The sequence below is a fragment of the Candidatus Zixiibacteriota bacterium genome (assembly GCA_040752595.1).
Lineage (GTDB): Bacteria > Zixibacteria > MSB-5A5 > WJJR01 > WJJR01 > JACQFV01.
On record JBFMGX010000043.1, the window covers coordinates 1 to 57671 of the forward strand.

General features: G+C 63.0%; 45 protein-coding genes and 1 pseudogene. 18 read left to right on the top strand and 28 right to left on the bottom strand.

Annotated features, from left to right (window positions below):
- Nucleotides 1-222 precede the first annotated feature (222 nt).
- Nucleotides 223-477 carry a hypothetical protein gene (locus AB1792_10065; protein ID MEW5702561.1) on the top strand — a complete coding sequence of 85 codons (255 nt, stop codon included), beginning with the start codon at nt 223-225 and terminating at the stop codon, nt 475-477.
- Between the two features lie 58 nt (nt 478-535).
- Entirely contained in the window at nt 536-733 is a 198-nt protein-coding gene (locus tag AB1792_10070) for a hypothetical protein (GenBank protein MEW5702562.1), read from the top strand.
- A gap of 311 nt (nt 734-1044) precedes the next feature.
- Here AB1792_10070 and AB1792_10075 read toward each other — a convergent pair whose 3' ends face one another.
- The 6 genes and pseudogenes from AB1792_10075 to AB1792_10100 all read right to left on the bottom strand — a co-directional run bounded on the left by AB1792_10075 (nt 1045) and on the right by AB1792_10100 (nt 6040).
- Nucleotides 1045-3063, bottom strand: a complete 2019-nt coding sequence (locus tag AB1792_10075; protein MEW5702563.1) for a sialidase family protein — start codon at nt 3061-3063, stop codon at nt 1045-1047.
- 150 nt (nt 3064-3213) lie between these two features.
- Nucleotides 3214-3648, bottom strand: a complete 435-nt coding sequence (gene queF / locus AB1792_10080; protein MEW5702564.1) for a preQ(1) synthase — start codon at nt 3646-3648, stop codon at nt 3214-3216.
- Between the two features lie 261 nt (nt 3649-3909).
- Nucleotides 3910-4248 carry a 6-carboxytetrahydropterin synthase gene (locus tag AB1792_10085; protein MEW5702565.1) on the bottom strand — a complete coding sequence of 113 codons (339 nt, stop codon included), beginning with the start codon at nt 4246-4248 and terminating at the stop codon, nt 3910-3912.
- A gap of 90 nt (nt 4249-4338) precedes the next feature.
- Nucleotides 4339-4635 (bottom strand): annotated as a pseudogene (locus AB1792_10090) (6-carboxytetrahydropterin synthase).
- Nucleotides 4632-5348 carry a 7-cyano-7-deazaguanine synthase QueC gene (queC, locus tag AB1792_10095; GenBank protein MEW5702566.1) on the bottom strand — a complete coding sequence of 239 codons (717 nt, stop codon included), beginning with the start codon at nt 5346-5348 and terminating at the stop codon, nt 4632-4634. Before queC ends, AB1792_10090 begins: the two are co-directional and overlap by 4 nt.
- Nucleotides 5345-6040 (bottom strand): radical SAM protein, encoded by a 696-nt coding sequence (locus AB1792_10100; protein ID MEW5702567.1) that lies wholly within the window; start codon nt 6038-6040, stop codon nt 5345-5347. Before AB1792_10100 ends, queC begins: the two co-directional genes overlap by 4 nt.
- A 277-nt stretch (nt 6041-6317) precedes the next feature.
- On the opposite strand from AB1792_10100, the gene AB1792_10105 reads away from it, so the two are divergent.
- On the top strand, nt 6318-7205 hold the full coding sequence (locus AB1792_10105) for a response regulator (GenBank protein MEW5702568.1): 888 nt from the start codon (nt 6318-6320) through the stop codon (nt 7203-7205).
- Nucleotides 7206-7502: 297 nt separating this feature from the next.
- Here the strand turns inward: AB1792_10105 and AB1792_10110 are convergent, their stop codons facing one another.
- The 7 genes from AB1792_10110 to AB1792_10140 form a co-directional block, all read right to left on the bottom strand.
- On the bottom strand, nt 7503-10226 hold the full coding sequence (locus tag AB1792_10110) for a trypsin-like peptidase domain-containing protein (protein MEW5702569.1): 2724 nt from the start codon (nt 10224-10226) through the stop codon (nt 7503-7505).
- 354 nt (nt 10227-10580) lie between these two features.
- Complete coding sequence (locus tag AB1792_10115) at nt 10581-12557, bottom strand: cytochrome c3 family protein (GenBank protein ID MEW5702570.1); 1977 nt, start codon at nt 12555-12557, stop codon at nt 10581-10583.
- A 69-nt stretch (nt 12558-12626) separates the two neighbouring features.
- Nucleotides 12627-15428 (bottom strand): cytochrome c3 family protein, encoded by a 2802-nt coding sequence (locus AB1792_10120; GenBank protein ID MEW5702571.1) that lies wholly within the window; start codon nt 15426-15428, stop codon nt 12627-12629.
- The gene (locus AB1792_10125; protein MEW5702572.1) at nt 15422-17485 is read right to left on the bottom strand and encodes a cytochrome b/b6 domain-containing protein; all 2064 of its coding nucleotides are present in this window, start codon (nt 17483-17485) and stop codon (nt 15422-15424) included. Before AB1792_10125 ends, AB1792_10120 begins: the two co-directional genes overlap by 7 nt.
- Before the next feature lie 813 nt (nt 17486-18298).
- Nucleotides 18299-19504 (bottom strand): multiheme c-type cytochrome, encoded by a 1206-nt coding sequence (locus AB1792_10130; protein MEW5702573.1) that lies wholly within the window; start codon nt 19502-19504, stop codon nt 18299-18301.
- A 325-nt stretch (nt 19505-19829) separates the two neighbouring features.
- A complete protein-coding gene (locus AB1792_10135) occupies nt 19830-20936 on the bottom strand; it encodes a cytochrome c3 family protein (GenBank protein ID MEW5702574.1) in 1107 nt (368 codons plus the stop codon).
- A 99-nt stretch (nt 20937-21035) separates the two neighbouring features.
- Entirely contained in the window at nt 21036-22331 is a 1296-nt protein-coding gene (locus tag AB1792_10140) for a TonB-dependent receptor (GenBank protein ID MEW5702575.1), read from the bottom strand.
- Between the two features lie 468 nt (nt 22332-22799).
- Here AB1792_10140 and AB1792_10145 point away from each other — a divergent pair, with 468 nt between their 5' ends.
- Both AB1792_10145 and AB1792_10150 read left to right on the top strand, forming a co-directional pair.
- Complete coding sequence (locus AB1792_10145) at nt 22800-24368, top strand: ATP-binding protein (GenBank protein MEW5702576.1); 1569 nt, start codon at nt 22800-22802, stop codon at nt 24366-24368.
- A gap of 92 nt (nt 24369-24460) precedes the next feature.
- Nucleotides 24461-25360, top strand: coding sequence for a TIGR01777 family oxidoreductase (locus AB1792_10150; protein MEW5702577.1), 900 nt, complete (start codon nt 24461-24463; stop codon nt 25358-25360).
- A gap of 186 nt (nt 25361-25546) precedes the next feature.
- Here AB1792_10150 and AB1792_10155 read toward each other — a convergent pair whose 3' ends face one another.
- Complete coding sequence (locus AB1792_10155; protein ID MEW5702578.1) at nt 25547-27808, bottom strand: choice-of-anchor L domain-containing protein; 2262 nt, start codon at nt 27806-27808, stop codon at nt 25547-25549.
- Nucleotides 27809-28033: 225 nt separating this feature from the next.
- Here AB1792_10155 and AB1792_10160 point away from each other — a divergent pair, with 225 nt between their 5' ends.
- Together AB1792_10160 and AB1792_10165 are read left to right on the top strand one after the other, a co-directional pair.
- On the top strand, nt 28034-29677 hold the full coding sequence (locus tag AB1792_10160) for an alkaline phosphatase family protein (GenBank protein ID MEW5702579.1): 1644 nt from the start codon (nt 28034-28036) through the stop codon (nt 29675-29677).
- Between the two features lie 169 nt (nt 29678-29846).
- Nucleotides 29847-31511 (top strand): carbon starvation CstA family protein, encoded by a 1665-nt coding sequence (locus AB1792_10165; GenBank protein ID MEW5702580.1) that lies wholly within the window; start codon nt 29847-29849, stop codon nt 31509-31511.
- 164 nt (nt 31512-31675) lie between these two features.
- On the opposite strand, the gene AB1792_10170 is transcribed toward AB1792_10165, so the two are convergent.
- The 5 genes from AB1792_10170 to AB1792_10190 all read right to left on the bottom strand — a co-directional run bounded on the left by AB1792_10170 (nt 31676) and on the right by AB1792_10190 (nt 36783).
- Nucleotides 31676-32413, bottom strand: coding sequence for an ABC transporter ATP-binding protein (locus AB1792_10170; GenBank protein ID MEW5702581.1), 738 nt, complete (start codon nt 32411-32413; stop codon nt 31676-31678).
- 52 nt (nt 32414-32465) lie between these two features.
- Entirely contained in the window at nt 32466-33272 is an 807-nt protein-coding gene (locus AB1792_10175; GenBank protein MEW5702582.1) for an ABC transporter ATP-binding protein, read from the bottom strand.
- A complete protein-coding gene (locus AB1792_10180; protein ID MEW5702583.1) occupies nt 33269-34315 on the bottom strand; it encodes a branched-chain amino acid ABC transporter permease in 1047 nt (348 codons plus the stop codon). Before AB1792_10180 ends, AB1792_10175 begins: the two co-directional genes overlap by 4 nt.
- Nucleotides 34316-34582: 267 nt before the next feature.
- Entirely contained in the window at nt 34583-35485 is a 903-nt protein-coding gene (locus AB1792_10185; protein ID MEW5702584.1) for a branched-chain amino acid ABC transporter permease, read from the bottom strand.
- Nucleotides 35486-35634: 149 nt separating this feature from the next.
- Nucleotides 35635-36783 (bottom strand): ABC transporter substrate-binding protein, encoded by a 1149-nt coding sequence (locus AB1792_10190; GenBank protein ID MEW5702585.1) that lies wholly within the window; start codon nt 36781-36783, stop codon nt 35635-35637.
- Between the two features lie 418 nt (nt 36784-37201).
- Between AB1792_10190 and AB1792_10195 the strand changes: the two genes are divergently transcribed.
- From AB1792_10195 to AB1792_10245, 11 genes are all read left to right on the top strand, one after another.
- Entirely contained in the window at nt 37202-38344 is a 1143-nt protein-coding gene (locus AB1792_10195) for a 4Fe-4S dicluster domain-containing protein (GenBank protein MEW5702586.1), read from the top strand.
- The gene (locus AB1792_10200) at nt 38331-38795 is read left to right on the top strand and encodes a cyclic nucleotide-binding domain-containing protein (protein ID MEW5702587.1); all 465 of its coding nucleotides are present in this window, start codon (nt 38331-38333) and stop codon (nt 38793-38795) included. The genes AB1792_10195 and AB1792_10200 overlap by 14 nt, the downstream gene beginning before the upstream one ends.
- Complete coding sequence (locus AB1792_10205; GenBank protein ID MEW5702588.1) at nt 38776-39645, top strand: FAD/NAD(P)-binding protein; 870 nt, start codon at nt 38776-38778, stop codon at nt 39643-39645. The genes AB1792_10200 and AB1792_10205 overlap by 20 nt, the downstream gene beginning before the upstream one ends.
- 2 nt (nt 39646-39647) lie before the next feature.
- Nucleotides 39648-40424: an oxidoreductase gene (locus AB1792_10210; GenBank protein ID MEW5702589.1), complete on the top strand. Its 777-nt coding sequence runs from the start codon at nt 39648-39650 to the stop codon at nt 40422-40424.
- Nucleotides 40414-41703 carry a Ni/Fe hydrogenase subunit alpha gene (locus tag AB1792_10215; GenBank protein MEW5702590.1) on the top strand — a complete coding sequence of 430 codons (1290 nt, stop codon included), beginning with the start codon at nt 40414-40416 and terminating at the stop codon, nt 41701-41703. Before AB1792_10210 ends, AB1792_10215 begins: the two co-directional genes overlap by 11 nt.
- Before the next feature lie 12 nt (nt 41704-41715).
- Nucleotides 41716-42207 carry a hydrogenase maturation protease gene (locus AB1792_10220; GenBank protein ID MEW5702591.1) on the top strand — a complete coding sequence of 164 codons (492 nt, stop codon included), beginning with the start codon at nt 41716-41718 and terminating at the stop codon, nt 42205-42207.
- A 36-nt stretch (nt 42208-42243) separates the two neighbouring features.
- Nucleotides 42244-44541 carry a carbamoyltransferase HypF gene (gene hypF / locus AB1792_10225; protein ID MEW5702592.1) on the top strand — a complete coding sequence of 766 codons (2298 nt, stop codon included), beginning with the start codon at nt 42244-42246 and terminating at the stop codon, nt 44539-44541.
- A gap of 2 nt (nt 44542-44543) precedes the next feature.
- Entirely contained in the window at nt 44544-44798 is a 255-nt protein-coding gene (locus AB1792_10230; GenBank protein MEW5702593.1) for a HypC/HybG/HupF family hydrogenase formation chaperone, read from the top strand.
- Nucleotides 44795-45895 (top strand): hydrogenase formation protein HypD, encoded by a 1101-nt coding sequence (hypD, locus tag AB1792_10235; GenBank protein MEW5702594.1) that lies wholly within the window; start codon nt 44795-44797, stop codon nt 45893-45895. Before AB1792_10230 ends, hypD begins: the two co-directional genes overlap by 4 nt.
- A gap of 180 nt (nt 45896-46075) precedes the next feature.
- Nucleotides 46076-47119 (top strand): hydrogenase expression/formation protein HypE, encoded by a 1044-nt coding sequence (hypE, locus tag AB1792_10240; protein ID MEW5702595.1) that lies wholly within the window; start codon nt 46076-46078, stop codon nt 47117-47119.
- Between the two features lie 31 nt (nt 47120-47150).
- The gene (locus tag AB1792_10245; GenBank protein MEW5702596.1) at nt 47151-47621 is read left to right on the top strand and encodes a GNAT family N-acetyltransferase; all 471 of its coding nucleotides are present in this window, start codon (nt 47151-47153) and stop codon (nt 47619-47621) included.
- A 128-nt stretch (nt 47622-47749) separates the two neighbouring features.
- Here AB1792_10245 and AB1792_10250 read toward each other — a convergent pair whose 3' ends face one another.
- From AB1792_10250 to AB1792_10290, 9 genes are all read right to left on the bottom strand, one after another.
- Nucleotides 47750-49075: a hypothetical protein gene (locus AB1792_10250; protein ID MEW5702597.1), complete on the bottom strand. Its 1326-nt coding sequence runs from the start codon at nt 49073-49075 to the stop codon at nt 47750-47752.
- Nucleotides 49076-49109: 34 nt separating this feature from the next.
- The gene (locus AB1792_10255) at nt 49110-49583 is read right to left on the bottom strand and encodes a hypothetical protein (GenBank protein ID MEW5702598.1); all 474 of its coding nucleotides are present in this window, start codon (nt 49581-49583) and stop codon (nt 49110-49112) included.
- Entirely contained in the window at nt 49576-50160 is a 585-nt protein-coding gene (locus AB1792_10260; protein ID MEW5702599.1) for a hypothetical protein, read from the bottom strand. Before AB1792_10260 ends, AB1792_10255 begins: the two co-directional genes overlap by 8 nt.
- Entirely contained in the window at nt 50157-51842 is a 1686-nt protein-coding gene (locus AB1792_10265) for a hypothetical protein (GenBank protein MEW5702600.1), read from the bottom strand. The genes AB1792_10260 and AB1792_10265 overlap by 4 nt, the downstream gene beginning before the upstream one ends.
- A gap of 52 nt (nt 51843-51894) precedes the next feature.
- The gene (locus AB1792_10270; GenBank protein MEW5702601.1) at nt 51895-53049 is read right to left on the bottom strand and encodes a prepilin-type N-terminal cleavage/methylation domain-containing protein; all 1155 of its coding nucleotides are present in this window, start codon (nt 53047-53049) and stop codon (nt 51895-51897) included.
- A gap of 24 nt (nt 53050-53073) precedes the next feature.
- Nucleotides 53074-53526, bottom strand: coding sequence for a prepilin-type N-terminal cleavage/methylation domain-containing protein (locus tag AB1792_10275; protein ID MEW5702602.1), 453 nt, complete (start codon nt 53524-53526; stop codon nt 53074-53076).
- 62 nt (nt 53527-53588) lie between these two features.
- Nucleotides 53589-54026, bottom strand: a complete 438-nt coding sequence (locus AB1792_10280) for a prepilin-type N-terminal cleavage/methylation domain-containing protein (GenBank protein MEW5702603.1) — start codon at nt 54024-54026, stop codon at nt 53589-53591.
- 225 nt (nt 54027-54251) lie between these two features.
- On the bottom strand, nt 54252-55463 hold the full coding sequence (locus tag AB1792_10285; GenBank protein ID MEW5702604.1) for a type II secretion system F family protein: 1212 nt from the start codon (nt 55461-55463) through the stop codon (nt 54252-54254).
- Between the two features lie 288 nt (nt 55464-55751).
- The gene (locus tag AB1792_10290) at nt 55752-57446 is read right to left on the bottom strand and encodes an ATPase, T2SS/T4P/T4SS family (GenBank protein ID MEW5702605.1); all 1695 of its coding nucleotides are present in this window, start codon (nt 57444-57446) and stop codon (nt 55752-55754) included.
- Nucleotides 57447-57671: the final 225 nt, after the last annotated feature.

Genomic DNA, 57671 nt, shown 5'->3' on the forward strand with positions numbered 1-57671 from the left:
TCAGCGGCGTCCCATGATCCTCGTCCATACATCCGTCCTCCGTCCCCTAATCTGGCCCGGAGAACCGACGCAAACCATCAACTTTTAGATGCTAAATCTGTCCGACTGGAGCTGAAACAGGACATCAGAGTACGCGAGCTTCTTCCCCACGGGGGTCTTGTAGTATACGTGTCCCCGGGATGCCAAAGCTGCATTGGTGTGGCCGAGGTTCTATGGGAGGCGATGTCGCGCTCGGGCCCGTCCAGCCGGAAGGCGATTCTGCTGCTCGATTCGGGCAATAGCCGTCCGTTGGTCGAGGCCCTGGCATCCCGTGGAATCACTCTTCCCGTGTACTGTGATGTCGAGCAGAAGTTGGACAGGGTGCACGGAGTCGCGGTGATCCCTGTCTACTTCTGTGTCAATGAAGTCGGTGTAATAACCGAATTCGGTGTCCCCAAGATCTCGGCCAGTGAATTTCAGCGTCTGTTGACGCGGTGATAGCTCCGGGCCACTTCAGGACCGGAGAAAGGGCGTGAGTGTAATGCAGAAGAGACTCATGGGACTCATAGCGTTGGCGCCTTTTGTGTTCGCCTTTGCGTTCTCGATGTCGCTGACATCGTCCGAGGTGTCGGAAGCGGCAGGGCTCTGCACCTGTACCCACTGGTGTCCGCCCTTGGGCCGCAACGTAATCTGGCACAAGGTCGATGCGGACTGCATCTGGGTGTCCTATTGCGAAGAGTGCGACATCCCGTAGCCGCTTGGTGTGATCATTCCTAACTCAGCAACTGGCCAAAATCTGAGGGGATTCCGCGGGCCGGGTCCAGGGATGGGCCCGGCTCGGTTGTTCAGCCACCGTGTTCTGCCAAAGACAAACAGGGGGCTGAAAGCCCCCTGTCCGCAAGTGGAATGCGCCGTCCTGCGATCTCGGAGTGGTGAGCGAAGCCCACCCTTGTATCGGGTACGGCACGCCGTGCCCCTACGGATCCTGTCCTGTGGCTGTGCCCCACCCGAAGGGTGGGGGATGCTCTTCTCGGTGCGCCGTGCCCCTACGCTTCACTGTGCACGTCAGGGTGCGCAGGGGTCGCAGAACTCGGTTGCGGGATTCGCGCCGCGGAAGGCGACATTGACCTCTCGGACGACATCGGTGATGCTGGTGACCCCATCACAGTCGACGTCCGTCCGCGCACGCGGACAAATGGGATCGATCACCGGCGCCATGCCCCGGAATGCGACATCGACCGTCTTCACAACATCCTGAAGATCGGAACGCAGGCCGTCGCACTGCGGGTCGCCGGCACAGGGACACGAGCATGGCGGCGGAGGAATCTGGAACAGACCGGGCGCGGAGAAAGCCGTTGATTCGGCCGGGACACCGCCGGGAGCACGGTAGGCCTTGATGCGCCAATAGTACGTGCCGGATGCCAGGTCGGTGATCGCATCATTGAATTGGGTACCGGTGACGAATAGATCGCGTAGTGTGGTGCCGAAGCCGGAGCTGCTGGAAATCTGCAGCCGATACAAATCCTCCGATTCCTTCCACGCCGTCGCCCAGAGCAAACCGGGTGCATTCGGATCGATGAGTTCGCTGTTCAATGGGTAGATCAGGCGCGGGTCGGTGAGTGGCAGATACCAACGCGCCGACCAGACGTCCTGATCGCCATCACGCGTGTCGGTCCACACGGCAACAACCTTGTCGCCGACAGCGGAGACGGCAATGTACTCGGCGATCTTGCCGGCCATGGGTGTGAGCGGCGTCATTGGGCCGAGCGGTCGCGCCACGAGACCCGGGTTGCCGGAGCGTCCGGCCGACATCACTGCCTCCTGAGCCAGCGCTTGGGCCTTCGCCAGGAGATTGGGATTGATGGAGATCGACGACACGCGGTGATTCGAGGACCAAGTAGCGCCGCCATCGAAGGAATATGCGGCGAAGACATCGAACAGATAGTGACTCGGGTCGGTGCGCTGATCATACCAGATCGACACGAGAATGCCCTCATCATTGCAGACCATCCAGTTGTGGAACTGATCGACATCAGGACCGACCGGATCGTCATTGACGCGGATCGGCGCCGACCAGGTGTGGCCGGTGTCGAGAGAACGCTGGAACATGATGTCGGAGTCGAAGAAGGGGGAGTTGGGATCCACGTCGCGGTATTGCAGGTACAGATTGCCGGCGTGCGGTCCGGCGGTGATGTCGGCGTCGGTGGTCGGCTGGCTGTAGACGTCGACGTTGCCATCAACGTAGCTCCACCCATCGACAGGGCGCAGCATGCGATCGCCTTCCCAAGTCACACCGCCGTCGGTCGACTTGTTGTAGCGAATGGCATTGTACCAATCGCAGCCGCCGCCGGAGGAGTCGACATGGTACCCCTGCCAGAAGACGTAGACGGCGCCGTCTTTGCCGGCGAGGGGTTGCGAAAACTGGCCGGCGCTGACGATGCCGGTGCAGGTCGTATTCAACGGCGGGCCGACCATGATGGTGTCGTCGAAGAACAACGCGTCGAAGGTCGAGCGGGCGAACATGATGCGATTGGGCTTAAGGTCGGTGAAGCGGGTCCAGGAGATGTAGAGATTCCCATCGTATGGTCCGCCCGTGCGATCACAGGTGACGAATTGCTTGTCTTCGAAGTAGGGGCCCAGGTCCGACTCGACCACGTACGGGCCGGTCCACGTCGCACCCTTGTCGGTCGAGCGCAGAAAAGCGATGTAACTGAGGCCGTCGTTGCCGCTGGCATCATAGTCGAGATGGCTGATGAAGAAATGACCGGAGGAATTGACGGTCATGATCGGGTCGGACTGCCGATTGAAGATCTGGTAACTTGTGCGGATCAGACTGTCGGTCCAAGTGGCGCCGCCGTCGGTGGAGCGTCCCAGACCGATCTGGCGATAGCCGAGTCGGAAGTCGCGGTGATTGGTGATGACGACATTGGTGTCGATGGGGCAGATCCATGCCTGCTCCTCATTTTGCAGACCGGATTGGTGGCCGGAGACCGGGACATTTGGGGGAATGGGAACGGCATGGGTGGACGATGCGACCAAGAGGAGGGCGGTCGCCAGCGCGAAGAGCCGGGCAAAGCGGATCATGGTCATCTCCCGTTCGGAGTGAATGTGATAGGCAGGTACTGACAGCTTCGGGGTGGCCGCAGAACTTGGGACATGGCCGCCCACAGCCGGAATATACCGCAAACGTCCGCTTTGTCAATCAGGGTTGCCGGCCCCGTATTCGGATCAACGTCACCGCCTTGCGGTACTGGGGCGGCGGGGCAACTCGGCGACAACATCGATCGCGATGCCGCCTCGGACATTGAAGTGCCCGGTCACGCGCAGCCAGCGGGGCTTCAGGAATGCGAAAAGCGCATCGAGCAGTTCATTCACCAGGTCCTCGTGGAAGATGCCGATCTCACGATAGGTCCACAGGTAGAGCTTGAGCGACTTGCTCTCCAGGATCTTGTGGTCGGGGATATACGATATCTCCAGATCGGCGGAATCCGGTTGACCGGTGACGGGGCAAAGACAGGTGAACTCGGTGCAATGGAACGTGACGACGGTGTCGCGGTGCCGATGGCGGTTTGGAAACGCCTCCAGTTGTCGGGTCGGCTTCGCGGGCCCCTGTCCCAGGAGCTTCAGGCCTGAGCGGAGTGCATTTGGGCGTGGGGTCTTCTTAGTCATTTGCGTCCCCTCTGAGCGTCCAACAGAATGAACAGGTTGAAGAGCTCCCTCACCCGATCCGCCTGCGACGCCGTGCCTGCCGGCAGGCAGGGATCGACCTCTCCCCCTCGACCCGGCTCGGGGCAAGCCGGAGGGAGAGGTTAGACCCCTCTCCCCTCTGGGGAGAGGGCAGGGTGAGGGGTGGTCACCAATGCACTGCACATGACGAACTCAGAACGCAGCATGGACTTCCCATTTTGCCAGAGGGCCTGAGAGTTTCTGCTATGAACCGGCTTCCGAGCCGGCGTACAAGCAGGCCGATGTGCATGTCTCGCGAATCATCAACTGCTCACAGAGCGCGCGGCGTGTCGCGAGTTCTTGCCACAGCCAACGGGCGAGGTTTTCCGACGTGGGATTCTCCAAGCCCGGAACATCGTTCAACAGGCGGTGGTCGAGCTGCGCATGGACGTCTGCCAGGGGTGCCAACAGCGGCTGCGCATTCGGTGCGTCGATGACGCAGCGGAAGCTGTGGCCATGCAGCCGGCGACACTTGTGATCGGGGGGCAAACGGGGAAGAAAGTGCGCGGCGGCGAAGCCGAAGTGCACCTGCTCCCGCGAGATCCCGGCGGCGCCTGCGGGGACGATCAGGGGATCGAACACCGTGTCGCCGACGATGTCGACACTGCAGCCAGTGAATCCCGACACAGCACGGGTCAGCCGCTCGCTCAGATACCGACCGACATCGTCCCGGGATGTATCGTGCAGCTCAGGGACATCATTGAGGCATCGGTGGTCGAGTTCACCCACGATCGGTGCGCAGGCAGATCTGATATCCGCGAAGTCCACGAGCCAGCCGAGCCGGGGATCGACCGATCCCGTAACGGAAACAGAAACGGCATAGGAATGTCCGTGCAACCTCGCCGCCGGGGAGTCCGGCGGCGCCGACAGGTTGCGGTGGGCCGCTTCAAAACGAAATTCGCAGCGTAGTGTAATCATCATTCGGCTCATCCCGGAATGTCGTAGGGAATGGGATCGACAACGCCGAGCTCGGCAAACGCCGCCCGCCGTAATACGCAGGCATCGCAGACCCCGCAGGCCAGCACCGACTGCGAGTCCCCCGCGTCCACCGGTTGGTAGCAACTGCTGGTCAGTCCGAATGGCACGCCGAGATCGAGACCGCGCCGGACGATCGCGCTCTTGGTGCGGTGCAGAAGCGGCGTGTGGACATGCCACGATAGGGTGCGCTGCGCCCCCGACCGTGTGGCCCGGTTGGCGAGTGCTTCAAAAGCCGCAAAATACTCCGGGCGACAGTCGGGATAACCGGAGTAGTCCAGCGCATGTGCACCGATGAATATGTCTCCGGTCTCCAGGGTCTCCGCCCATCCCATGGCCAAAGCGAGGAAGATCGTGTTGCGAGCGGGCACGTATGTGACCGGGATATCATCGCCGATCTCGGTGCGAGTGCGGCGGCTGGGCACAGGGAGGTCGGCAGTGAGCGCCGAGCCGCCCCACAAGGTCAAATCCACCGGCAGGATGATGTGCCGTGCCACCCCGAGGGCGGCGGCGATCCGTTGGGCTGCCGTGATTTCCACGCGGTGCCGTTGCCCATAATCGATGGTCAGCGCGTTGGTAATGTACCCCTCGCTTCGGCAAATGGCCAGTGCCACGGCCGAGTCCAGTCCGCCGCTCAGCAGGACGACGGCGTTTCGTGCGTTACTCATACGCCACGCGTACCGGAATCCCAGATGTACTTGTGCCATTGAAGCTGGAAGCGGACATCGAGCCGGTCTGCGAGAATCCAACCGGCAACCTCATCCGGGGCCAGGCGCCCGTAGGCGGTCGAGATCAACACCGGGCAGATGCGCGTCAGGTCGTGGCGGCCGATGACATCGCGTGACCATTCGTAGTCGGTCCGGTTGGCGACCACGAACTTGACTTCATCGTGTGACGTCAGCCACTGGAGGTTGCGCCAGTCCATCTTCTCCGACTCACCGGAGCCGGGGCATTTGATGTCCATGATGCGAATCGTGCCGGGTGGCAGCACATTGATCGGCAGGGCCCCGGACGTTTCCACGAGCACGGTCTTGCCTTTCGACAGCAACAGTTCTGCCAGGATTGCGCACCCCGGTTGCAGGAGCGGCTCGCCGCCGGTGATCTCGACCAACGGCAGCCGATAGGTATCGATCCGGCGCATGACGTCGTCGATGGTCATTCTCCGTCCGTCGTAGAAGGCATATTCCGTATCGCACCACGTGCAGCGCAGGTTGCAGCCGGTGAGGCGGACAAAGACACAAGGGCGGCCGGCATGTGATGACTCGCCCTGGATGCTGGCGTAGATTTCGTTGACGGTGAGAATGGTTGATCCGGCTTCCACATAACGCAGGATAGCAATAATCCCCCCGGCATACAACATGGTGGCGGAATCGAAGCCGCTCCTGACTTTGTTGTGGTGTAACGAGTTACATCCGTTCACAAGTCGGCTTCCGGCGCGCGGAATCACACTGTGCAGAGGATTGCAGATTTTCATGACAGGTTCTGTCAATGTCGTGGTATTCCGGCGATCACGGCCTGGTGGACGGCGACAAGACAGACAGGATGCCAGGGATCGCTCTGGGTCTGCGACGGACGGCGTTCTGAGCCTTGGACGAACTTCGTGCCGTCCGTCGCCGCGACAAGGGGGAGGAGAGGGCATGAGCATCTTGTTGATTGACGACGGCGGCCGTCTACTGGAGAGTCGGGAATCTGTCCTGGGTGAACACGGTCATTTGTGCGTGAGGGCAACAACCGTGCCGGAGGCGATGGATCGCCTGCAACGCGATTCGACGATTAAATTGGTGGTTCTGGATCTCATGATGCCGCAGCGGGAGGGATTCGCACTCCTCGAGTATCTGGCCGCCAACCAGCGCTTCAGCCACATTCCCGTCATCATCTGTTCCGGACGGCGGGACGGGACGGCGGTGGCGAGATCCCTTCAACTGGGCGCGCGCGATTACATTCTCACGCCCATCCGCAGCGGCACTCTGTTACGGAAGATCGACCACGCCTTGGAGCGCGTTTGGCAGACGGGATTGTCGGTCGATGAGAATGCCCAGCAGCGCGGGGTTCTGGGGCGAATCCTCGAATGGGAGGGATACAAGACACTCCATGCGAGTACCGGTCCGGAGGCGATGCGCCAATTACCAGACCGTACCGTCGACTTGGTCATCTCGGCCATCACCATGAAGCCCATGAGCGGGTGGGATGTATTGCTGGAGGCCAAAGAACGGCGGCCGCAACTGCCGGTCTTGCTGATCACCGATCCTGGGAATCCGAGCGACATCGATCCGTTGGCCGGCGGGGCGGATGGGGTCATCAGCCTGCCATTCGAGAGCAAGTCCATCCGACGCGAGCTCAAGGAAGTTCTGGCGATGACTCAGAGGCAGTGTCCGAATGCCGGCCGCTCCGGTTCCGTAGCCAAGTGTAGGGAGTTGCCACGCATGGCCACGGCTGCGGCCTCGCACCGTGTGCGGTCCTGCGGATACGATTCGCTGACGTCCGGATGCCGGGCGAGTCCGCGACCTCACTCTCAGAGCGTCTAACACAATGAGAACTTCAAGGAGCGACGCCGCTTCGGCATGTGGAGTGCATTGGTAGCTACCCCTCACCCCTTCGACTTCGCTCAGGGCAAGCCTGCCCTCTCCCCAGAGGAGAGAGGGGAAGTCTGATTTCTCCCTCCGGGAGAGGTCGATCCGCCTATGGCGGATCGGGTCAGGGCATCTTTCCTTTATTCTGTAATTGAGGATTGCCAAATGAATGGAACAAGATCCCGTCAGGAGCACGGGGCTCCTGACCTACGGATGCCGTTCCATTGGCAATGCAAGGATCAGTAGAGGCCCTTATGGGCAACCGGTGGGATAGGGATTGCAGGCGCAGGGATGGCAGAAGTCCTTGGGCATGCTGCGAAAGGCGACGTCGACCATCATCACCATGTCGATCACGCTGGTCACACCGTCGCAATTGACATCGGTACGCCCGGCGAGGGCATGCGGACAGTCCGGATCGATGATCGGGACGCCGCCGCGGAAGGCAATCTCGGCGGTCAGGGCAACGTCGAAGACGTTGATGATGCTGTCCGGTTTCGGGTCGCCATGGAAGAGGCAGCCGACCTGATCAGGGTTGGCAAAGTACGGGCAGTTGTCGCACAGATCGCCGACGCCGTCGCTGTCGGCATCGGCCTGGTTTGGATTCGCCACGAGCGGGCAGTTGTCGCACAGATCGCCGACGCCGTCGCTGTCGGCATCGGCTTGATTCGGATTCGCCACGAACGGGCAGTTGTCACTGCTGTCACAGACGCCGTCGCTGTCGACATCGGAGCAGGGGCAGGGTCCGTACTGGGACAGATCGGATTCCGAGAGGTCCGCGGGTAGGCCGCTGCCTGCGGAGAGACCGGCCAGACCATCGGTCGCCGCAATCGCCAGATAGGTCAGGGCGATGCGTCCGTCGAAATACAGTTCGATCTGGAAGTTGTTGGAAGTGCCGCTGCCGTACTCGGGAACGTCGGCGAATGTGACGGCGAGGCGGTCAGTCGTCTGCCGGTAGCAAACACGCCCCGTTTGATTGGGCGCCAGATCGTCGAACAGCGCGGAGACTCGCGGCTGCGCGAAATGATCGGCGAGTGTCTCGGAGTAGTCACCGTCGCCGCTACTGAATGTGATGTAGCCGTTGGAGCCGACGTAAAGACTGGAGTAGTAGACACCGTACAACTTGACATTCTCTCCATCCGCGAGGCCGACCGCCAGGAAGTCGTCATCCCCGAGAGCCAGGGTCGTGCTCCCCGTAGTGTCGGTGGGGAAAGCGGCCGCCGATTCGGTGCACGCGGAGTAGAAGTCGTCACTACCGTCCGGACGGAAGGAAATCGTCTTGAAGTCGAGGTCATTCTCTCCGCTGGCGAACAACTCGGTGAAGTGGTCCGGCTCGTCGGAGGTGTTGAAGCTGAAACAGGCGCCCAGGTTGTCGTCCGTCGCGGTATTTCCGGCGCGATCGGTGGCGCTGACGGTGAAGTAGTAGGTGGTTAGCGGCGCCAAGCCGCCGATCGACACTTGATGGGCCGTCGGATATCCGGGTCTGTTCGCTGATTGCGGGAGCGGGTCGCACGACGTGCCGTAACGGATGGAGGGCGCCGCCGGCTCATCGGTATCGAAACTGATTGTGGCCGACGTGCCGCCGATGACGGGTACATCGACGTTGCTGATCACGGGGGGCAGGCAGTCGATCCGCGCCGTGTCGATGGCGACATTCCCGCTGCCGGTGCCGTCATCGGCATCGTCATAGCGGGCGAAGATCGTGTCGCCGGGGACGACTTCGAGCGTGTCATTGCCGGGAACGGCGGACCCGCTCAGGACCACGAGGGTACCGGAAAAGAACCCTGACACTGTGGGGGCTTCCATCAACCAGATGGTCGCGGTGTCGCCGGACAGTGTGAGCGCGGTGGCCTCACAGGAATCGGTGCCGGCCAGGTCGAGATCGGCCACTTCCAGTCGCGCCGAATCGGAGCACCGGTAGTACAGACGGTCCCATGCGATCTTGCCTTGGGAGCTGATCAACGGCGGTACGAAACCGGCGAAGGTGGTTGTTTTGCTGACTTCCTCGAAGGGCAGGCCGGGACCGGGGTTGCCGGAGTTGGGAACGACATTGGAACGGGTGCATCCGTCGGATGTTGTCCAATCCGGGGCACCGCGCACGAGGATTCCCTCCACGGTCCCGTTGTCTGAGTTCACAACGGGGGAGCCGGAGTTGCCGCCGTACGTGTCGAGGTTGGCCTGGAACCAAGGAATCGTTCCATTGGCGTTCTGGACATTCGCACCATTCGCGGCCTTCGTCGGCAGGACGATGCCATGGCCGACCACGACCAACGGATCGCCGTCGGTCACTGAGCCGGCGCGCCGTATCGGCAGCGGAGAACGCCCTACGACCGGGCGGTCGAGCTGCAGAATGCAGTGATCGAGGTCGCCGGATTGGATCCGGTCTACGATGCCGTCGCAGAAGTAGACGTTGTCGGCGGAGACCACCGTCAGAGGCGGCGTTGTCGAATCGATCTGATCGAAGCCGAACACGAAGGCGGTGATGGAACAGTCGGAGGCATTGACACAGTGTCCCGCCGTGGCCAAGAGGTCCGGGCCGACGAGAAATCCAGTGCAGAAGCCGATCTGGAGTTGGCCGACGAACCGCTCTCCCGCGCACAAGGGGAACCCGTTCTGACTGGTCCACGGAACGGTCGACAGGGTATAGGTGCCGTTGCCGTTGTCGGTGATCTCGGTTATCTCGACGACGGCGCAGGTGGCCTGGGCGACAGCGAGCACGGTGGGGTCGGAGACGGCGTAGATATCCGCGCGATTGTCGGAGCCATAGATGACTTCAAGCCCCTCGCCGCTCGGGGGTGGTGGGAGTGGTCCACGCAGAGTGCGGTAGATCGTGTCGACTTGGGCACGGCGTTCAGCCAACTCCTGCGGAATGGCGAATTCGGGATCGACCGACAACGAGTCTTTGGGCAGATCGGCGGAAGAGATCGACGGGCCGGATGGCCACGGGATTAGGGTGCTCACCGCGAAGAGTACGAGCATCAAGAAAGCTGCGAGCAGAGAGGATATGGATGTCTCGCGACTTTTCACCAGTAAGTCCTTTGCACGTAGTGGCTTGGCGGTCACGAACCTCTGGGGTCGGTCTGCCGTATCCGACACAATATACGTTTCAGAGCCTCTTCCGACAGCAATTAACTCTGCGTGACTCCAAGGGTAGCCCGCCAAGTGCCGCGGTCGGAATGCGCTCCCCGCATTGCCGCCGACATAGACCTATTATCGGCAGGATTCGCACTGCCGTTCGCTCGGTGAAGGGGGTTCCCATGCCCATCACCGGAGCCGATCCAGCCTGAGGCCACGGCGACGGAGTGGACTCTGACAACTCAATGCCAGCGGGGTTCATCCGCGGGTGTTTATGATTCGCTCCAATGTCGCCTTGTCGGTCTCGAGGATGCGTATCTGCTCGGTGTGATTGTGCGAGCCGCGTGAACCATCGGCCTCGATAGTGCGCAGATGAAGTCGTATCGGTTCCAAGACCCGGTCGCGCTCGGGGGTAACGGGGAGGGAATCGGCCTTGGCCAGGAGCGCGGACACGGCTTGGTGCGCGGTGGCGAACTCACTGAGCCACTGCCGATGGAGGGCGGGGTAGCTCTCATCGTGGCAATCGGCGCAGCGCTGCGATGCCGGCTTGGCGATCGTGTTGTCCGGCTGCCTGTGGCATTCGCCGCATGAGATCCCCGCGGCAATCATCGGGTCGGCGTTCTCCAACGGCAGACTGTCTGATTTCCCGGTGAGGATCGTCGCCTGGATCGTGTGACAGTATGTGCAATCGCGCTCGGTCTGCGCATGGTGACACCCAAGGCAGTCGCTCCGTTGCACGGTCAATTCTCCGTGACGACGCGCATTGGAATGACAACGGGAGCACGTCAGCCTGGCATTGATGAGATGCCGCTTGTGGGAATAGACCAGCCCGAAGATCGGCGCGTCGATTTCCTCGATGCCGCTGTGGCAATTGACGCAGGCCGATGGGACCAGCCGATCCTTCGCGGGCAGGGCGGGCAACCGATAGACCGCGCCGACCTGTGCGAAGAAGTCCCCGAGACGCTGGTATGCGGCATCGAGGAGCGCATTCGCATAGACGATATTGTGGATCGGTCGGCCCAGGCGGACCATGTCGTAGTTGTATTGGGCCTGGCGGAGGAGCGAATCGGCACCGGTCGGGGCGGACGCCTGAAGCGGTGCGGCCTTCTCCAGTGCCCGTCGGATCGTTTCCATGCGTTGCTCGGCGGACTTCTTCCAGTCTGCCAGCAAACGGTCGTATCCGGCGCCGTGGCAGGGCTCACAGCTCTTGCCGGAGGCGATGAACGTGCCGCCGGTCAACGAGTCGTTCCCGTTGGCTGTGTGGAAGATGTGGCATCCCTGGCAGGTGAGTCCCTTCTCAAACATGGGATTGGGTTGATCGGCGACCCCGACGCCGCCATGTCCGCTGAACAGGTCTTTTTGTGCCGTGTGCAGATCTGTATGGCAGGCCTGACAATCGGGCATCGCTTGTTCCCGAGCCACGGACTTGTGTTGCATGGACAGGTGGCAGAGGTCGCATTCGATCTTGTTCTCGGTAATGTGCATGCGATGGACCAGGTCGGTGTTGCCGAATTGGTCCAGCCGCTCGCGATCCCAGTGGCAGGCGTAGCAGCGCTCGCGGGGCACAGCACCGTCGCCGACCACCATGGCGCCGTGGCAACGGACACAATCCAACTTGCGTTCGATCACGCTCGTGTGGTCATACTTCGGCGGCTCGCTCCCTTCCACCGGCACCGGCGGGTTGTGGCAGATCGTGCAGTGGGCGACGTTGCGCCCCTGCTCATCGGTCTTGAAGTGGCACAGGATGCAGGTGTTCTCGGTCACCGTCATGTGCTCGCCCTGGACGATCTGCGCGTGGCACGAGACGCAGCGCAGTTTCTTGCCGCGACGCATCTGTTCCAGGTGCGGCTTGTGATCGAAATTGACGCCGTCGAACGTGACCCTTCCATGCAAGAGCCGCGTCTCATGGCATCCGGAACGCAGACAGGAGGCATCGGCAATCTCCGCCCAGGGCTTGGAGCGGCGATACGCGTTGGTCCAGTATTTGACCAGTTGGTTGAGGTCGCGGAATTTTCCCGTCACGACACTGGTATATCCGGGCTCGTAGTGACAATCGCGGCAGGGGACCATGTGATGCGAGGATGAGGCCCAAGCGTCATAGAACGGTTGCATGTAGTGGCAGGTCGTGCAGAAGTCGGAGCGGTTCGTGTACAGCACGGCGCCGCCGAACAGGACGACCGCCGCCAGGACGGCGATTACGCCCCCCAGCACGATTCTCTTGATCCAACGCTTCATCGTGGTCGATGGCTTTCCCGGCGGCGGCTATGCCACCGCGCTCTCTGTGATGTCTCCGTCCGTCATGATTTATCGATAACCGAACACTTCCGCCCAAATGATCAGCGCGATGAGAATCAGTCCGATGGACAGCGCGACCCAGCCGAAGATCTTCATGCCGCGGACTACCACTGCCGGCAGCGGCTCGGTCAGGTGACGGCGAATCTGTCGCGTCTTGACAAGTTCCTCAAATTCCCGCGGGCGGTCGTGCTGGAACTCTTCCAACGGCACGCGCCCGGTGAAGATCACGGTGTCCATGGGGAACTTGTCGGGACGGAAATGCGTGTTGAAGAAATGGACCGTGAAGATGAAGCCGACCGCCAACAGCGCCTCATCGGAATGGATGATGGTCGCCACGTTGATGAACCACCCCGGAAGGAAGCGGGTGAAGAACTCCGGGAACCACAGCAGCAATCCGGTGGAGCCGATCACGATGACACCCCAGAAGACCGCGAAATAGTCGAACTTCTCCCAATACGTCCACCGGCCGTAGGCGGGACGGGGGCCGCGTCCCAAGAACCAGCGGATGCTGGCCTTGAGGTCCAGCCAATCGTTACGGTGGGGGAGCATCGAGTTCTTATCACGCAGGAACCGCCACCACGATTGCCGGCTGCGCCGCTTCCGGCCGATCAGATCCACGAGGTGGGCGCCGAAGTAGAAGAAGGTTATCACGGCGCAGACCCGGTGGATGAACCCGGCCTGCTCGAAGCCGCCCAGGAGCCGCGAGACCGTCTGTGCCCATCCCAAGTAGGAGAACTTGAGCGTCATGCCGGTCAGCGCCAGTCCGAGGAAACTGATGATGACCAGGATATGCAATTGACGTTGCCGGCGGGTGAAGCGCTTGAACTCCAACGCGTGTGACTGCTGCCGCACCGCGCGCATCTGCTTGCGCATCTGGTACGAGCGGGGCAGCCACATGATCGTGTGGACGCCGGCGACGGCCAGCGTGCCGATCAACAGTGTGCTCATGAACCAGAACGTATAGTACAAGACGGGATACTTATGCCGATCATGGTGCGTGGCATGCGTGAGATAGCCGGCGAACTGACGGTGTGAGCCGGCGTGGCAGCGGCCGCAGGTCTTGACGATGTTGGCGCGTGACAGGTGCGAGCGTGGTTCGGTCGGCGGCAGAATGTCGTGAGCCCCATGGCAGTCGTAGCACTTGGCCGCCACCGTGTAGCCGAGCTTCGAGACCTTGCCGTGGAAGGTGTCGAAATACGTCCGCGTGACATCCTCGTGGCATTTCCCGCACTGATTGATGATCGCCAGCTTGAATCCCTCTTCGCCGGTGCGCCGGATCGTGTGCGATGTATGGCAGTCATTGCACACCGGCAGAGGTTTGTCGGATTGCGACACAGTTGTTGAGTGAATGCTCTGAGAGAACTGCTCGTAGATGCCGTTGTGACAGCGGGCGCAGGTCTTGGGGATGTTGGCCCGGTTGATGCTGGATTCCGGGCTGTCGTGCGGCAGGACATGGTGGGCGGTGTGGCAGTCGGTGCACATCGCCGTGACCACGAGCCCGCTTTCGAGGAGTCCCTTGCCGTGGATACTCTCGATGTAGTTGTTGACGATATCGTGCTCGTCGCCCGTGTAGCGTAGGGCCGCCTTCTCGCCTTCGCGGTGGCAGCGGGCGCACAAGTTCGGGACGTGCGTCGGGTAGCTGGACGACTGGGGATCGCGACGGTCGCGCGTCCCGTGGAGCCCGTGACAGTCGTGGCATCCGGGTGCATTGGGATCGCCGCGGTCGGCCAGCATCCCATGGGTGCTGGTCGCATACGTCGCCACCACCTGGGCATGGCACACAGAGCAATCGACCCGGCTGGTGATGGTGCGGCAGGGACGTTCGTGGAGCGAGGGCGTGGCGCCGGTGTGGCACTGGGCGCAGGTCACCCCGGAACGCCTGTGGATACCGTTGTGGACTTCCACCGAATCGACGTAGAGAGAGACGACCTGTCCGTCTCTGGTGGTCTGGATGTCCGGTTGGGCATGGCAACGCATGCACTCACGGTCCGAGACCCCCTCCTCATAGAACAGCTTGCGCGCACGGTGGGGTTGGTGACAGTCGACGCAGACCGGAATCTTGTGCGGTTCTTTCTCCCAGAGTTGGCCGCGGATCCACTTCTGGTGGACATCCTCGATCCGTCGGTGGCAGCGGGCGCAGGTGCGGGGCACATTGTCCCGAAAGATGCTCGAACGCGGATCGGTGTGCGGCAGCACATTGTGGGCGGTGTGGCAGTCGGTGCAGACCGCCGTGACAGTCAGTCCCTTCTGATACAGCCCCCCCCCGTGCATGCTCTCGGAATAGTGGTCGAGGATCGAATCCTGCGGAATGTCGTAAGTCCGGGTGACGGGTGTGCCCTCCTTGTGGCAACGGCCGCACATGAACGGGATATTGAACTTGGTGACTTGAGAGGAATCATCGCCTGTCGGCCGGATATCGTGGGCGCCGTGACAGTCCCAACAGCGTGGCGCCAAGGGCGCCCCTGCGGCGACGAGTTGTCCATGAAGACTGCCGCGATAGAGGGCGGCAATCTCCTCGTGGCAGGTGCCGCAGTCGACCGGTTTCACGGATGTCTTGTGAGGGAACTCGCTGCCTTCAAGGTCGGCGTGGCAATTAGTACACTCGAGTCCCTGGTGGGCCGAGACGGCCAGATGGGAGAGGTCGACGTGGAGTGTGACAGTCTTCCCGCCGCGCTCGGTGGTCAGCGTTGGGTCCGCGTGACAAACCATGCAGTCGTCGACCGACTGCGACTGGAGCTGGGTGGGCAACAGCAGGACAACGAGTACGACAATCCAGGGGATGGTCCGCGTCCGCATCACGACGATCAACACTCCGTATCCGCACGGCGCTCCCGCCGCGGCGTCGACTCCGCGGGTTGTTCATGGCGCACGTCACTCTCCGGCGAGACCACGCCGTCGGGGTATTCAACCCGTCCTCCGTGCTGCAGAGACGGATCATCGGGATGCTCGTGACGCAGCATGTCCTCCGGCATCCGGCCGGTGTACCACGACGGGTTCATCGGGTAGACGGCGGGATTGAAGATCGTCGAGTACATGTGCCAGATGGCGATCGCCAGCGTGGCCAGCCACGCTTCATAGTAGTGGATTACCAACATGACGTCCAAGAATCCCTTGGGAAACCACCGGACGGCGACCGATTCCTGCCACATGAAGAACCCGGATATGACCATGACCACTGTGCCCCACACCAAGGCCCAATACTCGGCCTTTTCGACGTAGCTGAAGCGACCGCAGCGGGGCCGGTCGACGCGACGCCCCAAGTTGTAAGCCATCATCTGAACGAATTGCACGAAGTCCCGTTTATGCGGCATCATGTCGACGATGAACTGTCGACCGCGCCGGGTCAAGAGGTACGCCACATGCCAGATCGCACTGAGGATGAACAGGATGGCCGCCACCCGATGCACCACCCCTCGCACCGGGAATCCGCCTTCCCGACCGAACAGGATCCGCACCCACCACGCCTCGGAGAAGCGCAGCGCAAAGCCGGTGACGACCAGCACGATGAAGGTTACCATGAGGAACGTGTGCTGCCAGACCTCATTCGTGGTCATGCGGCGGATCTGCTTCCTGAGATTGACCAGGTGTATCTGCTTGCGCAAGTCGATCAACCAGTGCAGCACCATCGCGCCGATGATGACGATGATCGCAATGATGTAGATGTTCTGCACGATGGCGGCGGCCGGAGTTCGCGTGACTCCCGGCGTGCCGTGGATCGGGGCCTTGGCGGCGGCCGCGGAGATTCCCGGGTGGCAGTTTCCGCAGGTCTCCTGCAGGTTGGCCGGGTAGATGGAAGAGGTCGAGTCGGTATGCGGCAGGATCCGATGGCCGCCGTGGCAAGAGGCGCAATTGGCGACCGTGACATCGCCGGTTCGGCTCTTCAGACCGTGATAGCTGTCGACCCAGGTCTTCAGTCGTCCGGTGGGGATACCGTATTTCTCGTTCAAGCGCGCCGATTCGTGGCAGGGTGAGCAAGTGGCTTCCGCGACACGGGTCGCACTGACCGGCGAGCGGGGATCCCGTGGCGAGAGGATCCCGTGTTCGCCGTGGCAATCGGTGCAGACCGGGGAGTCGGGTTGGCCACGAGCGGTCAACTGCCCGTGGGTTCCTTCCCAGTAATCCTGCTCGATGTTGGAGTGGCACCGGCCGCAGGTCTGGGGAATATTGAAGTGATTCGTCGATGATTCGGTGTTGCCGGGTGATAGGATGACATGGGCCGATCCCTTGGCGGAGTGGCAGTCCTTGCAGGTGGCTGCCATGTGGATACCACCCAGGGAGGCCCGGCCATGGATGCTCGATCGGAAGACCCCCACAGGACGCTCGAGCGGCATCTCGTACTTGTGTATGAGGTCGAGATTCTCATGACAGAGACCGCAGGTTTGGGGAAGCAGAAGCGGGTTGACCCGTGAGTGGCGATCACTCGACGGGAGTATGTCGTGTGTGCCGTGGCAGTCGGCACAGCGCGGTACGTCCGGGTTCTCCCCGATCTTCAGACGGCCATGCCATTGGTAGATCGATCCTTCCTCCTGGTGGCAGGAGCCGCAGTTGACCTTTGCGAGTTTTTCCGCGTGGGGGAAATCGGTCACGCCGCCCAAGTCGGCGTGGCACGCCGTGCATTCCAGTTCCCCGTGAATCGAGCCGCTGAGTGTGTTTTCGGTGACGGTCAACGAGTCGGCCCGCGTCCCGAAGTCGGTGAAGTTCGATCGATCCCCGTGACATGCCGTGCAGGCGCTGTTGTCGGCCGCCGCTGCCGCTGTTCCGAGCCAGGCAATAAGGAAGGCAGCTACCACCGCCAAGACGACGTTGGGGAGAGGACGACGGCACCCCTGTGTCGTCCGCTTTGACCTGAGTTGGTCACGCCGCATCATGTGCTCCTGAGATCCACTCGCCCTCTGCAGACCCATGTCCGGAATCCGGACAGTTTGCAGAATATACGCTCCCATCCGGCACAAATGGGAAAATGTTCACAATTTTCGTCGTGAAATTGACGGACGCTGAATGCCTCCTTCCCGAGGCGAGGCACCAAGCGTGCAAGCTGCTGGGACAAAGCTCCATATGGCCGCGCCTGCTCTATGATAGAGGAGTCTTGGCCGGGCTACAACAGGATCCGGCCGTGCGATGGCGGTGCCATGAATGAGCGATCCCGCCCCCCGGTGGAACCGGACTCCGCGTGGCAGGCGGCGCAGACGCTGTTTTCGGCGACAGCCGTCCCAGTGGCCAGCACTCAAGCGAGGAAAAGGAGGCCACCCGGACGAACCGGCGCCGATGACCTTTGGCTGCGGCGGCGTTGACGGGGTTGTGGCCGCCATGGCGGGGAGGAACCGTGGGGCATCATCGACTCCTGCGCGTCAGTGTCCAGTCCATCGGAACCGTCCGGCGGAAATCCCGGTGCCCCGGAAAATATACGACATTCTCACTCCTGAAAGCGAAGCAGTTCACAAGTCGGGCGGAGAAACTGACAGGCGGAGCGATCCGGTTCAGTGCCTATGGAGGAGTGTTCTCGTCCGGCATGCGCGGCCACACATGATTGGGCGCGAGCACGCAGAGCAGAATTCGAGAGAATCTTGTACCCCGTGATCACCATGATCGGCACCGATCCCGGACGAAAACACGACAAAGAGCGGGCCCCGTCCACAGACGAAGCCCGCTGGTTTGCCCGACCGAATGTCCGGACAGCTTGGCTATTGGTTGGCCAGTGCCGCGGAGGCGGTATGGATTCCCCTGGCTCTGGTGGACAACTCAGCCAGGGTCTTTTGGCTGGCGGAGCCACCCACGCCGCTGGCGTCTTTGTGGCAGCCATAACATGCGAAGTCCAGCGTCATGAAGCCGCGCGCGTATACTTTACCGTCGGTCTGGGAGACATAGAACATCGAGTCCTTGGGATAGGGATCAGTGGTGATCTTGAAGATATGTGTGCGAATGTCGCCTTTGTAGATATTGACCGAGCGGCCGGACTTTCCGGCCCGGGCCAAGTGGCAGTCCTCGCAGTCGACATCGACAACATGGCTGTTTTTTGACGCTTCGGCGGCATGGCAGGTCGCGCACTCCACCTTGATGCCGGCGGGCTTGCTCGGCTGGTACTTGGCAGCGTAGACGCCTGTGTGTTGATCATGGCAATAGGTACAGAGGAGGGCTCTGTGTCCGGCGGAGATCATCTCGTCGTACTGCTCATGGTGCTGGATGAACTGATTGGGTGAGCTGCCTGAGGCAAGGATACCGTGGTTGGTGTCGCGGAAATGGCATTCGCCGCACAGGTCGGAGGTACGGGTGATGTTGATGTTGGACTTCTTCGGGTCGGCCTCATGCTGTGAGCCCATGCCGTGGCAGCGCTCGCACGTGATCCCGGTTTCAAACCAGGTCCCCTCGATCCCTGCGAGACTGTCTTGGTGCAGCCCGCCGTTTTCGGCCAGGGTTTGCCAGCCGGTGACATGGCACTCGCCGCAGGTGTAGGCCTTGCGGGGCAGCTCCTTTTCGTAGGCCGCCATGGCTCCGTTCGGCAGACCGAGGTCGGCGCGGGGGAGGTTGTACTGCACCGCGTCGCCGGTCATGATGTACCCGTCCTTGTCGAGGTATCGTGCCTTCCACCCGTAACCGCCGATAACATAGGTGACATCGCTCCATGTCTTCCCTGCGGGAAGCTGCAGGCCCTGACCGTGCGGGTAGACCGGCTGCTGACCGTTGGTGACCTTGTTGAGTTTGTAGCGGTGCCCGGAGGAAGCCCATTTGGCGTACTCCTCCTCGTGACAGCTCTGGCACTTGGCGGCGCCGATGTACTTTAGCTCGACCGGGCCGCCGTTCGTGCCCTTGTCATCATCGGCGCAACCGACCGCGCCCGCCAGCAATAGAGCGGCCAGTGCGGTTCGCCCGATCTTTCCTGATCGTGCCATCCCATCCTCCCTTCGTTCAGCCCTTCGACGATGTATCGTATCCCGCACGTCCCCAAGAACACGTACACAACACTGTGCACAAGGAATGGATAAATGTCAACAGTTTTCGTGATCCTTGTCACACAGTTCATATCGGTCTGAATCGGTCCGGGATTGAGCGGACAGAGCGACAACGCTTGGGCAAGCGTTCTGTCCACGGACTCATTTGGTCGGGCTTCCGCGGCGCATGGCGCGCAATATAACCAAAACAGCCGGATTTGCGGCCTTGGGGACCTGCGGCCCGAGTCGGGATCATCACTCACCAAAGCGGATAAGCAGAGCGGGCTCAATCGTCTTCGCCGCCGTGGCACTTGCCGCAGAATCCCTGGCCCGCTATGCGGGGGCCCGGATCGTGACAGACGAAGCAAACGGCGTTGTCGTCGTCATGCCACGGGCCATGGACATCGCGCATGAACCCCTCGGTGTGCGGCGAGACAATGGACCTGTGGCAGCGCAGACAGGTGGGCTCCGCGACGTCGCGATCGTGGCACCGGGCGCAGACTTCAATGTCGTTGCGGGCCAATTCCGCGTGTCCGGAGAACGTGAAGGCGGAGACGTCGTGCCAGACGGGGCGGTAGCGTTCCAGGTCGTTCTCCGGCTTGTGGCACGTCACGCAGAAGGCCCGCGTCTCGTGGCACACGGAGCAGTCCGACTTCTTGGACTTGACGTCGACTGGATGTATGTACCGGTAGTTCAGTTCGTGCACACGTTGGAGGATCAGGATGTCCTTCCCCTCCTGTGCGGTGGCCAAAGGTCCAATGTGGTCTACCGGTGCGGAGGCGTCGCCTTTGACCGCCAGCCCGAGCGCGGGTCCGGCATGGCATTCCTGGCAGTAGGTCTGACGGTGACAGGTCTCGCAGGTGCGGGCTTCCTGACGGGCCACCTCCATGTGATCGAGCATCCAATCGGCCACATGGTCGGCGGGACGACGCGTCTCGACACGCGTATGGCAGATGGAGCAATCGTCGGAGATCCCCTTCTGTCGGTGGCAGTCGACGCAGACACTCATGGCCGGAAGGGCCGCCGATGGAGCTTTGCCGGCTCGTTCAACGTCGGCGTGGCAGACGTTGCAGAGGAGTTTCAGGGAGTCGACATGCTTCTGGTGGTCGAAGATCACCTCCCGCTCGGGGAGAATATCGGGCGTATAGTTCTTGCCGGGGAAATCGGCTTCCTCGTGGCACGTGATGCACACGTCCGGTTGGGGCAGCAGGTTGACGGCTGCCGTGATCGCGGTCGTCGCACCGGCATGGCATGCATCGCACGTCACGCCGACCTTTTCCAGGTGTGTGCGATGGGAGAAACTGAAGTCCAATTTCTTGCGCGCTGATACCGTTGCGACGGACAGTATGGCAGCCCCCGAGACGATAGCGCTGATCAGTATGGACCGCTTCATGGGAAGATCCCCTTTTCGGACACGCGTTTCATTCCCTTGAATCACCCGGGCCACGCGGCCAAGAACGGTCCGCCACGGCCCGCGGACAACGCCCGCCCCCTATGGAAGACGAGTCTGTTCCATCCCATCGAGACGTCGGAAGAACCACCAACTGATGCGCGCCAGCAGGCGGACATCTGATTTGTCACCGGCAAAGAGTCGTTCCGTGTTCAGATCCTGAGTCACCAACTGCGCCTCCAGCTCGAGCGTGGATTGCGGCACCCAATCCCAACGTGCCCCGGCCCACCATGCGGTGGCGGTGTTGGCGTCGGCTTGATCCTCGATCAGTTCGTAGGAGTCGAAGCGGCTGCCACCGTGCAGGGTCCAACGGTGGCTGATCGGGTACTGTGCTTCACCGCTGACGCCGAATGTACTGCCCGTGCGCCCGCTCTGGGCATGCAGCGTCAGGTTGAAGTAGCGGTGTGTGGCGCCGAGGTCATAGCGGAGAACGTGCCCGGCGACGAGATCGACGTAGGCGCCGCCGGCGGTGACCGACCAGACGTCGTTCAGGCGGATATTCGTGCGGAGTCGCCAGTCATAGTAGCGCGCATCGCCGAAGACCCAGAAGATCGAGTTGTACGGCAGATCGGGACGCCGGTAGCGGAACTGGCCATTGAGGGCGACGTTCGGCGACGCCTGCCAGCGCGCTGAGAGATGCAGTCGACTCATCCGCTGCGTCGGCATTTCATAGGTGAACTGGCCATAGAGCGAACCGAAACGCGCCACCGGTCGGCGCCAATCGAGCCCCAGGGTCCGGTAGGCCAGATTGTCCACCGCGAAGGTACCGTACAAGCGGGCGCGGTCGTGCTGTGCGAAGAAGACAGACATGCTGCCGACCGCACGCGCGCGATACCCGAGCTGAACACCCAGGGCCTGCCCCTCCGCCGCGGTCTGCACCCTCAGGCGCCCGTCGTCCGGGACCGAGACTCCCGCATATCCGGACAGCGCAAAGCCGTGTCCCGGATGGACCGAAAGCGAGGCGCCATCGATCGAGACCGGGGACACCGGCCAAGAAACGAAATGCCGTCCGACTGTCAGGTCGACGACTTGCGCGAGGTCACGCCAACGGCATTGCAGGCTGTAGACGTGATAGTCATCGAGATTATCGCCAGCGTTGCGAAGATCGTAGCGGCCACGCAGGGACGTGGAGACCTCGATGTCCCGCCCTCCGATCCGGGCCAGTCGCAAACTGGCTGTGCCGACATTCTGCACATGGCGGGTGTCGGTGGAGTCGACCTCGCTCCTTTCCCAGACGTAACTTGACACACCCAGCCGCCCGGAGAAGACCGTGGCCTGCCCCGCTGTGACCGTCGTCAGCACCAGGGCGATGGTTGCGAGTATGCGAAGACGGTTCATTCGATTCCCCCATCGCAAATCATGATCGATCACGTCCTTCTTGGGTATCGGCCGTGCGAACGCACTTCGGCAGCAGAGTACGAGACAGTGGTCACATGAAGCAAGGAGTGATTTTCTGCGATGGCACCTGAATTACGACTGTTTTGGTCCAGGCAACCGCGATGGGCGCAGACGATGGGGGCATTGGTTCCGGCGAGTTCCCACAATCGGTTTCAGAATCGCAAGGGCTAAGCCGCAGCCCCGTGGCGCCGGGTGTCCACACCCGGCGCTGCGGTCGGGTGTGGGCACCCGACCGCACACCTCATGGGTTGTGAAACCGATTCTGGAGTCCTGGGGGACCTAATCCGAGGTGCGCGGGGTGTGGGCGCCCAATTGGGGTGCCACTGGACGATCTCAACCGAACTTGCCCGAATGTCGATAGTAAAAGAGCACGCCTCAATAGGGGAGGGGCGTGAAGGGTACCGCATTATGACGCAGTTGCCGGAGCTGGCAGTGGAGCAGGTCGCCGATGTGTCGACGTTGGCCCTTTCTGATGACCTTTTGGCTCTGGTGCACTCGCAACTGGAACCCTGCCGGGCGGCTTCCGGGACCGTGTTGTTTGCCGAGGGGGACCCGGCGGAACGCGTTTACATCGTCCGCCGGGGCGACGTACGCTTGGTGACGACCCGGGCGGGGGACGGCCGGGATTCGACCCGCCGCGGTCGAGGCGAGTTCATCGGCGAGTCGGCTCTGATCGATGGCTCGCCGCACGGCGCCACGGCGGTGTGTGACACCGATTGCGAGTTCTTCGTCCTCTCTCGAGAGAGTCTCTGCCGCATCTTCACGGCTCATGCCGGCATCGCACAGCGAATCCTCCAGGTACTGATGGCCCGCGCGCGCCAGTCCGATCGGGAACGTCTGCAGGAAGCGGAGAGCCGAATCCGGGAGCTGGAGACGACCAACGCCCAGCTTTCGACCCTGGCGGGGCGGCGGGAACGTGTCGTGGCCGCCGTTCCCCACCCGATCATCGTGACGGATGCTGCCAACCGCATTCTGGCGGCCAATCCGGCCGCCGAACGCTTGTTCGGCCACACCACGCGATCGGATCTGTGGGCTTGGGTGGTCCCGGTCGACGCGGCCGCCCGCGCTGACACCGAGGCGAAGCTCAAGTCCGGAGCCTCTTGGCGAGGGGAGATTGAGCTCGTCACGCCCGATGGGCGCCAGTTGCCCTGCCGAATCACGGCGGTGTCGATCTCGGATCACGGCAGCACCGACATGCGGGTCTGGATGATCGAAGATCAGAGCGGTCAGCGCGTGGCCGAGTATCAAGTCCGTGAGCAGCAGTATCTGTCCGCGAAGAGCGAAATGGGCGGGGAAATCGCCCATGAGGTCAACAACCACCTGGCCGTTTTGTCCGGGAATGCCGAGCTGCTGCCCATGTATTTGGGCGAGTCCACTTCGCCGAAGGTCGAACGGACAGTGGAGAACATCCGCCGCACCGTCACCCAGATGAGCATCTTCACGGAGGGGTTGTTGCGGTCGCGGCATCCGGTCGGGGAACGAACCGAGGTCGAACTGACCCCGTTCCTCGACCACGAGATCGTCTTCCTCCATCCCCAAAAGCTCTTCAAGCGGATTGCGATCACAACGGACTGGGGTGATGATGTCCCGGCGCTGATCTGCGACCCCTCGGCCCTGCAGCATGTGCTCTACATATTGCTGCGGAACGCGGCGGAGACCCTGACCGCCGCCGGTGGGCCAGACCACACAGTGGCCTTGTCCACGCGATTCGATCCCGCGCAGGAAACGGTGACGTGGACCATCGCGGATGATGGTCCGGGAATTCCGGAGGAGCTTGTGCCCCGGTTATTCCGCGAGCGTGTTACGACCAAAGAGGGCGACCGCGGATATGGGCTGCTGATTGCCGACCGCCTGATTCGCGCCCAGGGCGGGACGATCACAGCCACACCACGCGAGGGAGGCGGAACGCAGGTCGTGATCACGCTACCGTGCGCCGCCGTTGGAGCACCCTCCGAAGCCGCCGCGACATACGCATAGGATCCCGCACGTTCGTCCGTTCTTCCGTTCCTTCGTGTAACTCGCGCAAAGAAGTCGTGCGCGGAACGGCCGCACAGAGTACCATCGCCCACATGAAGATCGCCATGACCGGCTCCGGCGGGTTGATCGGTTCTGCGCTTGCGCCGGCCTTGGCCGCGGCCGGGCATGAGGTCGTCCGACTGCGCCGGGTCGACGGAGTACCAGATCCCGGCGAGGCCGCATGGAACCCGGCGACCGGGGCTTTTGATCCGACGGCAGTCTCGACCACGGACGTGGTCATTCATCTGGCGGGGGAGAATCTCGCATCCGGCCGTTGGACAAAGGAGCGCAGGAAGAGGATTCTCGCCAGTCGTGCCAATGCCACGGCGCGCCTGTGCACGACGCTGGCCCAGGCACAGCCGCGACCGCGTGTGCTGTTGTCGGCGTCAGCGATTGGCTACTACGGCGACCGCGGCGATACGATCCTCGATGAGACCCACAGTCGAGGTTCCGGCTTCCTGGCGGATGTCTGTCGTGCCTGGGAAGAGGCCACGGGTCCCGCCACGGCAGCGGGGATTCGTGTGGTGAATCTCCGTTTCGGGATGGTGCTCTCGGCGCACGGCGGGGCGCTGGTGCGCATGCTGACGCCGTTCCGCTTGGGGCTGGGCGGTCCGATGGGGAACGGCCAACAGTGGGTGAGTTGGATCGCCATTGACGATCTCGTGCGCGTTGTCGCCCACGTCATCGGCGATGAAAGAACGTCGGGACCGGTGAACGTTGTCTCGCCGGAACCACTGACCAATCGTGAGTTTGCCCGGGCGTTGGGGCGCGTGCTCCATCGACCGGCGTTTCTTCCGATTCCGGCCGCGGCATTGCGACTGATGTTCGGCCAGATGGCCGACGAGCTTCTGCTGTCATCGACCCGTGTTGTGCCAGCGCGTCTCCTGGAGAGCGGCTTCGACTTCCGGTACCGGGATCTATCGTCGGCGCTGTGGCTTGTACTGCGCAAGTGACGCGTACCTCTCAGCGTATCTCTGCGGATACAAAGCAGACACGTGGCAGTCGGTGAAGTGGTGGGCGGAGCCCACCCTACAAAGCCCCACTGTGACGTGCGTAGGGGCGAGGCACTCCCTTGCCCAAGGGCGACCCGGCGGGTCCGCCCCTACCGGGCAACCTGTTAGCCGCGCGAAGCCAGTGGGTCAGCGGATCAGGATCATCCTTCTCGTCAGTACATCAACGCTGGCACGCATGCGACACAAGTAGACGCCTGAGGCCAGCGCCTCGCCACGGTCGTCGGTACCATCCCAGAGCACATCATGCTCTCCCGTCATCTGATGTTGGCTGACCAACGTGCGCACCGGGCGGCCGAGGATGTCGACGATGTCCAGGGTGACATCGGCGTCGGCGCCAAGCGCATACCGGATGATGGTCCCGGCGTTGAACGGGTTGGGGTAATTCTGATCCAGTCGATAGCCGTGGGGCACTGGCGTATGCGCCGTGCTCTGCGACTGCAACCAGTGCAATACCTGTGCCCGGACGGCCGCTGTGACACGAGGGCATTCCAAGAGAGCGCCGGACAAGGCGTGGATGAAGTCGTCACTGCGCGCCGCCGACTCCTGAAGTTCTGCCAGGCCCGAGCCGATCTTGGCGGCCGCGACGAATCCAAAGAAGTCGGCGATGGGGCAGATGTCGAGGGAGTCGACGATGCCGTTGCCGTCGCAGTCGGCGTAAGTGGCGTCGCGTGGGATCCACGTCTCGGCGGGCTCCAGAGCCCAGGGGACGTCGCTGCGTTGCCGGGTCGGGCCTGTCCGAAGCCAGTGACGCGCCAACGGAAGGATGTCGCGTTCGTCGACAGTTCCATCATCATTGGCATCCCCGGGACGGACGCCGGGACGCGTCGTCATCGTGTAGACATAATCATCACCCGGTGAACTCTCGGCGATGCCGTTGCCGTTCCCGTCAAAGCCGTTCCCTGCCAGATCGGTGAGCCGGGCATTGAGCCGGATCGTGATCTCGTCGTCGGGCGGCCAGTCCCCATCTATCAGCAGCAGCCAATCGTCGCTGTAGAAGAGCAATGCCGTGGCCGGCAGACGCCCGTGACGTCGCGATGTGACCTGGACAGTGGAGTCGAGGAGCGACTCGACGACGGCCTCGGAGAGCCGGATGGCGATCTCTCTATTCCACGGGAGATCGAGGGCGCCATTGGGCGGATCGGCGTCGAGCACGCGCGGCGGCACGCCTTCGCGGATCGTGATTTGGGTGGTCGCCGTGTCGGAGCGTCCCCGGTTGTCCGTGGCCCGGAACCGCAGCGTTGCCTGCCCTTCTGTTGATGGGGTCCAGGCGAACGTCGATGTGATTCCTGTGGAGCCGCCGGTGAAAGGCAGTGGCGGCGCCATCGCCGCGCCGGCCGGCAGATTGTCCAGAAGGTCCAGCGTGATCGTATTCCCCGTGTCGGCATCGACGGCGTGGACGGTGAACGAAAGCGGCCGCCCGACATTGGTTGTGAACGGCCCGGGCGGGTCGAGCGTGCATCGCGGCGGCGCATTGGGGATTTCGCCGCAGATCAGACTGCGGGCGCGGATGAAGACGTCGGAGTCATAGAGCTCGTCGGTCGCATCGGCGATGGCGAGCTTGATGTGATTTGTCCCCGGCTGAATCGCGGTGGAGGCCACCAGGACGACGGTCAGACCGTCCATTTCGGTGTTGATCGGGCAGCCGCCGTCATTGCAGTCGTTGTTGCGGTAGTACGCCGGATTGGTGGCGTGTGTTCCGAACGGGTTGCCGCCGTTGACGGTGTTGATCGACACCGGCGTGACGCGGTCGGGCAACAGCGCGATGTTGACGCCGTTGACAAAGAACCCGAAGACGTCGTTGTAGCTGGAGTCGACGAATTCGTTGTACTCCTCGGAGCCGAAGACATACTCAAAGGCGATATTCTGGACACTGTCGCAGGTAAAGTCGAACTCGAGCACGGCGGCGTCGTACGTCTCCAGGCCGGGGATGAGCGTGTTGAGATCATCATCGCCGGGGAGGTCGTGGGCCCGGTAGACGCTGTCGAACAGGTTGGGGCCGACAGTGTAGAGAACAGAACCGGTGCTCAGGACGATCCCCGAGTCGAAGCCGATAATCCCGCGGCCGCCGTGGAAGACGCCCATCGCTTCCGGGGAACCGTTGTATCGGACATTGGAAATCATGATGGCGGACGTCCCGACCAGGTTATTGACGACGTCCAAGGGGGTCAGGCCACTGTTCAGGTCAGATAGCGCCAAACTGTCGTTCTGTGCCTGGGCCGGCTTCACCGCGGCCGGTGAGGGGACAGTGACAGGCGCGGTGGCGCCAGAACGTGCATGGTCCGTCGACGGCGGCGGGATGGAAGAACGCACGCTGCGTCCGGGTACAGCCGAGATGCACAGGGTCGACAGAACCAACCAGGCGCTTATGGTATAACGGAAGGTTTTCATCCGATCTCCCGAATCGAATGGCGGTCACGCCGGGCGTCGGACGCCGCCCGCATGCGGCCTCAGCACACAAAGCTAACATCGGTTGCCTACCGCAGCAAGCCCGGAACATCGCGTTCTACGCATCGGCGCTGTCTTTGTTACGATACCGCTTGCCCGCCGGGAGGAATCGGACAAAATTATCGGGTTGTGGTGGTGACCTCGACCGTCTCTTTCAAGGAGTCCCCGATGGACAGGGTGTGGCGGGTTGTGCTGTCATCGGTTTGTGGGTGTGTGATCCTGTTCGCGGCGGCGTCCGTCGGGGCGGCGCCCCGTCTGGCCGTCGTTATCGTCGTAGACCAGATGCGCGCCGATTACCTGACACGGCTGGAGTCGGAGTACACTGGCGGCCTGAACCGATTGGTCAAGGGCGGCGTGCGATTCACCGAGGCGCACCACGATCATGCTGTCACCGTTACCTCCGTCGGACACGCCGCCATTGCCACGGGGTGCTTTCCCGGACGGCATGGGATTGTCGGCAATTCCTGGTTCGATCGACGTTCCGGCCGAGTCGTGACCTCGTGGGGCGATTCGGCGGCCCCCGTCGTGGGCTCGACTGTAGGAGAGGGCGTTTCACCGGCGGCATTGCTGCGCCCCACTCTCGGCGAATGGCTGAAAGAGCAGTCGCCGTCAAGTCGAGTGTTTGCCATTTCGGGGAAGAACTACGCGGCCGCCATGATGGGCGGGCATCATCCCGATGGCGTTTGGTGGTACGATCACCGGACCGGCAACTTCATCACATCGACCTATTACCTGACTCAGGTTCCGGATTGGGTGGAGGCCTTCAACCGCTCCGAAGCCAAGGATCACTACTACCGCAAGGGTTGGGAGCGGGGCTGGCCGGAAGCGTCGTATTCCTCTGCGCACAGCGATTCCTTTCCGTCTGAGAACGACGGCATTGACATCACCTTCCCGCATCACTTCGACACGACAAGCCGCACGCCCGACAGTTCATATTACGGGGCGCTGCGGGTGACACCGTTCAGCGACGAGTTGCTGATCGATTTCGCCGCGGCGTTGGTGCGAGACGAGCAACTCGGTACCGACACCGTTCCCGACCTGCTGTGGATCAGTTGTTCGGCCACCGATATGATTGGTCATGCCTTCGGGCCGGACAGCCGGGAGATGGTCGACAACCTGCTGCGGCTCGACGGCACGATCGGTGGATTCCTCGGCTTTCTTGATGGGACGGTCGGCGCGGACAACTACGTGGTCGTGCTGGCTTCGGACCACGGCGTGATGCCGTTTCCCGAGGATCTGGCACGGCAGGGAATCATGGGTCAACGGGTCTCGCGCGTGGAGTACCGGCGGATCATCGACAGCGTCGTTGCCGGCACAGCGGAAGCGCTGGGCATCGGCGAGCCGCTGATCGAGGCCCGGGTCAATGGCATCGTTCTGGACACCGGCGCGGCACTCACGCGTGGGATCGCTCCGGAAGACCTGCGTCAGGCGGTCGCCGCCGATCTGCGTCGCGTTCCGTTCATCGACGAAGTCATGACCTATGATGAGCTGTTTGCGCCCCGTGCCGTCGTGCGCGGGTATCGCGATGTCTACCGCCGCAGTTTCTGCCCTGACCGGGCACCAGACCTGGCGTTGCGCCTGGTCGAATACACCTTGATCGATGACGGCGGTCATGGGACAACGCATGGATCACCTTACGATCATGACACGCATGTCCCTCTGCTGTTCTTTGGACAGGGCGTACTGGGTGGGCAGGTGATTGCGACTCCCGTGCGGACAGTCGATATCGCGCCGACGCTCGCCGCCATGATCGGTATCAAGGCGCCGGAAGGCATTGACGGGTCGGTACTGACCGAGGTACTGGCGAAGTGACACATCGGGCGCGCGACCACGCCGTTTTGAACCTGGAACAGAATCTGCCGGCTCAAGATCACCCTCACTCGCCCACCCTTGGCGGGCGACCTCTCCCGGAGGGAGAGGTTATCGGTCACCCTCTCCTCTGTGCGGCGGGTAGGGCCACGATGACGACGGGAGGGCAATTGTGAGTCTGCCGCTCTTGGCACTGGCGTTTCTTGTTCTTCTGGTCGCGGCGTATCGTCTCTACGGGGGCTGGGTGGCGCGGCAGTTCCGGATCGACGACAGCCGACCAACGCCGGCGCAGACGGTCAATGACGGGGTCGACTTCGTGCCGGTGCGCCCCTTCTATCTGTTCGGGCAACACTTCTCGGCGATTGCGGCGGCGGGGCCGATCGCCGGGCCGATTCTCGCCTGTCAGACCTTCGGATGGTTGCCCTGCCTGCTGTGGATTTCGCTCGGGGTCGTGCTGATCGGCGCGGTGCATGACTTTTCGACGCTGACCGCCTCGGTTCGTCACGGCGCCCGCTCCATTGCCGACATCACGCGCGAACATCTGGGGCCGCGGGCAGGGATGGCGATCCTGCTGTTCATCTGGATTTCGCTTTTGTACGTGGTGGTGGCCTTCACCGACATCACGGCAGGCACGTTCGTTCACACCAGCGAAGAACTGGAAGGGGTGTCTGTCCGCTTCAATCCCGGCGGAGCCGTCGCCGCCGCGAGCGTGCTCTACCTGACGCTGTCGGTCATCATGGGACTGGTGCAGCGATTCCTCAAGCCACCGCTGTGGCTGGTGACCATCATCTTCGTTCCGGCATCGCTGGCGGCCGCGTGGACGGGGACATACCTGTCGCACTGGCTGACCTTCGACGCGCGGACGTGGGGGCTACTGATCCTGGCCTACTGCGCCGTAGCGTCGGTCGTCCCGGTGTGGCTGCTCTTGCAGCCGCGAGGATACTTGGGCGGATTCATCCTCTACATGGCGCTGGGCATCGGCGTGATCGGGGTCTTCTTCGGCGGGTACGACATTCAACAACCGGCCTTCAACACCTGGGATGTGGGCGGGATGACGGGGACGTTGTTTCCGTTCCTGTTTGTGACGATCGCCTGCGGGGCCTGCTCGGGATTCCACGGTCTCGTGTGTTCGGGGACGACATCGAAACAGGTCGAGAAGGAATCGCACCTACAGCCGGTCGGCTACGGGGCCATGCTCGCGGAGGGGTTCGTGGCCCTGATCGCGCTGGTGACGATCATGATGATCACCCCGGCGCAGACGCAGGGGCTCAAGCCGGGTACGATCTACGGCAACGGCATCGGACGGTTCCTGACGCTTCTGATCGGCGAGCGCAACCTTCCCTTCGCGGTCACATTCGGCGCAATGGCCTTCTCGACGTTTGTGTTCGACACGCTCGACGTCTGCACGCGTCTGGGGCGGTACATTCTGCAGGAGTTGTCCGGGCGGCGCGACCGGGTCAGCGCAGTCGTGGCGACACTGGTGACGATTGCCCTGCCGGTCTACTTCATCGCCGGCGCCAAAGAAGGGGCATGGGTGCGATTCTGGACTCTGTTTGGCGCCTCCAATCAACTCTTGGCGGCGCTGTCGCTGCTGACGATCACGATATGGTTGTACCAGGCGCGCAAGCGGATCGCTTTTACATTGCTGCCGATGCTCTTTGTGTTGACGATTACGCTTTGGGCGCTGATCAAGCTGTCGCTGGCCAATTTCCACGCGATGCAAGGCGTGGATGTGGCGTTCCTCAATGGTGTCGCGGCGCTGGCGCTGATCATGCTGGCCATGCTCCTCGCCGTCACGGCGGTCTGGAAGGCGTCGCACGACTCAACACACGCGTAGCATCGTGCGCTGGAGAATGCGCGGACGGAAGTGACCCCTCACCCGATCCGCCTGCGGCGGATCGACCCCTCCCGGAGGGAGAGGTTATGTTCTCCCTCTTCCTCCGGGAGGGGGTCGGGGTGAGGGATTCTAACGCTCCTTTGGCGCTTGGTTTACGTGAGCGGCTATGCTTCGCCGAGGTAAGTGCGGCGGACGTCGTCGGAGCGGAGAAGCTCGTGGCAGGGACCGGACAGCGCGATGGCGCCGGTTTCCATGACATATCCGGTTTGAGCGATCGTCAGCGCCATGTGGGCGTTCTGTTCTACCAGCAGGATCGTCGTGCCGCTGGCGTTGATGCGTCGGATCGCCTGGAACACCGTTTCGACCAGTATCGGTGACAGACCGAGCGATGGCTCGTCCATCAGCACGAGCCGTGGTCGGCTCATCAGGGCACGACCAATTGCCAGCATCTGCTGTTCGCCGCCCGAGAGTGTTCCCGCGCTCTGCTTGAGCCGTTCGGCCAGACGCGGGAACAACTGCATCACCCACTCCCAGTCCTCCGCGATTCCGGGGGCGTCGGTGCGGGCGTATGCCCCCATCTGGAGATTCTCCTTCACCGACAGATTGGCGAAGACGATTCGTCCCTCGGGGACGTGGGCGATGCCGTGGTGGACGATCTTGTGCGGGGGCAGCGACGAGAGCACACACGGCTCTGCGGTTTCGCCATCCGGCCAGTAGCAGATTGTTCCCTGTCGCGGTCGCAAGAGTCCCGAGATTGTGCGCAACAGCGTGGTCTTGCCCGCCCCATTGGCTCCGATGAGTGTGACGATTTGGCCCTTGTCCACGGAGAAGGAAATTCCCCGCAGCGCAGCGATGGCGCCGTAGGCGACATGAAGGTTGTCGATGCGGAGAAGTGTGGACATGTTGTTTCTGTCGCGCAGGGGGTCGAAGGCCCCCTGTCCTCAGCGGTGACTGTTACTCTCCACCGGCGTGCACGTTCTCGCCGTCGTGCGGACGTCCCAGATACGCCTCGATGACGCGCGGGTCGCGCTGGATGTCTTCGGGGCGACCCTCGGCGATCTTCTCGCCGTAGTCCAGCACCGCCACGCGCTCGCAGATTCCCATGACGACCTTCATGTCATGCTCGATGAGCAGAATGGACAACTTCCGCTCAACCTGCAGGCGCTTGATCAATGACATCAACTGTGTCTTTTCGCCCGTGTTCATCCCGGCGGCGGGCTCATCGAGGAGCAGCAGCGTGGGATTGGTCGCCAGCGCGCGGGCCATTTCCAGACGACGTTGCTCGCCGTAGGGCAGGTTGCGCGCCAGTTCGTGCTCGAAGCGCATGAGGTCGAAGTACGCCAGAAGCTCCCGGGCCTGGTCCCGCACGCGTTGTTCGCTGCGCGCGTTGCGCTGCGTCGCCGCCACGACCTGCCAGAGGGAAACCGGTGCGGTCTGGTGCAGTGCCGCGCGCACGTTGTCGAGCACGGTCATGCTGCCCCAGAGACGGATGTTCTGGAACGTGCGTGCGATGCCGCGGCGGTTGATCACGTGCGGCGGCAGACCGGAGATCTCGTGGTTGTGAAAGGTGATGCTTCCCCCGTCGAGGCCGTAGACTCCGGTGGCCATGTTGAACATCGTGGTCTTGCCGGCGCCGTTGGGGCCGATCAACCCCAACAACTCCCCCTGGCCGACGGTGAGCGTGACGTTCTTGATCGCCGCCAGTCCACCGAACGACAGGGAGGTGTCGCGGAATTCCAGGATGGGGGGAGCCGCGGTCACTGTCTCAGCCATCGCCGGGGAAGAAGCCATCGCCACTGGAATTCATGCCCGCCCATGAGCCCTTGGGGGCGGGTCAGCATCATAACGATGAGGAGGAACGAGTACAACACCATGCGCCACGATTGCGCCACGCGCAGGAACTCCGGCAGGATGGTCAGCACGACGGCGGCGATGATGCTGCCGGTGATGCTGCCGCCGCCGCCGAGAACGACAAAGACGATGATCTCGATGGAGCGCAGGAAGGTGAAGGAGTTCGTGTGCAGGTACTGCATGTAGTGGGCCTGCAATCCGCCGGCGGTGCCGGCAAAGAAGGCCCCCAGAACGAACGCCAGCACCTTGTAACGGGTCGTATCGATTCCCATGGCTGCGGCGGCGTCTTCGTCCTCGCGCAGGGCGACCAGTGACCGCCCCGGCATCGCCACGATCAGGTTGCGCACGACCAGCACGCAGAGGCCGGCGATCAGAAATACCCAGGTGAAGGTCGTCCAGCGCGGGATGTCCGTGAACCCGCGGGCGCCGCCGACAAACTCGGTGTTGAGGATGACAACGCGAATGATCTCGCCCATGCCGAGTGTCGCGATCGCCAGGTAATCGCCGCGCAACCGCAAAGTCGGGATCCCGACCAGGAGCCCGGCCAGCGCGGCGACGATCCCACCGAACAGGAGTGCGACCGCCAACGCGGCGTTGGTCACAATCCCGCCCAGCACTCCGCTGGCGCCCCAGGATGCCAGCGCCGGGGCCAGGACATAGAATGACAGTGCCGCCGCGCCATAGCCGCCCAGCGCCATGAACCCGGCATGGCCGATGGAGAATTGTCCGGCGAATCCGAGGACAAGGTTCAGACTGACCGCCAATGTAACGTTGATGCCGATGAAGACCAATATCTGCGCATAGTATGGACCGATCCAGCCGATCAGGGTGCGCCCGACAGCCGCCAACAACAACACGTAGACGGCGAACCAAAGGAATGTGCGTCGGGCGCCGGGGGCGGTCATCGTATCAGGTTCGAGAATGAACAGCAGATGCCTCGCTGCGCTCGGCATGACAGACTGCTGAAGAAATCGTGAGCGAGCAAGCACATCGTCTCTTAGGGCTTCCAACAAAATGAGCAGGCGAAAGAACTCCCTCACCCGATCCGTCCTCCGGACGGATCGACCTGTCCCCCTCGACCCGGCTCGGGGCAAGCCGGAGGGAGAGGTTGGACTTCCCCTCTCCCCTCTGGGGAGAGGGCGGGGTGAGGGGTTGTTGCCGGCGCGTGGCACATGCCGAAGTCACATCGCACGTTGAACTTCTCATTCTGTTAGACGCTCTTAGAACTTGGCCTGCTGCGGTGTACCCAACAGCCCTGTCGGTCGGAACAACAACACCGCCACGAGGATGACGAACGTGATTGCATCCCGATAGGTGGATGAGAGATAGCCGACCGTGAAGGTCTCGGCGGTCCCCATGATCAGCCCGCCGAGGATGGCCCCCGGTATGTTGCCGATGCCGCCGAGCACCGCGGCGACGAACGCCTTGAGGCCGGGCATGATCCCCATCAGGGGATCGATCTTCGGATTGTAGAGTCCGACAAGGATTCCGGCCGCCGCGGCGAGCGCCGAACCAAGCACGAAGGTGAACGAGATCACGCGCCCGGTGTTGATCCCCATCAATCCGGCGGCATCATGCGAGAACGACACGGCGCGCATGGCGGTGCCGATCTTCGTGCGATGCACGATGAACTGCAGAGCCAGGGTCAGAACGACCGCGGTCCCCACGACGATCAGTTGGACGTTGGAGATCTCGAAGGCGCCGACCGCCACGGTGGTGCGGGGAATCAACTCCGGAAAGACCTTCGGGTCGGCGCCGAAGATCAACTGACCGAGGTTCTCCAACAGCAGCGAGACGCCGATGGCGGTGATGAGCGCATTGAGCCGGTGGGTGCGGCGCAACGGCCGGTACGCGGCGCGCTCTATGACATACCCGAGCAGGGCGCAGGCCGCCATGCTGGCGAACAACACCAGCAGGAAGGACCAGGCCCCCTGTGCGCCGCTGCCCCCGCCGAGGACACGCGCGAGATAATAGCCGGCGAACGCGCCGACCATGTAGACGTCGCCGTGGGCAAAATTGATCAGCCGCAGGATACCGTAGACCATGGTGTAGCCGAGGGCGATCAGAGCATAGATGACGCCCAGCGAGAGGCCATTGATCAGTTGTTGAATGAACTGGTGCACCAGCAGGTCTTTCGAGAGCGGGGTCTTCTGTGAGGCAATCCCATTGAGGCTGCTGGCGGGAGGGCGAGGCTCCCGCCGGGCCACCCTACGTGCAATCCGGAGGACGGCTCACCGGGAGGTTCGCCCTCCCGACCGCGTCTATTCGATCCTCATGGATAGATGACATCGTAGATCTTGTACTGGCCGTGCTCGATCTGGAGCATCACCGCGGGTTTGCGGGCGTTGCGCTCCGCGTCGATCGTGATCGTGCCGCAGACGCCCGGACAATCGCGGGTCTGAGCGATGGCATCCCGAACGGCGCGCCCATCGGTTGACCCCGCTCTCTTGATCGCGCTGAACAGGAGATTGGCGGCATCATACGACAACGGCGCCATCGCATCGGGGACATACCCGTACCGCTTCTCGTAGGCGCCGACAAAATCGCGCACGAGCCTGCTGGTGTCGTCCGCCGAGTAGTGATTGCAGAAGAAGGCCCCCTCGACCGCGGCGCCGCCAATCTCGGCCGTGCGCGGCGAATCCCAGCCGTCACCGCCGATCAACGTCACTTTCAGGTTCTGCTCGGCCACCTGCTTGGCGATCAAGCCCGCCTCAGTGTAGTAGCCGGGGATGAAGATCCCCTCCGGGTCGGCGGCTTTGATCGAGGTGATCTGGGCGCGGAAGTCGGTGTCCCCTTCGGAGTACGATTCCTCGCTGACCACCTGGGCTCCTAGGGAGAGCAGATTCTGTCGGAAGTAGTCGGCCAAACCGACCGAGTAGTCATTCTTGATGTCCTTGAGTATGGCCATCCGTTTCAAGCCGAGCTTCTGGACGGCGAAGCGGGCGCAGACCACTCCTTGGAATGAGTCGGTATAACAGACACGGAAGATGAAATCGCCGACGCGGGTGACCTTGGGATTGGTGGAGGCGGGGGTGATCAACGGGATGCCGGACTTCTGTGCGATCGGCGCGCCTGCGAGCGTGCGCGATGACGCGACCTCACCGAGAATGGCAACGACGCGGTTCTGATTGATCAGCTTCTGCACCGCCATGGCCGCTTCTTCCGGCTTGCTTTGGTCATCCTCCACGATCAACTCGATCTGTTTGTCGAGCAGCCCGCCTTTCGCATTCCACTCGTCGGCCGCCATGCGAATGCCCTGCGACGAGGAGATGCCGAACGTCGCGGTGCCGCCGGTCAGGGAGTTGAAGACGCCGATGCGGATGGTCTTGTCATCCGGAGCGCAGGACAGGGTCCCGATCGCGAGCAACAGAGTGCCCGCTGCCGCCTTTAAGTAGTTCGATCTCAATGTGTTTGCGAGCATATGCCTCCCGCCTCCAGAAGGGTTCATCGGGGGCATGTTACGGGGCAGGGGAGGAAAAAGCAAAGTGAATGTGGGGGTGGACAGGCATGGCCCTTCAAGTGCGGCGTCACTGTGCACGTTCCCAAGTCGTCCTGAGCAGACGAATCACCCGCCCTGTCTTGCCGTCGCCGGGATCGCCTGATCCTCTGCCTTTGGAATCCAAAGAGACTGTGCGCGGCTCGTCCATTGCGAGTGGGCGTCAGAGTTGAGTTCGCTTCAGCAACTCCGTTCAGTTAGGGGGAATGGCAGTCCTGATCATTGACAGCAGAATGACAAAACCCGTGCCGTTTTTCTATCGCAGCGGCGACGCCGCAGCGATATTGATCACCGAGAGGGGGGCGAAGTGCCCGCAGGATCGCCAGCCGACGACCGACCGGTTATCATCGCGCGCGACGATTTCCATTGTCTGATTGACGCGTTGCGCACAGCCGGGTATCGGGTCATCGGGCCGGTCATGCGCGATGGCGCGATCGTCCATAGCGAGCCGAGCCCGGACGATCCGCCGCCGATCGGGTGGACCGATGATCAGCAGCCGGGGAACTATCGACTCCGGCAACGCACCGATGGGGCGTACTTTGGGTACGTCGTCGGGCCGGACTCCTGGAAGCGGCTCCTCCATCCGCCGACCGTGACGCTGTGGCGGGCCCGACGCGAGAGCAGCGGCTTTGCCGTCGTCGACGGGGAAGAAACGCCCCCGCCGATGGCGTTCGTGGGCGTTCGCGCCTGCGATCTGTCGGCGATCGCGGCGCAGGATCAGATCTTTCTACAGGGGCCATACGTCGACCCGATCTATCGTGATCGTCGTGAACGCATCTTCATCGTCGCCGTCAATTGCACGCAGGCGGGAGGGACATGTTTCTGTGCCTCGATGGGGACCGGCCCTCGGGCCACGAGCGGATTCGATCTGGCGTTGACGGAGTTGATTGACGCCGACCGGCACGAATTCCTGGTTGAAGTCGGTACGGCGCAGGGCGCATCAATCATGGCGCAGGTACCGCACCACCCGGCGCCGGCGGATCGGATAACCGCGGCCGCCGACCGAGTCGCCGCTGCCAGCGGTCAGATGGGGCGCTCCCTGGATACCAGGGGACTGAAGGAGTCGCTCCAACGGAATCCCGAGCACCCGCGTTGGGATGATGTCGCCGTGCGATGTCTGACCTGCGGCAACTGTACGATGGTCTGTCCCACCTGCTTCTGCACGACAATGGAGGATACAACGGATTTGTCCGGCGAGTCGGCGCAGAGAGTGCGGCGCTGGGATTCCTGCTTCACGCTCGATTTCTCATACATCCATGGCGGTTCGATCCGGACATCGCCGCGCTCCCGCTACCGCCAGTGGATGACCCATAAACTCGCCTCTTGGATCGACCAGTTCGGCCGATCGGGGTGTGTTGGCTGCGGCCGGTGTATCACCTGGTGCCCGGTCGGCATCGACATCACGGCCGAGGCCGCGGCGATCCGGTCTGATGACAGCAATGTTCTGTCCGGTGTCGTCAAGGAGCCTGTCCATGGAAACGCTTGAATCGATCCTGGCGTCCCACCCGTTCTTTCATGGGTTGGAGAAGCGGTATCTCGAACTGGTCACCGGCTGCGCGGCCAATGTGCGCTTCCGGGCCGGCGAGTTCCTATTCCGCGACGGCGAGGAAGCCCATCAGTTCTTCATCCTGCGCGAAGGACGGGTGGCGCTGGAGATCTTCGCCCCCGGCCACGGCGCCGTCACCGTCGACACCTATGGCGAAGGGGAGATTCTCGGGTGGTCGTGGCTGGTGCCGCCCTACCACTGGCACTATGACGCGCAGGCCACAGAACCGGTGCGGGCGATTGCGCTCGACGGGCGTTGCCTGCGCGGGAAGTGCGAGGAGGACCACGAGCTCGGATACGAGCTGTTGAAGCGCTTTGCCCATATCATCGAACAGCGCCTCAGCGCCACCCGCCTGCAACTCTTGGATGTCTATGGCGACCGTCGCCGCTGACAACACCGCCGTCCGCGTCTCCGGGACGGACCCGATGCGGCCGGAGATTTACACGGTGCGCCGGGTCCATCGTGAATCCCATGACACGTTCACGCTGACGCTGGTTCGTCGTGACGGCGGCGGGGGAATGCGGTTTGCGCCCGGCCAGTTCAACATGCTCTACGTCTTTGGCGTCGGTGAAGTTCCGGTTTCGATCTCGGGTGATCCGGCCGATGGGCAGGTCCTGGTGCACACGATCCGCGACGTCGGCGCGGTGACCGCCGCCCTGCATCGACTGAAACGCGGGGGCACGGTCGGAGTGCGGGGCCCGTACGGCAGTAGTTGGCCCGTGCGAGACGGCGCGGGCCAGGACCTGATGATCGTTGCTGGTGGAATCGGGTTGGCGCCGCTGCGTCCGGCGATCTACCACGTGTTGTCCCATCGCGAGGAATACGGGCACGTAGTCATTCTGTATGGTGCGCGGACGCCCGAGGATCTTCTCTTCGTGCACGACCTCGAGGAATGGCGGGCGCGGTTCGACGTGCACGCCTACGTGACCGTGGACCGGGCGTTGGGCACGTGGCGCGGGCACGTGGGTGTGGTGACCAATCTGATCCCCCGCACTCCCTTCGAGCCGGGCAACACGACGGCACTGATCTGTGGACCGGAAGTGATGATGCGGTTCACCGCCCTCGAGCTGGAGAGGCGCGGCGTGCCGTTGAACCGGATCATGGTCTCCATGGAACGGAACATGAAGTGCGCCGTCGGGTTCTGCGGGCACTGCCAGTATGGACCGGACTTCATCTGCAGGGACGGACCGGTGTTTCCCTACGGGCGGATACGGATGATACTCATGCAGCGGGAGATCTGACCATGGCCATGCGCAAGGCCAAGCTCGCGGTGTGGAAATTCGCCTCGTGCGACGGCTGTCAGTTGAGTCTGCTCGACTGCGAGGATGAGCTGCTGGCGGTCGCCGGTGCCGTGGACATGGCCCACTTCCCCGAAGCCACCAGCGCGCAGGTGAAGGGTCCCTACGACCTGTCGCTGGTCGAGGGATCGATCACGACGCCGCACGACGCCGCCCGCATCCACCAGGTGCGGCGCGCATCCCAGACGCTGATCACCATTGGCGCCTGCGCCACGGCGGGGGGCATTCAGGCGCTGCGCAACTTCCGCAACGTCCGCGAGTTCCTCGGGATCGTCTACGCGCATCCGGAGTACATCGAGACGCTCAGTCTGTCGACGCCGATCAGCACCCACGTGCTGGTCGATTTCGAGTTGCGTGGCTGTCCGATCAACAAGCATCAACTTCTGGACGTGATCGCGGCCTTCCTGCACAAGCGCAAGCCGGTGACACCGGCGCATTCGGTCTGCCTCGAATGCAAGCGCCGCGGATCGGTCTGTGTGATGGTGGCGCACGGCCTGCCCTGTCTGGGTCCGGTCACGCACGCCGGGTGCGGCGCGATCTGCCCGGCCTATCAGCGCGGCTGCTATGCCTGCTTCGGGCCGATGGAGTCTCCCAACGCACCCGCCCTCGCCGATTGGCTGATGAGCCACGGCGCCGGCGACAGTGCGATCGTCCGGGCTTTCCGCACCTACAATGCGTATACCGAGTCCTTCCGCAAGGAGAGTGAGGCGCATGAGCGGTAGGACCATCAAAGTCGACTACCTGTCGCGCGTGGAAGGGGAAGGGTCCCTCTTCGTTCGGATCAAGGACGAACAGGTCGTCGACGCGCAGTTCAAGATCTTCGAGCCGCCGCGCTTCTTCGAGGCCTTCCTGCGCGGCCGCCACTTCACGGAAGCGCCCGACATCACCGCCCGCATCTGCGGCATCTGCCCCGTGGCCTATCAGATGAGCGCGGTGCACGCCATGGAAGATGCGTGCGGGGTGAAGGTGGAGGGACCGCTGCGGGAGCTGCGCCGTCTGCTCTACTGCGGCGAGTGGATCGAAAGCCACGTGCTCCACATCTCGATGCTGCACGCGCCGGACTTCCTCGGCTATCCCGATGCCATCCGCATGGCCGCGGACCACCCGGAGGCGGTCCAACGCGCCCTCACGTTGAAGAAGATCGGCAACGAGATCGTCACCGTGCTCGGCGGGCGTGAGATCCATCCGATCAACGTGAAGGTCGGTGGTTTCCACCGTGCGCCGCGGGCGCGGGAACTGGCGCCGTTGTCCGAGCGGCTGAAATGGGGGCTCGACGCCGCGCTGGAGACGGTGCGTTGGACCGCCGCGCTCGAAATCCCCGACTTCTCCGGCGACTATGAGTTCGTCGCGCTCCGTCATTCCGATGAATATCCCTTCAATGAAGGGAAATTAGTATCGGATCGGGGACTCGACATCCCGTCGCGTGAGTACGATCACCATTTCGTCGAGGAGCACGTCGAGCGCACCCATGCGCTGCATTCCATCCGGATGGGCGGTGGCGCGTACATGGTCGGTCCGTTGGCCCGCTACGCGCTGAATTTCGACCGTCTGTCGCCGGTCGCACAGGAGGCGGCGAGGGCGGCCGGGCTGGGACCGATCTGCCGCAATCCCTTTCGGAGCATCATCGTCCGCGCCGTGGAGACGGTGTATGCCTGCGATGAGGCGCTGCGCATCATCGGCGACTACGAACCGCCGCCGTCGCCGGCGATCGCGGTGCCACCGCGCGCGGGGACCGGCTACGCCTGCACGGAGGCGCCGCGGGGCATGCTCTACCATCGCTATCGCATCGACGGTTCCGGAATCATCCGCGACGCCAAGATCGTGCCGCCGACGGCGCAGAATCAGAAGCAGATCGAGGACGATCTGCGGCGGCTCGTGCAGGGACGTCTGGAGTTGCCCCAGGATCAACTCACACGACAGTGTGAGCAGGCGATCCGCAACTATGATCCCTGCATATCCTGCGCGACGCATTTCCTCAGACTCACGATTGAGCGTCTGTGATCCGGGGGATGTATGGCGACGCTCGTCATCGGGATCGGCAACCGCCATCGCCGCGACGACGGCGTCGGGGTTGTCGTGACATCGTTCTTGAGCGATCTGGATGGTCCCGGTCTCCGGATCATTTCCACCGATAGTGCCGACGTTGGACTTGTGGACCGCTGGTCGGCCGACGACACCGTGTTTGTCGTCGACGCGGCGTCGGGCGACGATCCGCCGGGGACCATCCACCGTTTCGATGCCACAGCCGCGTCCCTGCCGGCGCAGATGCGCGGCTCTCCCTCTACGCACGTTCTCGGTCTGGGGGAGGCGATCGCATTGGCGCGCGTGCTGAACCGGCTTCCGCGTCAATTGATCGTCTATGCGATTGTCGGTGGGGATTTCGGCTACGGCGGTGGGCTGACAACGGCCGTGCAGGACGCTGCTGCGGAAGTGGCGCGACGGATTCGCTGTGAGGCGGCCGCTCGCTTGCGCGAGTCGATGAAACAGCAAAGGGAAGAGGATTGACCGGACGGTGAATCACTCTGTGGAGATCTGTCGTTGGTGAGTCTTCCCCTTCGATCTGGAATTGAGCGACGTCACATCACGGTTCATGGAACCGTGCAGGGGGTCGGGTTTCGGCCGTTCGTCTATCGCCTTGCCACGGAGTTGAAACTCGTCGGCTGGGTCGTGAACTCAACATCCGGCGTGACGATGGAGGTCGAGGGACCGTCGAATCACTTGCAGCGATTTCAAGAACGCCTGCACGTTGAGCTGCCGCCGCATGCGGCCATCGAGGCGTTGGAATCCCGGGCCGTCGCGCCCTGCAGGGAAGCGGACTTCATCGTGCGCGACAGTCATGTCGGGGGACGGAAGGAAACACTCTTGCTCCCCGATCTGGCGATTTGTCCCGACTGCACGCGGGAACTCCTCGATCCTGCCGATCGACGCTATCACTATCCGTTCATCAACTGCACGAATTGCGGCCCGCGGTACACCATCATCACCGGATTGCCCTATGATCGCGCCCGCACGACAATGCAGGAATTCGTGATGTGCCGCGCCTGCCGTGCCGAGTATGAGAATCCGGGCGACCGGCGCTTTCATGCGCAGCCGAATGCCTGCCCTGCCTGCGGTCCTCATCTGGAGTTGTGGGACGCGCATGGTGCGACTTTGGCACGGGAGGATGAGGCGCTCTCGCGTGCCTGTGATGCGGTTCGCGTCGGATCGATCGTCGCCGTCAAGGGCTTGGGAGGGTTCCATCTGGTCGTTGACGCACGCAACGACACCGCTGTGCGGACGTTGCGGGAGAGGAAGTCGCGAGAAGAGAGGCCATTTGCCTTGATGTATCCCAAGATGGCCGCCGTGCGGATTGATTGTGACATCTCAGAGGACGAAAGAGCGCTGCTATCCAATTCGGCCTCGCCGATTGTTCTGTTGCGTCGCCACGAAAATGGGGACGGGGGAGCAATCGCGCCTGGTGTCGCACCGGGCAATCCCTACCTCGGTGTCATGCTGCCTTACACGCCCCTGCACCATTTACTGCTGCGTGAGCTGGGATTCCCAGTCGTCGCCACCAGCGGCAATCGCGCCGATGAGCCGATCTGCACCGATGAGCGGGAGGCGCTGGTTCGTCTGTCAGGAATCGCCGATCTGTTCCTCGTACATAACCGGTCCATTGCCCGTTTCGTCGACGATTCGGTCGTACGCATGGTCGCTGGTCGCCCCTTGCTCCTACGCCGTGCCCGCGGGTATGCTCCCGGTTTCATTCCGCTCGCTGGGCCGATGAATTCCATCCTGGCGGTCGGCGCGCACCTGAAGAACACTGTGGCGGTCTCGGTCGGAGACCGGGCGCTGCTCAGCCCGCACATCGGCGACCTGGAAACGGCGCCGGCGTATCACGCCTTCCATCGGGCCATTGACGACGTGCAGGACCTCTACGAGATCATCCCACAACGCATCGCCTGTGATCGACACCCCGACTATCTCTCGTCCCAGTACGCGCGCACGCGCGCGTTGCCGACGGTCGCCGTGCAACATCACTACGCGCACATCCTGGCATGCATGGCCGACAATGGCCTCTCCGGTCCGGTTCTCGGAGTCGCCTGGGACGGCACCGGGTTGGGCACTGATCGGACCATTTGGGGCGGCGAGTTCTTGTCTGTGGACGAGGGGCGGTGGTCGCGGGCGGCCCATCTACGGTCCTTCCGGCTTCCCGGTGGTGATGCCGCAGTTGTTGAGCCGCGCCGGGCCGCTCTGGGTGTCCTCTATGAGATATGGGGCGATAGTCTTTGGGAAGAGGACACGATGCCCTCCCTGGGCGACTTGTCGATGGAGGAGCGCCGCATCCTGGCGCCGATGCTCGCGCGCGGCGTTCAATCGCCGGTCACGACCAGCGCCGGGCGTCTGTTCGACGCTCTTGCCTCGCTGGTGGGTCTCCGGCAGATGGCGGCCTATGAGGGGCAGGCGGCGATGCTCCTGGAGTTTGCCGCCACACGGTTTGCAACCGATGAGTCGTATCCGTATCATGTGCACACGGAGACGTCGCCGATCATGGTCGATTGGGAGCCTCTGGTCCGCGCCGTCATCGAGGATGTGAGGAAGCACCTGTTCGTAGGGCAGATCGCCGCACGATTCCACAACACGCTGGCCGAGATGATCGTCGCCGTGGCCCGCTGCATCGGTGAGACGAGCGTTGTCCTCGCGGGCGGGTGTTTTCAGAACAAGGTCCTGACCGAGCAGGCGGTGGCGCGGCTTCGCCAGGCGGGATTCGATCCCTACTGGCACCGGCTGCTTCCCCCTAACGACGGCAGCATTGCCCTCGGGCAGATCATGGCGGCTGTGCTGTCCAGCCCGGAGTGACCATGTGCCTGGCTGTCCCTGGTGAGATCATCGAGATCACGGATCGTGATCCGCTGTTGCGCAGCGGTCGCGTGCGCTTCGGCGGCATCGTCAAGGACGTCAATCTCGCCTATGTTCCGGAGGCGGGCGTGGGCGATTGGGTGATCGTCCATGTCGGGTTTGCCATCAGCATGCTCAATGCCGCGGAGGCGGACCGTACGCTGGAGTACCTGGCCCAGATCGAGGCGTTCCATGAACCGGACGACGAGGTTCCATGAGGTTTGTCGATGAATACCGCGACCCGGTTGCGGTCGAGCGCTGCGCGGAGGCGATCGCGCGGCTCTCGCGACGCCCCTGGACCATCATGGAAGTCTGTGGTGGGCAGACGCACGCGATCGTGAAGTTCGGCATCGATCGGCTGCTCCCCGGGACCATCACGTTGGTTCACGGGCCCGGCTGCCCGGTGTGCGTGACGCCGGTGGAGAAGATTGAGCGGGCCATGGCCCTCGCGGCCCGTCCGGACGTCATCTTCTGTTCGTTCGGCGACATGTTGCGCGTGCCCGGCCGGCATGGCGATCTGCAATCGGTCCGCGCCCACGGTGGGGATGTCCGTATCGTCTACTCGCCGCTGGACGCGTTGCGGGTGGCGGAGGAGAACCCGGATCGGGAGATTGTGTTCTTCGCCGTCGGCTTTGAGACGACCGCTCCGGCCAATGCCATGGCCTTGCGGCAGGCCAAGGCGCGGAACGTGCGCAATTTCTCGCTGTTGGTCTCCCATGTCCTGGTGCCGCCGGCGATGGCGGCCCTGCTTTCGGCGCCCGATTGCCGTCTGAACGGCTTTCTGGCGGCGGGGCATGTCTGCGCGGTTGCCGGCCACGAAGAATATGAGGCATTGGCGACGCGATTTCGCGTTCCGGTCGTTGTGACCGGTTTTGAGCCATTGGATATACTACAAGGCATATACATGTGTGTTAAGCAACTGGAAGCGCAGAGGGCCACGGTCGAGAACCAATACCGTCGCGCGGTGCGACGCGAGGGGAACACGGAGGCACGGCGTTTGATGGCGGAAGCGTTTGAAGTTGTCGACCGCCGGTGGCGGGGGATGGGCGTCATTCCGGCCAGCGGGCTGGCTCCGAGTCACGCCTATCGCGAGTTCGATGCCGAGGTGCGGTTCCCAGACCACCTTGAAGTGGGCGAGGAGACGACCGAGTGCATCAGCGGGCAGATTCTGCGGGGCGTTGCCCGGCCGAACGATTGTCCGGCCTTTGGGACACGATGCACCCCGGAGCACCCGTTGGGCGCGACCATGGTTTCGTCTGAAGGGGCGTGCGCTGCCTACTACCGTTACCGTGGCGTCAATGCCAAGACCGCCTAGCGAGATGGAGTTTCCAGATCATTTGGGAGGGCGAGGCTCCTGCCGAGCCGCCCTGTCCCACGCAAGACGACCCCGGCTCAGCCCTTTCGCTTCGCTCAGGGTGAACAGGAGCTTCGCCCTCCCGAAAGAAACGGCACTGACATTCTGTCGGGAGGACCAACGGCGGATCGGAGCATGGGGATGAACCAATCCGAACCGGCATGTCCCTTGCCTTGGGATCACGACACGATCTTGTTGGCGCACGGCGGCGGAGGCCGCCTGATGCACCGCCTGATCAATGATGTCTTTCTGGCCGAGTTTGGTGCTGTTCCTCCGGTCGGGCTGCACGACGGCGCTCTGCTCGATATCGCGGGCGGCCGGATCGCGTTCACGACTGACACGTACGTCGTGCGGCCGTTGTTTTTTCCCGGCGGAGACATCGGCACACTGGCTGTCTATGGCACGGTCAATGACCTGGCCATGTGCGGCGCGCGGCCCTTGTACCTCTCCGTGGGGATGATCTTGGAAGAGGGTACGCCGATCGCCACCGTCCGCGCCGTTGCCGCCTCCATACGCGCCGCGGCCACGGCCGCACAAGTCCGGGTTGTCACCGGCGACACGAAGGTCGTTGAACGCGGTCGCGGCGACGGCCTCTACGTCAACACGGCCGGTATCGGCGTCGTGCCGCCGGATGTCATGATCGCGCCCGGTCGAGTACGTGTGGGGGATGCGGTCATCCTGTCCGGCGATCTTGGACGACATGGGATCGCCATCATGGCGGTGCGCGAGGGATTGGCGTTTGAGACCACGATCAAGTCCGATTGCGCGCCATTGGCTGCACCGGTGGCGCGCCTACTGGACACGGGCATCGATGTCCACTGCCTGCGCGATTTGACGCGCGGCGGCCTGGCCAGCGCCCTGGTGGAGATTGCCGGCGATGCGTCAGTACGCATTCACATCGAAGAGCGAGCCATCCCGATCACTGATGATGTCCGCGGCGCCTGCGAAATCCTCGGACTCGATCCGCTCCATGTGGCCAATGAGGGTCGCTTCGTGGCCTTCGTTCCCGCCGGTCAGGCCGACGCAGCGCTGACCCTGCTGCGGGCGCATGCGCCGGGCGGCAACGCGGCCATCATCGGTGTTGTGCATCGTGATCCAGAGGGGATTGTCACTCTGACGAGCGTCATCGGCGCCGAACGGATCGTCGATATGCCCTCGGGTGAGCAATTACCCCGCATCTGTTGAAGCTTCGCCAAATCCCGAATGGTGGCAACCAGTGAGCGCGGTGATCACGACGGCCTATGAGGCACCCGCCCTGGACGCGGTTCGACAGCTTTTCCGGGAGTACGCCGAGTCACTCAACTTCGATCTCTGCTTCCAGGGTTTTGACCGCGAATTGGCGGAGCTTCCCGGGGAGTACGCTCCGCCGACGGGGCGGCTGTTGTTGGCACGCGCTGGGGATCGTGAGCCGGGTTGTATTGCCCTGCGGGCGCTATCGCCCGACATCTGCGAGATGAAGCGACTCTACGTGCGTTCTGAATTCCGTGGTCAAAAGATCGTGCTGTTGCTGGCGCAGCGGCTCATCGCCGAGGCGCGCGTGTGTGGATACACCCACATGCGACTGAACACCGTGCCGGCGATGCAGACGGCGATCGGGCTGTACCGCTCGCTCGGACTTGTGACGATCCCGCCCTACCGGCATAATCCTGTGCCCGGGGCGCTGTTCTTCGAGCTGAATCTGCGTTGACGATGACCATTGGATCTTGCGGACGGGACGCAGCACACCGACCCGTTTCTTCTTCGGCACGCACGCACAAGCCTTCCTGGGCCGCTGCCCCGGAGGGCTTGTGCATGGCACCACGAGGTTGATGCCGATCAGTGGATCGCCACGGGTTCCAGTATGCGCGGCGTGATGAAGATCAACAGATCGGTCTTCTTCTTCTCCACCTTGCGGTGGCTGAACAGCGCGCCGAGGAAGGGGATATCACTCAGCAGGAAGATGCCGCTCTTGGTGGTGTATTCCGTCTCACGCACCAGGCCGCCGATCACGATGGTCTCATTGTTGCGCACGCGGACCGCCGTGCGCACGGTGCGTTTGGCCGTGATCGGCCGCTGGTTGTTGACCGGCCCGGTGTAGCCGGTGATCTCCTCCACGACCGGCTCGACGTCCAGTGTCACGGTGCCGGTATCGTTGAGCCGGGGAATGACCGACAGTGAAATCCCGACGTCGAGATCCTGGAATTCGACGATATCCTGGATGACCGTTCCTTCCGTGAACCGCGAGAGCGTCTGCACCGGAATGCGAGTCGTGACCCGCATCACGGCACGCTCGTTTTCCAGCACGGTGACACGCGGATCGGACAGCAGGCGCGCCTGGCCCTTGCGGCTCAGCATCTCCAACACGCCGGTGAGTTGATCAACGTTCAAGGTGCCGAATCGCCAGATCTTCCCATCGGGGATCTGATACTGTGCCGCCGGAGGTACGGTGGTCGTGGCCTCGCCCTCGGTGGTCTGGGTCGCGGAACGATCGGCAATGGTCGCCGTGATCTGGGTCGGCCAGTTCAAGCCGATGCTCTGCTGGTCGTCGATGTTTGTCTCGACGAATTTCGCCTCGATCTCAAACTGCGGGCGCGGCACATCGAGGGAATCGATCAGGGCGAGGACGGCCGGCATCGCCTGCGGCGTCTCGCTGATGACCAAGAGAGGCGCCGGAACGCTGGTTCGTTCGGCTCCGGGTGGCGCGGGTGTCGACGACTGAGCGGTCAGGACATCGACCTTCCCGTTTGTTGACAACACATTGGTGAGGACCGCCTTGACCGCGGTGGGATCGGCCCAGCGCAGGTTCACCACGCGGTGCTCCATGTCGCCGCCGCCGGCGGCATCGGCGGGTGTCACGACCAGCACGTCATCCCGCCAACGGTAGGACAGCCCATTCGCCATGGCGATGGCGTCCAAAGCGGTGCGCCAGTCAACATCGCTCAGGTTGACATTGATCTGGCCCTCGGTCTGGGGAGCCACGACGAGATCGAATCCGACCTGCCCGGCCAACGCCGTCAGCACGACGGGGATGTCAGTGGATACGAAGTTCAGGCTAACGTTCTTGGGACCCGGGATCGCGAACGCCGCGGTGGCGGGCACGATCCCCGGCCAGACGATCAGTAGTCCGGCCAGCATCCGTTTGATTCTTCGATGACGACGCATCCCTGTCATCCCTTCCCCTGAATCGGCACGCGGATCATGACAAGTCGAGACGAAGCGTCTCCTGTCCGCGCACCAACACCACTTGTGTCTCGTCGATGCGCAGTACCCGCCAGCCGTCAATCACGCTGCCGACTTGCCCCACACGTCCATTGATCACACAAACACGTCGGCCTTCGACGGTCATCACACCCTGTAGCACAAGCCCCGGCTCCGCCTGCCGCGTCTCGACCGCGATGACCGACGTTGATGTCCCGGTGAGATCCACCCGACCCCGGAACGGATCACGCGGCCACGTCGGTGCAAAGGCGCAACGATCGAGGACGATTCCCGTGTCGATCGCGGCGCGATCGGGCGGGACCACCGCCGGTGCCATCGTGGCCGCCACGGATTCCGTCGTAGTCGTGACGTCGCTGCGGCGGTGACGCTCCCATGGGCGCATGAGCAGGCCGAAGATGACGGCGCCGATGAACGTCGCATAGACAATGCGCTTGCGGGTGCGTTCATTCATGGCCCGACTCCGCAGGCACAATGATCCAGAAGGCGGCGCGTCCGGAGAAGTTGACGGCACCTTCGGTTTCGCCCTTGGCCCACTCGCATGCAAACCACTGTTGGAAATCGGGGCAGGCCTCGAGGCGGTCCAGCCAGGTGCCGATGGCCCCGAATCCTCCGGTCGCCGTCAATTCAAGCCGTAATGTATCCAGAGTGACGCCGGTGACGGACGGCGAACCGGTGCACGATCGAAGATCCATTACACAGGCGAGTTCCGGGTCAATATCGATCTGATTCACACCGGCTGCGCGCGCAAGCCTGGCGAGCCGGTCGACGAGAGGACCGAGCGAATCCGCCCGATGGAAGCCGTCCGCCAAGCGGCGCAACTGAACGGTGGCTGAATCTCTCCGTGCCACCAGTTGTGGGGTCGACGCAAAACCGGCGATCGCGGCGCGGCGTTGCTGTTCGGTGACCGCCAGCTCCGTGTGGCATTGGCGGCCACGACGCTGCTGCGGACCCAGAATCAGAAACGCCCACACGCCCCACAGGGCCATCGTGGCCGCGCTCCAGATCAGCCAGTGAGGGAGTCTTCTCATTTGTCTCCCCCCGTCACGGATCTGATGAGCGGCTGCAACTGGACCGTGAAAGCCCATAGGCGCTGACCCTGTCCGTCGACCATGCGTTCATTGAGCAAACGGACGCGACCACGGCCGGTGAGCGATTCGAGACGGTCAGCCCAGTCACGGTAGGTCAGCGTGTGAGACAGTCCGCCCTGAGTCATCGTTCCGACGAGGCGAACAGTCAGCGTGGCCTCCGGCACACGATGATCCAGGGAGTCGACCGTGACGATCGCGTTCGTCAGTCGTCCGTTCTCGGGTAGCGTGGCGAGCACGGTCTTGAGCCACGGCATGAGCGTCAAGGGCGTCTTGAGGACTGTCAGGAGATTCTGCTGCCGCGACAGGGCCAGTTGAGCGGACGCCAGATTGCGGGCGACCTGCGAGGCCTGTAGTGCCATCAACTCCGACTGCGCCGCTTTCAGGGACTCGGCCGCGCGTTTTCCGTGTGCCCACAGAAACCACGAGGATGCCGCTACAGCCACAAGTGAGATCAGACAGGCGCCGCGTGCCAACTGCGTCAGGCGGAGTCGGAGTTGCGATTGGCGTATTGTGCCCGGTGTCAGGTCAACGGCAACGCCCCCGCATGCGGCATGCAGCGCCGGGGCGATGTCTCCCGCGTTGGCGTGCAACCAGGCGGCGATATCGTCGGGGACCGACTGCAGCAGGTTGTCGATGGGGTTGCTGATTTCGATCCCGGCAGCGAAGCGGCTCTGCCAGTCCGTCACCAAGGGTGCGACCGCTGCGGGCAATCCGATTACGGTGAGATGCTCGGGGGCCCGGTTTGGATCGACATTCAGATGAAAGTCGAACGCGTCGCCGATCGCCGTACCCATGGTCTTGATCCACCGGCGCATGTCGGCCGCATTGGCCTCCCCGATCAGGGAGCCCGCCTCCGATGGGGGGCTTGGCATCGGTCCCAAGTCAAAGTGGAAGGTCAGTTGGCCATCGCGGAAGACGCTGAATGCCCCGCGTCGCTCGGACCATACCGCGACGGCCCCATTACGGTCGCTGTCGCGCGCGGATTCCATGCGCCGATGGCGCTGGGTGCCGACCACCGACACACTGCGCAGCTTCCCGTCGAGCCGGTCAATGGCCGCGAGAATCGGCGCGGCGTCCTCGCGTGGCACCGCCACGAGCGTAACATGCCATCCCGCAGCGCCGGCAGCGGTGATGCACATCCCGTGGAGCGCCTCCTGGTCATTGAGGGGAAACGGGATCAGCTTCTGCCCCTCCCACAGCGCGGCCCGCTGGCGTTGCCGCGCCGGCACTGGAGGAAGACGAAAGCGGCGGACGATGGCTCGGGCAGTGGCCAGGACTATGTGCACGTTGGGTCGGGCCTCGCCGATCAACTCCCGCAGATGTTGTGCCATCTGCTCCGGCGAGGGAGTTCCCTCGTATGACTCGACCAGTAGACCGGCGATCGCATCGGCGGGCTTGCCGGGCGCAACAGCCACCGCGACGATGCCGTGCCCATCGTATTCAATGCCGAGTTGGATCTTCCGGCCGCGGAATTGTGCCGGGTCCTTCCATTGCCTGAGGACTGTGCACGCGGACTGGCCCGGTGTCTCGTCGCCGGGAGGCACGAATCCCGCACCGACCGGAGTCTCGCGGCCGCCTCTGTCCCGAATCGCGATCGGCTCGATGGTCGTGGGCGACGGCATAATGATCTCTGCAGGGTCCCGGAGGGGATCGTGACTTCCTGGCGCGCGGACCCTATGGGCCGCTGTTGAATGTCACGGACTGCCCGTTACTGAATGTGATCGTGAAATCGACATTGGACATGTCAGCGTTGCTGCCGCCGACAGGCGCGTTGCGGAAGGCCTGCAATCGCACTACGACAGTCGCCCCGACGGCCATCGTCCTTGCGCTGGTGAATGTGCACTCTTCGCCACTTGCGGCACGCGGATTGGACCGATTGAAGACCGTCGTCCCACCCCAACGAATCGTCTGATAGTAGGCCGTGGGAGAGTACGTGGCCGTGAGCGATGTGATGATGGCACCGGCCGACCCGGCATTGAAGATGCTGAACTGCACGTTATTCGAAGGAGAACTCGCGGTGCCGGGAACGAACTGAATCAGCGCTCCTCCGCCACCCCCACCTCCCGTGGCCGCGAAGGGGCTCCGCGGCAGTCGCAGGGCAACGGTGCCGCCGCTCCGCGGCAGAAGACAGGCCACCGCGGGCACGGTGTCATTCATCGCCCGATAGATGGCCTCGACCGTGCGGATGCCCGCGGGGATGGCCGCGAATGAGAACGCGCCCCCGGGAGAGGGAGTCGCCGTCGCGGTCGTCGTGCCCCCAGTGCCGTTGGGATAGGTGACTCGGATTGTCACGGCGACATTGGAGTCCCCTGGTGGATTACCCGCCGCGTCCGTGACTGTTCCGTTCACTGGCGTGCTGGTGAGATCACTGGCTGCCGACGCGACCGACTTGGTCATTGCCAGAGATCCGCCGCCGGTGGATGCGATGGTGATGCCGGTGGTCAGCGTATAGGGATTGCCCCATGCATCCGTCTTGAAGCCGGTGGGATCTTCCGCGAACCGGTGGCGAATGTACGGTCCCCTCCAGGTTGCCCAACCGCCGGGATTGGCAACCAGGTTGTCGAGTGTCGCCGGGACCGAGCCATTGTCTCCGACGTACCCAAAGTCCACCCGCAGTCCGTTCGTGTAGAGATCGGGATTCCCGGCGATGGCGAAGGCGAGCTCGTCCATTTCATTCTGCGTCTCGCGGATGCGGGCGCTTTCGACCGTGTTTTGCAGCGCGCGCAGGGCGACGGTCGAGAGGATGCCGATGATCACAACGGTCATCAGCACCTCGATCAGCGTGAACCCTTGGTCCCGCCGTTCATGACTCTGTGTGCGACTGGACATCAGTTGCGGTCCGCAGGTAGCGTCTCAGAACGTGATGGCGATCGGTGTTCCCGAGCCGTTGCTCTCGATACGGCGTGACACCGGAGTGTAGACATAGGGGCTGCCCCAGGCGTCGGTGAGGTACGCCCCGTTCGTGCTGTCGATGTACGGCCCGTTCCAGCCGACATGCTGGAACGGGTTCCACGCGGGGACGGTATCGGGCTTGACGACCAGGTCGACAAGCAACGACGGCAGGTGCCCGACATCCCCCTCGAAACCGCGATCGCCGGCCGCATCGGACCCGGCAATGGCCCGGGCCAGGCGCCGCATCTCGTCTCTGGTCGCCGTCTCTTGCGATGAGGTCAGGAATGTGCCGATGACCGGGATGGCGACCGCCGCCATGATTCCCACCAGGACGATCACCATGACCAGTTCAATCAGGGTGAAGCCGGAATCACGGCCCCGCCCCACGCACAGACGACGTCGCCGGGAAGGCATACAGAGCATCCTCTCCTACGACCCCTTTCGGGACGGGAGGAAAGCGCCGGATCGGCGACGCCTCAGTAGTTGTTTTCCCCGGCCACGTTGGTGTTGGGCCAGACTTCGCCGGTTGCCGCATTGTAGGCCCAGCCGCCACGCGTCCCCACGATCACGCCCTTGGTCACCCCGGTGACAATCGAATCCGGGGCATTCGTCGGGAGTTGATAGGGATTGCGGGGAATCTCGTGCGCCATCACGGTGCCGACGGTCCGGAGCGACGCAATCGGCGGCCAGGTGGCCGTGCCGGTGGTCAACGCGGTATTGGCGTAGTAGATTGAGATCCCCGAGCGCAATCCGCCCAGGGCGCCGCGGCAGGATGACGCCTTGGCCTCGCCGACCATGTCGACGTATCGGGGAATGGCCACGGCGGCCAGGATGCCCAAGACCGCGATGATGATGACCAGCTCGATCAATGTGAACCCGGCGCGGTCGCCGTGGAACTTGCGCAGAATCGACATGTGACTCACCCTCCATGCACTCCGATTGTGGTTATCTTCGTGACCCTGATGTTCATCCTTGTTATCGGCTGAACTTCCGGGGACCTGAGTGCGGAGGACCTGCCGGTAGCACGGTTCGCGGAGGTGGAGGGCACGAGCTGATGTCAGTGGCCGGGAGGCTGCACAGCAGACGGCTTCCCGGCGTCCGTATCATGGTGGCGAGCGCTTGACCGAGGCCTTCGCATCTTATTGCCGGAACAGTGTATAGAGATTCCACATCGGCAGGACGACCGCCAGAGCCAGCAGGAGGACGCCGCCGGCCAGCACGAAGATGAGGATTGGCTGGACGCGATCGGTCAGACGACGAACGTCGTAGTCGATCTCCTGTTCGTAATGTCGGGCGACCTCCGCCATCATGCGTTCGATCTCGCCTGACTCAAACCCAATCCCGATCATCTGGTAAACGAGTGAAGGCATCACGGCATCGGGCGCCGCCGCCGCGGCCGGTTCCCCGACCGTCAACCGCTGGCGCATCGCGACGACGTCATCGGCGGCAATCTCGTTCCCGATCCCGGCCGCAACGGTGTCGAGAGCCGTCGTGACCGGCACGCCGGCGGAGTACAGAACTCCGAACAGCCGGGCAAAACGACTGACAGCCACTTTCAGGAACAATGTTCCGGCGAGCGGCAGGCGCAACAGCATGCGATCGCGCCAGCGACGGCCCGAGGTGGTTCGGGTCCAGCGCCACCACCACACCCAGATGGCCGCAACGAGCGGCGGTCCCACCCACCAGTAGTGATCGACCGCCGCGGTGATTGCCATCAACAGACGGGTCGGCGCCGGCAAGCTGCCGCCGTAGTGGGTGTAGAAGGACAGGAACTTCGGCACGACGAACTTGACGACGAAGGCGCCGACGACGACCATGGCGATGACGACCATGATCGGATAGCGCACGGTTTCCTTGATCTTGCGGCGAGTGATCATCTCCCGCTCAAGGAACGCGGCGGTTTGCTCCAAGACCGTATCGAGCCGACCTGTCGACTCGCCGGTCTGAATCGCGCCGAGATAGACCGAATCGAAGAGGCCGGACGCGGTCGCCATTGCGGCCGAGAGAGTCTGCCCTCCCGCGACCTGATCACCGATCTGCCGGAGGGCCGTTGCCACACGGAGGTTTGCCGTCTGTCGCGCGATCAAATCGAGCACGGTGAGAATGGGAATCCCGGACTTCAGCAGGGAGGCGAGCTTCTGGGTGAACAGGATCTTGTCCTCCAGGCGCCAATGGACGTCACGCCAGGCCCGGGGCCGCAAATCGGAGAGACTCCGCTTGGGGGCCACTCGCAGCGGAATCAGGCCCTGACGGTCCAGTTGCGTCCCGGCGTCACCGAGACCCTCGGCGGTGATCCGACCCCGGAAGGTGCGGCCACTACGGTCGGCGGCAGTGTAGGTGAATTCAGGCATGGAATGTGCTTAGAACTTCTAACATAAAGAGAACTGTGATCTATCCCGTTGATAGACAAGGAAGTGTGATACGATGTCCGACATGTCCGAATCCCTCACCCCGACCATATACCGGAGGGAGAGGGAGGAACTTAACCTCTCCCTCTGGGAGAGGTCGATCCGGCCGGTGGCCGGATCGAGTGAGGGTGCTCGTCGTTCATTCATTTTGTTAGAGGCACTTGGATCGGTCAGGAAGTTCGTTCAGATCCCTCCCCGAACGGCTCCGGTCATGACGACGGCGACGTCGCCCTATGCGATCGCCTCCCACACCTCGGACCGGCGCGGGATGACGCGTAGGACCTCCCCGGCCGTCGTCAGGCCGCCGGCGACCAGCGCGCGCCCCTGTGTTTGCAGATCCTGATAGCCGCGGGCGCGCAGATGCTCGCGCAGTTGCGCGGCGTTGTGTCCTTCAGCCACCATGCGACGGATGGCGTCGTCGACGTTGAATACTTCGTAGATGCCGACTTGACCTGCATATCCGGTGCCGCGGCACATCCGGCAACCCACCGCTTTGCGCCAGATTCCCATGTCGCTCAGCATGTCGAATCCCAGTTGCTCGCCCACGGCCGGTGATGGGTCGATGACCACGGCGCATTCATTACACAGCCGTCGCGCCAGACGTTGCGCCACGACCGCGCGCAGCGCGGTGGCGACCAGGAAGGGCTCCACGCCGACGTCGACCAGGCGCAAGGGCGCCGCCGCGGCGTCGATCGTGTGGATCGTCGACAGCACGAGGTGACCGGTCATCGCCGCGCGGACGGCGATCTGCGCCGTGGGGCCATCGCGGACCTCGCCCACCATGATGATGTCGGGGTTCTGGCGCATGAACGCCCGCAGGCAGATCGGGAAGGTGAGTCCCGCCTTTTCGTTCACCTGCACCTGATTGACCAACGGCAGCGCGTACTCAACCGGGTCCTCCACCGTCACGACGTTCTTCTCGGGCGTGGTGATCTCTTTGAGCGCGGCGTAGAGGGTCGTTGTCTTTCCCGATGAGGTCGGCCCACTGATCAGGATCATCCCCTCCGTGGCGTGGATCTCCGAGCGCAGCAGTTCCAACTGTCCCCCCGACAGCCCCAGACTCTCCAGTGTCAACTCGATGCCATGACGCCCGAGGACACGCACGACAACCTTCTCCCCGTGGACTGTGGGGATGGTCGAGACACGCAGATCGACCGTCTGGTTACCTACGGTCATGGCGAACCGCCCATCCTGGGGGATGCGTTTTTCGGATACGTCCATGCCCGCCAGGACCTTGATGCGTGACACGATTGCCGGGTGCAGATTGGCCGGGGGCTGGGCCTCCTCGCGCAGCACCCCGTCGACGCGGAAGCGGACGCGCAAGAGCCCTTCTGCCGGCTCGATGTGCAGATCGGAGGTCTTCTGCTTGATCGCCTCGGACAACAGCACCTCGACCAACCGTACGATCGGCGCATCCTCCGCCGTGATCGGAGTGCCCCGCCCGCCGCCGGATGCGGGCATATCGCTGATCACGCGCTCGACGCTGTCGGCCACTGTGTAGAACTGAGCGATGGCGGCGTCGATGTCCTCCGGCGTCGCCACCACGCGATTGACCAAAAGCCCGGTCTTATAGCGGACTTCGTCGATGGCCACCATGTCGAGCGGGTCGGCCATGGCCACGGTGAGTCGATTCTTGATCTTGAAGAGCGGTACGACCCGGTGACGCTTGGCCGTCGGCAGGGGAATGATATTGACGACCTCCGGGTCGGCCGTGAGACCTCGAATCGTGATCTTGGGGAGACCCAAACGCTCGCTGAGGATGTCGACGAGGTCGGTCGAGGAAATCCGCCCCTGCGCCACCAGGATGTCGCCGAGACGACGGCCGGTCCGTTTCTGTTCCTCCAAGGCCTCCGAGAGTTGCTCGGGAGTGATCAGGCCTCGTGCCGCCAGGAGGTCACCGATACGCGGATAGGTCGGCTGATTCATACGCGTGCCTTTGCATCGGCCGCCCCGGACGGTCCAAGCGGTCCGATGCAAACCTGCATAATCAGTTATCGACATCAGCGCCTGAGCCTTTTGCCGTCGGGATCGACCCCGTACGCCGACTGCGCGGGTCACGGCCGTTGAGATCGCCGGCTTCTTTGTGCCGTTGTTCACATCGCGCCGAATCTGCTGGAATTCCGTGTGTCGGTACGGTAGCTTGGCGGGGCG

Coding starts and splice junctions, on each gene's coding strand:
- AB1792_10285 (MEW5702604.1), bottom strand. CDS start 55,463: ATGCCTGAATTCACCTACACTGCCGCCGACCGTAGTGGCCGCACCTTC.
- AB1792_10280 (MEW5702603.1), bottom strand. CDS start 54,026: ATGTCGATTCTGCGCAAGTTCCACGGCGACCGCGCCGGGTTCACATTG.
- AB1792_10130 (MEW5702573.1), bottom strand. CDS start 19,504: ATGGCACGATCAGGAAAGATCGGGCGAACCGCACTGGCCGCTCTATTG.
- AB1792_10215 (MEW5702590.1), top strand. CDS start 40,414: ATGAGCGGTAGGACCATCAAAGTCGACTACCTGTCGCGCGTGGAAGGG.
- AB1792_10070 (MEW5702562.1), top strand. CDS start 536: ATGGGACTCATAGCGTTGGCGCCTTTTGTGTTCGCCTTTGCGTTCTCG.
- AB1792_10275 (MEW5702602.1), bottom strand. CDS start 53,526: ATGCCTTCCCGGCGACGTCGTCTGTGCGTGGGGCGGGGCCGTGATTCC.
- AB1792_10265 (MEW5702600.1), bottom strand. CDS start 51,842: ATGCCGTCGCCCACGACCATCGAGCCGATCGCGATTCGGGACAGAGGC.
- AB1792_10205 (MEW5702588.1), top strand. CDS start 38,776: ATGGCGACCGTCGCCGCTGACAACACCGCCGTCCGCGTCTCCGGGACG.
- AB1792_10075 (MEW5702563.1), bottom strand. CDS start 3,063: ATGATCCGCTTTGCCCGGCTCTTCGCGCTGGCGACCGCCCTCCTCTTG.
- AB1792_10115 (MEW5702570.1), bottom strand. CDS start 12,557: ATGAAGCGTTGGATCAAGAGAATCGTGCTGGGGGGCGTAATCGCCGTC.
- AB1792_10170 (MEW5702581.1), bottom strand. CDS start 32,413: ATGTCCACACTTCTCCGCATCGACAACCTTCATGTCGCCTACGGCGCC.
- AB1792_10160 (MEW5702579.1), top strand. CDS start 28,034: ATGGACAGGGTGTGGCGGGTTGTGCTGTCATCGGTTTGTGGGTGTGTG.
- AB1792_10140 (MEW5702575.1), bottom strand. CDS start 22,331: ATGAACCGTCTTCGCATACTCGCAACCATCGCCCTGGTGCTGACGACG.
- AB1792_10200 (MEW5702587.1), top strand. CDS start 38,331: ATGGAAACGCTTGAATCGATCCTGGCGTCCCACCCGTTCTTTCATGGG.
- AB1792_10145 (MEW5702576.1), top strand. CDS start 22,800: ATGACGCAGTTGCCGGAGCTGGCAGTGGAGCAGGTCGCCGATGTGTCG.
- AB1792_10125 (MEW5702572.1), bottom strand. CDS start 17,485: ATGATGCGGCGTGACCAACTCAGGTCAAAGCGGACGACACAGGGGTGC.
- AB1792_10100 (MEW5702567.1), bottom strand. CDS start 6,040: ATGTTGTATGCCGGGGGGATTATTGCTATCCTGCGTTATGTGGAAGCC.
- AB1792_10065 (MEW5702561.1), top strand. CDS start 223: ATGTCGCGCTCGGGCCCGTCCAGCCGGAAGGCGATTCTGCTGCTCGAT.
- AB1792_10250 (MEW5702597.1), bottom strand. CDS start 49,075: ATGCGTCGTCATCGAAGAATCAAACGGATGCTGGCCGGACTACTGATC.
- AB1792_10270 (MEW5702601.1), bottom strand. CDS start 53,049: ATGTCCAGTCGCACACAGAGTCATGAACGGCGGGACCAAGGGTTCACG.
- queF (MEW5702564.1), bottom strand. CDS start 3,648: ATGACTAAGAAGACCCCACGCCCAAATGCACTCCGCTCAGGCCTGAAG.
- AB1792_10230 (MEW5702593.1), top strand. CDS start 44,544: ATGTGCCTGGCTGTCCCTGGTGAGATCATCGAGATCACGGATCGTGAT.
- AB1792_10190 (MEW5702585.1), bottom strand. CDS start 36,783: ATGCTCGCAAACACATTGAGATCGAACTACTTAAAGGCGGCAGCGGGC.
- AB1792_10105 (MEW5702568.1), top strand. CDS start 6,318: ATGAGCATCTTGTTGATTGACGACGGCGGCCGTCTACTGGAGAGTCGG.
- AB1792_10180 (MEW5702583.1), bottom strand. CDS start 34,315: ATGCCGAGCGCAGCGAGGCATCTGCTGTTCATTCTCGAACCTGATACG.
- AB1792_10220 (MEW5702591.1), top strand. CDS start 41,716: ATGGCGACGCTCGTCATCGGGATCGGCAACCGCCATCGCCGCGACGAC.
- hypD (MEW5702594.1), top strand. CDS start 44,795: ATGAGGTTTGTCGATGAATACCGCGACCCGGTTGCGGTCGAGCGCTGC.
- AB1792_10110 (MEW5702569.1), bottom strand. CDS start 10,226: ATGCTCGTACTCTTCGCGGTGAGCACCCTAATCCCGTGGCCATCCGGC.
- AB1792_10290 (MEW5702605.1), bottom strand. CDS start 57,446: ATGAATCAGCCGACCTATCCGCGTATCGGTGACCTCCTGGCGGCACGA.
- AB1792_10255 (MEW5702598.1), bottom strand. CDS start 49,583: ATGAATGAACGCACCCGCAAGCGCATTGTCTATGCGACGTTCATCGGC.
- AB1792_10155 (MEW5702578.1), bottom strand. CDS start 27,808: ATGAAAACCTTCCGTTATACCATAAGCGCCTGGTTGGTTCTGTCGACC.
- AB1792_10150 (MEW5702577.1), top strand. CDS start 24,461: ATGAAGATCGCCATGACCGGCTCCGGCGGGTTGATCGGTTCTGCGCTT.
- AB1792_10210 (MEW5702589.1), top strand. CDS start 39,648: ATGGCCATGCGCAAGGCCAAGCTCGCGGTGTGGAAATTCGCCTCGTGC.
- AB1792_10260 (MEW5702599.1), bottom strand. CDS start 50,160: ATGAGAAGACTCCCTCACTGGCTGATCTGGAGCGCGGCCACGATGGCC.
- queC (MEW5702566.1), bottom strand. CDS start 5,348: ATGAGTAACGCACGAAACGCCGTCGTCCTGCTGAGCGGCGGACTGGAC.
- AB1792_10135 (MEW5702574.1), bottom strand. CDS start 20,936: ATGAAGCGGTCCATACTGATCAGCGCTATCGTCTCGGGGGCTGCCATA.
- hypE (MEW5702595.1), top strand. CDS start 46,076: ATGAACCAATCCGAACCGGCATGTCCCTTGCCTTGGGATCACGACACG.